We start from the raw sequence: 45,414 nt of genomic DNA, 5'->3' as shown, positions 1-45,414 counted from the left end.
TGGACGGGGAGGGCCCCTTCTGGCCATACTCCCTACCGGGACACAGACCCCCTCCCCTACACACATTTCTGTCTCTACCCCCCAGAGCCGTTCAGATGGCCGCCGAGCCATTCAGCGATCTACCCTTCATGATCGCAGCGACCTGCTCAGGGGCACGTTCAGGCGATACCGGTCGGCCCTGTAGAAGACCGCGGAGTAGTTGATCAGGTCCTCCCCCGCGTATGCGTGACGCACCACCTGAAGCAGCGGATCCCCTGACCTGATGTTGAGCAGACGAGCCTGGACGGGAGACGCGGCAATCGCTTCCACCTGGTCCTCGCCGTACTCGGGGACGATGCCGTAGTTCTCCTTGAGGAGTTGGTAGAGGGAACTGGGCGCGCGTAGTCCGGACAGGCCGGGCAATCGTGCTCCGGGCAGATAGTTCTCGTCCACGGCGATGGGTTGTCCATCGGCGAGCAGTAACCGCTGGAGGTAGACCAGCTGCGCTCCCTTCTCCAGATTCATCTCGCGTGCCAACCACCCGGTCGCTGCAGAGGACTCGAAGCGCAATACGCGGGTTGAGGGAGTCATCCCCCTCAGCCGCATGTCCTCGGAGAACGAGGTCAGGCCGACACGAGGAGCACGCGGGCGTCTCGGGACGAAGGTACCGGAACCGGGAATGCGTTCGAGCTTGCCCTCTGTCACCAGAGCGTCCAGGGCCGCTCGCAGGGTGGTCCTCGAGACCTGAAGATGCTCAGCGGCCAGGCGTTCGCCAGGAAAACTGTCGCCGGGCCGGGCTTGATCACTCAGTACTTCGCCAATCGTCCCGCTCAGGGCCTTCCAGCGCGGCTCTGAGCCCCTGGAACGCTGTCCGCGTTCGGCTGGCCGCTCCCCCATAGGTTGAGCCTTCCATGCGGCTTCTATCGCCTGAAGCAGCTCCTCTGACTGTGAGGCGTGAATGCGGGTTGGCAGACTCATGGTTCCCATGATCCCATCGGGCGCTGGGCTGTGCACTGTCGCGTGGCGCACGCAGCCGGCTTCTGTCACCGCGTCAGAAGTCCCCTGCCACCGAATCGTCCCTGCTACCGAATCGCCCCAAGCACCGAATCACTTGGGCAAGAAGCCATGGCACGCCCGAGCCGGAGGCCGTCTCTCCTGTACCCCCGGAGTCTTCGCTTCTGTCGGTACAGAAAACGCCTGGGGCGCCCGATCCTTTGTTCAGGATCGGGCGCCCCAGGCGTCTGTTGCAGCAGGTGGACTCAGTGGGCCCACTCGCCGCGAGAGTGTTCGAACACCCAGCCGATGATGGCGACGAGTGCGAAGCCTGCACCGATGAAGACAACCCACCAGCCGATGGCCATGCCGGCGAAGCAGGTGGCTGCGCCGAGGCCGAGGGCCAGCGGCCACCAGGACCACGGAGCGAAGGTACCGACCGCGCCGGCCTTCTCCGCGATCTCACCGTTCTCGCGGTCCTCGGGGCGATCCCCGATCACCTTGGAGTGCTTGTTCAGGTAGATACCGATGAACATCGTCATGATGCCCAACAGCGGCATGGCCAGGAAGCCGACCCATTCGGTCCATTCCGTGAGGAAGCCGTAGACGATGCCCAACGGGATGAAGACGACACCGCTCAGGAAGATCTTGGATTCAACGCGCATGGACTTATCACCTATCGCTCTGGTCTGCGGGACCGAACACGCGACCGGCCAGCCCCGCGGGGGTGGTCCGTGCCGAGGACAGCTCCGGGTGGTGGAGATCCAACGCCGGGCGCTCCGAACGGATACGCGGCAGCGAGTGGAAGTTGTGACGAGGCAGCGGGCACGGGGTGGCCCACTCGAGCGACGCTCCGAAGCCCCAAGGATCGTCCACCTGCACCTTGCGGCCGTTGCGGGCCGTGATGAAGACGTTCAGGAAGAACGGGATCATGGAGACACCCAGAAGCATGGCGCCGATGGTGGAGACCTGGTTCATGAACTCGAAACCATCCGAGGGCAGGTAGTCGGCGTAACGACGCGGCATGCCCATGACGCCCAACCAGTGCTGAACGAGGAAGGTCATGTGGAAGCCGATGAACAGCAGCCAGAACTGGATCTTGCCGAGACGCTCGTTGAGCATCTTGCCCGTCCACTTGGGCCACCAGAAGAAGAACCCGGCGAACATCGCGAAGACCACGGTTCCGAAGATGACGTAATGGAAGTGCGCCACGACGAAGTAGGTGTCAGAGACGTGGAAGTCCAGCGGAGCGGAGGAGAGCGTGATGCCGGTCAGACCGCCGAAGAGGAAGGTCGTCAGGAAGCCGAGCGACCACAACATCGGCGTCTCGAAGGTCAGCGACCCTCGCCACATGGTGCCGATCCAGTTGAAGAACTTCACACCGGTCGGGACCGCGATCAGCATGGTCATGAAGCCGAAGAACGGAAGCATGACGGAACCGGTCACGTACATGTGGTGTGCCCACACGGCCACGGACAACGCGGCAATGGAAATGGTCGCGTAGACCAGGCCCTTGTACCCGAAGATCGGTTTTCGGCTGAAGACCGGGAAGATCTCGGACACCACGCCGAAGAACGGAAGCGCCAGAATGTAGACCTCGGGGTGGCCGAAGAACCAGAACAGGTGCTGCCAGAGGATCGGTCCGCCGTTCTCGGCATCGAAGACGTTGGCACCGAAGCGTCTGTCCGCTCCGAGCGCGAAGAGCGCTGCGGCCAGGGGCGGGAACGCCATCAGGATCAGGATCGAGGTGATCAGGGTGTTCCAGGTGAAGATCGACATGCGCCACATGGTCAGACCCGGTGCACGCAGGCAGATGATCGTGGTGATGAAGTTGACGGCACCGAAGATCGTTCCGAAACCTGACAGGCCGAGACCGAACACCCACAGGTCGCCACCGATACCGGGGCTGAACGTCGTGGAGGACAGCGGCGCGTAGGCGAACCAACCGAAGGAGGCTGCACCCTGCGGGGTGATGTATCCGGACATCGCGATGATGGAGCCGAAGAGGAAGAACCAGAAGGCCAGTGCATTCAGTCGCGGGAACGCGACGTCAGGTGCACCGATCTGCACGGGCATGAGGACGTTCGCGAAGCCGGCGAAGAGCGGCGTGGCGAACATCAGCAACATGATGGTGCCGTGCATGGTGAACAGCTGGTTGTACTGCTCCTTGGTCTGCAGGATCTGCATCCCGGGTTCCCACAGCTCCGCGCGGATGAGCAGAGCCATCACGCCGGCGATGCAGAAGAAGATGAAGGAGGTGATCAGGTACATGTACCCGATCTTCTTGTGGTCGGTGGTGGTCAGCCAGTCGACAACGATCTTGCCCTTGGAGCGGGGCACCACAACGGGTGCGACGCTGCGCCCCTCGTTGCTTGCGTACTCATAGGTGCTCATGGCGAATCACTCTCCTTCCTTGGCCGGTGCGGGCTTGTGCGTGACGTCCTCGGTGGGCTCGACGCCCAGGCGGTTGGCATCGGAGCCGACCTCGCCCTCGGGGAGCTTGGCCATCTGGGCCTTGAACTCGTCCACGGAGACGACCTCGACGTTGAACAGCATCTCGGAGTGGTACTCACCGCAGAGCTCTGCACACTTGCCGTGATAGGAGCCCTCACGCTGAGGCGTGAGGTAGATGTGGTTGGTCTTACCCGGGATCATGTCCAACTTCTGCAGGAACTCAGGGATCCAGAAGGAGTGGTTGACATCGCGGGAGTTCAGATCGAACTGCACCGGGGTGTCGACCGGCAGGTACAGGGTGGGGATCTTGGACTCGTCCACGACCTTGCCAGGCTCGTGCACCTGGACGCCCTGCATGTAGTTCTGCTTGCCCTGGAAGTCGTAGTTGAAGTCCCACGACCACTGCTTGCCGTAGACGTTGACCACAAGGTCTGACGCCACCGGCTTGTCCACCGCCTGCTGCGTGCGGTTGCTGAACGTGAAGAACGTGATGATGAGGACCAGCGGCACGGCCGTGTAGAAGATCTCCAACGGCATGGAGTAGCTCAGCTGGCGCGGGTAACCCGTATCGCCCTTGCGACGGCGATAGGCCACGATGCACCACAGGGCAAGCCCCCAAGTGATCAGACCGATCACCAGGGAAGCGATCCAGGAGTGGTTCCACAGCTCCATGAGTGAGCGTGTGTGGTTGGTCGTGTCCGGGTCATCGAGGGGCAACCAGCCCCTCTTGGCCTCCGGGGTACACCCGGCAAGGGCTAGTGCCCCCACCGCGGCCACACCGGCGAACCGGAGCGCCTTGGCGCGACCGCTGGTTCGGTCCTGCGAACTCACAGACGGCCCTTCCTCTTGATTGATGCGAATGATGTGGTCAAGACACCCCGTGTCCGAACCTGGGTGGATACGGACATGGTGACGAGGAACCTCTACCTTCTGTAGAGGATACCCCGGCCAGGGTGCGAACCTGTCACCGGCTCGCCGCCGGTGACAGGCATTAAGAAATCAGTGGAACGAGTCGCCGCAGGCGCAGGAGCCCCCGGCGTTGGGGTTGTCGATGGTGAAGCCGACCTTTTCGATGGAATCCTCGAAGTCGATGCTGGCTCCGTTCAGGTACGGAGCGGACATGCGGTCGACGATGACCTCGACCCCGTCGTAGTCCCGGACGGCGTCGCCGTCCAGAACCCGCTCGTCGAAGTAGAGCTGGTAGATCAGACCGGAACAACCTCCGGGTTGGACTGCGACCCGCAGCCGCAGGTCCTCGCGGCCCTCCTGCTGCAGCAGCGCGGCAATCTTCTGCGCCGCTCCGTCGGTCAGATTGACCTCGTGGGTGGGCATCTCGGTGGTGTCACCGACAGTTGTGCTCGTCATGAAAGCGCTCCTTGGTGCTCTTGTCATGTGTTCTCTTACGTACTGCTTGCCGCGCACGGCTCGCGTGACGCTCTCCCCCAGTCTACGACCAGGTACGTGTGTCGAGTACGCTTTTCGGCGAAGTTCCGTCCTCGCCGGAGGACCGGTCTCAGGCCTGAGCCGCGATTCCGGTCAGCAGCAACGCTTCCGCGAGGACGGCCTTGTCGAAGTCGCCCAGGTGCAGGGATTCGTTGGCACTGTGTGCCCGAGTGTCGGGGTCCTCCACTCCGGTGATGAGGATCTGCGCTTCCGGGAAGTGTGCCGTGAGATCTGCCACGAAGGGAATGGAGCCGCCGGTTCCCATGTAGACGGCGGGGGTTCCCCAGGCTTCGCTGAGCGCCCACATCTCGGTCTGGGCGGCCGTGCCGTCCAGGTCGGCGCTGAAGGCTGGACCCGTCTCGGTGGTGCGGTAGGTGATCTTGGCCCCGAGGATGTCCTGAGCCGCGAAATGCTCCTCCATGGCCCGAGCCGCATCAGCAGGGTCCTGACCTGGGGCCACTCGTACGGACACCTTGCCGCGGCAGACCGGTGCGATGGTGTTGGAGGACAAGGCCACGGAGGTGACGTCCAGGCCGATCACGGAGATGGCTGGACCGTGCCACAGGCGATCGGCGATGCTGCCCTCTCCTGCCAGTCGGACGCCGTCGAGGACGCCTGCGTCAACACGGAAGTCGGCCTCGGGGTAATCCACCTCGGCCCGATGATGTGCCTGCAGTCCCTTCACGGCAACTCGTCCCTGGTCGTCGTGCAGGGTGGAGATCAGTCGTGCCGCCACAGTGGGAGCATCCAGAACGGGTCCCCCATACATTCCGGAGTGCACGGCGTGGTCCAGGACGGAGACCTCGAACACGCCGGCGGTCATGCCGCGCAGTGACGATGTCAGCGCCGGCTCCCCCACCTTCCAGTTGCCCGAGTCGGCCACGACGATCACGTCTGCCGCCAGCAGCTCCTTGTACTCGTCGAGGAATGCGGCGAAGGACGGCGACCCTGCCTCCTCCTCCCCCTCGATGAAGTAGGTCAGGCCCACGCCCTCGGCCGCAGCCACGTCGTTGATGGCGCGCAGAGCGCCGACATGGATCATGATCCCGGCCTTGTCGTCGGCCACGCCGCGACCGTACAGACGGCCGTCGCGCTCGGTGGTGACGAACGGCGGGGTGTCCCAGAGGTCTTCGTCGCCCACAGGCTGGACGTCGTGGTGGGCGTACATCAGGACCGTGGGCTTGCCGGGGGCCGCCGGTCGACGGGCCACGACGGCGGTGCGGCCCTGGACCCCGTCCTCGGAGACCGCCGAGAGTTTGCGTACATCGTCGATGCCCGCCTCACGGAACAGGTCGGCGACCTTGTCCGCGCTTGCCTCCACATGTGCCGGGTCGAGACCGTCCCACGCGATGGACGGAATCGCGACCAACTCGGCGAGATCCTGCAGGCGGCGCTCACGCCCCTGCTCCGCTGCCGAGCGGAGTGCGGCGATGGTTTCTGCGGGTACGTCAGGGTGTACGGATTGGGTTGAACTCATGGTGACAAGCCTAGTTCCTCGACGTCCTGACGGCGCGGCCGCCCCGCGCCACCCAGCGGTCCCGAACCCCGGTAGGATGGAGGGCGTGTTCGGATCGAAGAAGAAGCAGAATGAGGCCCCCGCGCCGCAGGTGACCCCGCCGGAGGAACTTTCCGACCGGAAGGCCGACGGCTCCAAGAAGGGGCCAACGCCCAGGCAGAGGGACCAGGTGGCCGCACGTCAGCGTCCGCTCGTGTCCGCCAACCGCTCGGAGGCCAAGGCGCGGGACAGGCAGCGTCGCGCCGAGGAACAGGCCAAGATTCGTCGCGGTATGCAGACCGGCGAGGAGCAGTACCTCACGGCCAGGGACCGCGGCCCCCAGAAGCGTTTCGCCCGCAACTTCGCCGACGCACGTACCTGCCTGGCCGAGTTCTTCTTCCCCGTGATCCTGCTCTACTTCATCGTGGCCATCGGCTTCTCCTCGATGCTGTCCCCGTCCGGCCAGGTCACCACCACCCTAATGATGTACGTGGTGATCCTCATCCTGATCGTCGACATGTTCATCACCTGGCGGGCCCTGAAGAAGGCCGTCATCGCCAAGTTCGGCGAGGTGGAGCGCGGCGTCCTCTGGTACGGCACGTTCCGTACCATCCAGATGCGTTTCATGCGCCAGCCCAAGGCCCAGGTCAAGCGCGGAGCCAAGCTGGACTGAGTCGACTCACGTTCCTCGCGCCACGGGCGAGGAGAGCAGGAAAGGGAATGCCCGACGCGTCGGGCATTCCCTTTTTTCGTCGTCGGCACCACCGGTGCCGGGCGCCGCGCAAGGAGGTGCTCGGCTCAGCCGTGCAAACCCTCGTTGATCCGCTTGACCCAGAGCGGACCCTCGTAGAGGAAGGCCGTGTACCCCTGGACCAGGTCGGCACCTGCGTCGAGCCGTTCCCGGACGTCGTCCGGGGTGGTGACGCCACCCACGCCGATCAGGGCGATGTCCGTCGGCAATTTCGCTCGAAGCCGACGCAGCACCTCGAGGGAGCGCTGCTTCAAGGGTGCGCCGGAGAGCCCGCCCGCCCCTGCAGCCTCCACGACGTCGGGATCGGTGGACAGCCCCTCCCGGGCGATGGTGGTGTTGGTCGCCACCACACCGTCCAGCCCCAGGTCGATGGCCAGCTCGGCGACGGCGTCCACGTCCTCGTCCGCGAGGTCCGGTGCGATCTTGACCGCGAGCGGGACGTGGCGGTCCGTGGCACGGTCCGCCTCCTCACGCACGGCGGTCAGCAGCGGCCGGAGGCTGGCCACGTCCTGCAGGAGACGAAGCCCTGGTGTATTCGGGGAGGAGACGTTGACCACGAGGTAGTCTGCGTGCGGGGCGAGCGTCCGCGCCGAGAGCCTGTAGTCCTCCACTGCCTCGTCGAGGGCAACCACCTTCGTCTTGCCGATGTTGATCCCGATCACCGGACGGATCTTGCCGCGGTAGCGCTTCTCGAGCCGGGCCCTGGTCGCTGCGATGCGGGGGGCCACGGCCTCCGCTCCCTCATTGTTGAAGCCCATGCGGTTGATCAGGGCCTTGTCCGCCTTCAGGCGGAAGAGTCGGGGTGCGGGGTTACCGGGTTGCGCTCGACCCGTCACGGTGCCGACCTCGATGTGCCCGAATCCCAGCTCGGTCAGAGCAGAGGTACCGTGCCCGTGCTTGTCGAAGCCGGCCGCCAGGCCGAAGGCGGAGGGAAATCTCAGGCCCATGACCGTCACCGGGGTGGTCGGTGCCGTGACCCGACGAACCACGGCACCCAGGCCCACGCGTTCCGCGATACGCAGCGCGGAGAAGGCCAGGCCGTGAGCCCGTTCCGGGTCGAGTTTGCTCAGGAAGGTCTCGAAGAGCAGGGGGTAGATGCGCATGAGGGGTGGCGAGTCCGTTCAGGAGTTGGGTTGGTCGATGGCGCCACCGTAGCGGCGGTCGCGGCGGGCGTACGTGTCGATGGCGCGCCACAGCGTGGTGCGATCCACGTCGGGCCAGAGTTCCTCGAGGAAGACGAACTCCGCGTAGGCGGATTGCCAGAGCAGGAAATTCGAGAGGCGTTGTTCTCCGGAGGTCCTGACGAAGAGGTCCACATCGGGGACATCCGGTTCGTCGAGGCGTGCGGCGATACTGCGTTCGTTGATGCCCTTGGGTTTCAACGTGCCGGCCTCGACCTCGCGGGCGATCTGGCTGACGGCGTCGACGATCTCGGCACGGCCGCCGTAGTTGACGCACATGACCAGGTCGAGGACCTCGTTGTGCTTGGTGCGCTCCTCGGCGATCTCGAGTTCGTGGACCACTGAGCGCCACAGCCGTGGGCGGCGTCCGGACCAGCGCACCCGAACGCCCCAGGCGTCGAGCTGGTCCCGTTGCCTGCGTAACACGTCGCGGGAGAAACCCATGAGGAAACGCACTTCGTCCGGTGACCGCTTCCAGTTCTCGGTGGAGAAGGCGTAGACGGAGAGGTAACGCACACCGGCCTGGATGGCGCCTGCCACGACGTCGAGCAGCGCCGCCTCGCCCGCACGATGACCCTCGGTGCGTGGCAGCCCGCGTTGATTGGCCCAGCGGCCGTTGCCGTCCATCACCACGGCCACGTGTCGTGGCACGAGTTCGGCTGGCAGGGACGGGGGCAGAATGCCCGACGGGTGGGGTCCCGGCTTCTCGACGGCCCGTTGGGTCCCGCGCGCGGACGCCGGCTCGGGCGCGCTTGAGTTTCTCCGGCTCACTCTCGGGGATTCCTCTCGACCAGGGACAGGGAACGCAGGGCACGTTCCAGGTGCCACTGCACATATTCTCCCACTATTGCCTCGGCCTCCCTGACCTCACGGTCGCCGGCCGCCGCGACGACCGGCCAGTCGCCGGCCAACAGGGCGGCAAGCAGCACAATGGTTCCCGGCGCGGGCGCTCGGGATCCCGCCGGACGACAATTGCTGCAGACCACGCCACCCAGGGGGATGTTCACGGCGCGGTGCGGGCCTGGTGCCCCACACCTGGCGCAGTGGGTGAAGCTCGGTGCCCACCCTGCCGTGGCCAGGGCTCGCAGCAGGTAGGAATCCATCAGCAGGGAGGGAACCCCCGATCCCCTGGACATGGAGGCGAGCACACCGTGCAGCAATCGGAATTGCGCTGCCGTGGTGTCGGCGTCGGCTCGGGTCAGGCGTTCCGCCGTCTCCGCCACCACGGCGGCCGCTGTGTAGCGCTCGTAGTCGGCGCTGATGGAGGCTCCGTACCCGTGGAGGATCTGCGCCTGGGTGATGGTGTGGAGGTTGCGGCCCTCGAGCCACTGCAGGTCCACGTGCATGAAGGGCTCCACGGCCGAACCCAACTTGGAGGTGGTCCGCCGAACGCCCCGGGCCACCGCCCTGATCTGACCCTGGTCCGGGGTCAGCAGGACGGCGATCCGGTCGGCCTCGCCCAGCTTGTGGGTGCGCAGGACGATGGCCTCACCGCGATGGCTGCGTTTCGAATAGCCGCTTCTGGCCGTGGCGGACTCACCCCTTCAACGTGGTCTCTGGGGGTTGCCTCAGGCGGCCTGGTCGCGGATGGCGCGGTTCACCGCGGAGACCACGGCATCGAGGCTCGCGACGGTGGTGTTGGTGTGGATCCCGGCGCCCCACAGCACCCGCTCCCCCACAGCACATTCCACGTACGCCGCGGCGCGGGCCTCGCCGCCCTCGCCGATGGCGTGCTCGGTGTAGTCCAGCACGCGGACGTCCACGCCCTCCTGCGAGAGCAGGTTGAGGAAGGCCGCGATGGGACCGTTGCCCCTGCCGTGCCTGGTGTGTTCCACACCGTCGATGAACAGCTGAGCGGTCAGGACCACGTCGCCGGACTCATCGGTGTCCGAGGTGACTCGTCCCAGCCGGTAGTGGCCCCACTGCTTCCCGGTGGTTTCCACGGGCAGGTACTCGTCCTGGAAGATCTGCCACAGCTGGTCGGAGGAGACCTCTCCACCGGCGGTGTCCGTGTACCGCTGGACCACGGAGGAGAACTCGATCTGCGCGCGGCGCGGCAGGTCCAGGCCACGATCGTGACGCAGCAGGTAGGACACTCCGCCCTTGCCGGACTGCGAGTTCACGCGGATCACGGCCTCGTAGCTGCGGCCGATGTCCTGCGGGTCGATGGGCAGGTACGGAACCTCCCACACCAGCTCGTCCACGGACCGACCCTCTGCTGCGGCCTGGGCCTCCATGGCGTCCAGGCCCTTCTTGATGGCGTCCTGGTGGGATCCGGAGAAGGCCGTGAACACGAGGTCGCCGCCCCACGGCACGCGCTCGGGGATGCGCATCTGGTTGCAGTACTCCACCGTGCGGCGGATCTGCTCCATGTCGGAGAAATCGATCTCGGGGTCCACGCCCTGGCTGAACAGGTTCATGCCGAGCGCCACCAGGTCCACGTTGCCCGTGCGCTCGCCGTTACCGAACAGGCAACCCTCGATACGATCGGCGCCGGCCATGTATCCCAGTTCCGCCGCGGCCACGCCGGTGCCGCGGTCGTTGTGCGGGTGCAGGGAGAGCACCATGGAGTCGCGGTGACGCAGGTTGCGGTGCATCCACTCGATGGAGTCCGCATACACATTCGGGGTGGCCATCTCCACCGTTGCCGGCAGGTTGACGATCAGCTTCTTCTCCGGGGTGGCGCCCAGGACCTCCGCCACCTCGTCGCAGATGCGACGGGCGAACTCGAGTTCGGTGCCGGTGTAGGACTCCGGGGAGTACTCGTAGACGATCTCCGTGCCGGTCAGCTGTTCCTCGTACTTCTTGCAGAGCATGGCGCCGTGGGTGGCGATGTCCACGATGCCGTCCTCGTCCTGCCTGAACACCACACGGCGCTGCAGCACGGAGGTGGAATTGTAGAGGTGGACGATGGCGCGGTGGACGCCCTCCAGCGCCTCATAGGTGCGCTCGATGAGGTGTTCACGCGACTGCGTCAGGACCTGGATGGTGACGTCCTCGGGGATGAGGTTGCCCTCCACCAGTCTGCGGACGAAATCGAAATCGGTCTGGGAGGCCGACGGGAAGCCGACCTCGATCTCCTTGTAGCCCATCTGGACCAGCAGCTGGAACATCTTCAGCTTGCGGTCGGTGTCCATGGGGTCGACGAGCGCCTGATTGCCGTCACGCAGGTCAACCGCGCACCAGCGCGGTGCCTTGGTGATGACCTTGTCCGGCCAGGTGCGGTCCGGCAGGGAGACCGTCACCTGCTCGTGGAAGGGTACGTACTTGTGAATGGGCATCCCGGAGGGGCGCTGACGATTCTGCATGGCTGAAGTCCTTAAACGGCAAAGAATGTGGGAAGTGCTTGTTTGCGCCGGCACACCAGGAACTCCGCGGTGAGGGGTCGGCCGGAGATCCTGGTTCAGGATCGTCCTTGCACCTCGCCGCGGCGGCTAAGGAGAAGCAGCACCTGCGTCGTCATGTTTCTCACGCTACCACCGGCTCCCTCGCATCGTTAAAAACCGAGTCGTCCCAACTGTTTGGGGTCGCGCTGCCATTCCTTGGCGACCTTGACGTGCAGGTCGAGGAAGACCTTGGTGCCGAGCAACTTCTCGATGCTGCGGCGCGCCCGCGCCCCCACCTCACGCAGGTGTTTGCCTCCCTTGCCGATGATGATGGCCTTCTGGCTCGGCCGCTCGACGTAGAGCGTCGCGTGGATGTCGGTCAGCGGATTGTCCTCAGGACGGTCCTCGCGGGCCTCCATCTCCTCCACCACCACCGCGAGCGAGTGTGGCAGCTCGTCCCGGACGCCTTCCAATGCGGCCTCACGGATGAGTTCTGCGACCAGGACGGCCTCGGGTTCATCGGTGAGATCACCGTCCGGATAGAGCGGGGGCGAGAGGGGCAGTCGTTCGGTGATGACCTCGTCCACGGTCTGGACCTGCTCCCCGCTGAGTGCGGACACGGGGACCAGCTGGGCGAAGCCGTCGCCTCCCAACATCTCGCGACCCAGTTCCTCCACGGCGAGGAGGTGCTCCCCCACGCGCTGCTTGGACACCTTGTCCGTCTTGGTGATCAGCGCGATGATCGGGGTGCGGCGCAGGCGGGCCAGGCGTTCCACGATGAAGCGGTCACCAGGGCCGACCGGCTCGTCTGCCGGGGTGCAGAAACACACCACGTCGACTTCCGAGAGGGTCTCCTCCACGAGGTCGTTCAGCCGTGTGCCCAACAGCGTCCTCGGCCGGTGCAGCCCTGGGGTGTCCACCAAGATGAGCTGGTGGTCCGGCCGGTGCACGATGCCGCGGATGGTGTGCCGCGTGGTCTGGGGTTTGGACGAGGTGATGGCGATCTTGGTCCCCACCAGTGCGTTCGTCAGCGTGGACTTGCCGGCGTTGGGGCGCCCCACGAAGGAGGCGAAACCGGCACGGAAATTCTCTTCGCGCTGCCCCGACTGCGTCGGGTCTTGCTGCTGCGAACTCATGTCAGTTCTCCTCATGTCTTCTGTTGCTCTCCGGTGTGGTCTCGTCGATCTCAGCGGGCGTGGCCCTGCGAACGCGCACCTTACCGATCCGGTTTCGACGCCCCGAACGGGTCAGCGCGCTCAGGTGAAGTGGGGGCAGCACCGCGGAGGCACCGACGATGGGGACCCGGCCAAGAGCCTTGGCGAGCAGACCTGCGACGGTGTCGACGTCCTCGTCCTCCAGTTCCAGGTCGAAGAGATCGCCCATGTCGTCGATGTCCATGTCGGCCGGGACGATGTAGGCATCGTCCCCGTCCGGCACCACTTCATCCCGATCCGGGTCGTACTCGTCGTCGATCTCGCCCACGATCTCCTCGAGGAGATCCTCGAGGGTGACCAGTCCGGCGGTGCCGCCGTATTCGTCGATCACGACGGCGACGTGGACCGACTCGCGTTGGAGTTCCTGCAATAGATCGCCCGCGGACTTCGATTCGGGCACAAAGCGGGCGCGCCTGGCCACCGCATGGCAGGGAATGTCCGGACGCCCTTCCACCACCACGTAGCGGACCAGGTCCTTCAGGTACACGACGCCCCTGACGTCGTCCGTGTCCTCGCCGATCACGGGGATCCGGGAGAAGCCGGAGCGCAGGGACAGGTTCAGGGCCTTGGCCGCGCTGAGATCCTTGTCGGCAGCGATCATGTCGGTCCTGGGGACCATGACGGCTCGGACCCGCGTGTCACCGAGTTCCACCACGGAGTGGATCAGGTCCGCCTCTGCGTCCTCGATGGCGTTGGACGCCGAAGCCCGGTCCACCAGGTCCTTGAACTGGTCGGCGGTGAAGAAGGTGGCGTCGCCTGCACCCGAGCTCGGGGCCACGATGCCTTCCAGCCAGCCGGGAACGGGACCCAGGATCCAGGTGAGCACGCGCACCAACGGCGCGGTTCCTGCCACGACGCCCGCGGCATGGGTTCGCCCCAATCGCCTGGGCGAGACGCCGACCACCGCGAAACCGACCAACGTGATGGTGATCGTGGCCAACAGTCCGGCCAGCCAGATCGAGTGGACCCAGGAGGTCCAGGCGAGTGCGAAGGCTGCACCGCCTGCGGATTGGAAGAAGATCCTCCAGAAGCGCACCGCTCGCGTGTGTCGTTCCGGGGCCTTGAGGATCGCGACCAGCCTGCGCCGTTTCCCGTCCTCGATGAGTTCCTCGGCCTGTGATCGCGGAAGCGCGAGATAGGCGGCCTCCGCGGCGGTCAGCAGGCCGGCCGCAGCCGAGAGGAGGACCGCGATCACCACCAGCCAGACGGAGATCACTCCCCCATCGTCTCCTTCGGGGCGGGACGGCCGAGGAAATCGGAGAGCAGCGTGCGCTGCAGTCCGAACATCTCCTCACGTTCGTCCGGTTCGGCGTGATCGTATCCCAGCAGGTGCAGCATGCCGTGGGTGGTGAGCAGATCGAGCTCGTCCTGTGTGCTGTGTCCGCCTGCCGTGGCCTGCGCAGCCGCCACGGTGGGGCAGAGAACGATGTCGCCGAGCATCCCGGGCCCGGACAGGACTCCGGGTTTGCCTGGGCGCAGCTCGTCCAAGGGGAAGGACATGACGTCGGTGGGCCCCGGCAGGTCCATCCACTGCAGGTGGAGTCCCTCCATGGCGGCCTCGTCGACCAGCATCACGGAGACCTCGGCATCAGGATGGACGTACAACGTGTCCATGATGCTGACCACGAGGGCGGTCAGTTCCTCGAGGTCGGCGCTCTCCTCGGTCTCATTGATGACGTCGACGCTCATGCGCCCTCCTTGTGGGTGTGACTTCTGTTGTTGCGCCGGCGACCGGGCGACGTACGAGATTGCGACTCGTCCCAGCGTCCATAGGCGTCCACGATCTCGCCCACCAGCCTGTGACGCACCACGTCGGATGCGTCGAGCCGGCACATCGCGATGTCCTCGATCCCGGACAGGATCTCGGTGACCACCCGCAGTCCTGACGGTTTGCCGCCGGGGAGGTCCACCTGGGTGACGTCTCCGGTGACCACCATCCGGGAGCCGAAGCCCAAGCGGGTCAGGAACATCTTCATCTGTTCCGGGGTGGTGTTCTGAGCTTCGTCCAGGATCACGAATGCCTCGTTGAGCGTACGTCCGCGCATGTACGCCAGCGGTGCCACCTCGATGGTCCCCGAAGCGATGAGCCTCGGGATGGTCTCCGGCTCCATCATGTCGTGCAAGGCGTCGTACAACGGGCGCAGGTATGGGTCGATCTTGTCGGAAAGGGTACCGGGAAGATAGCCGAGGTTCTCTCCGGCCTCCACCGCAGGCCGGGTGAGGATGATCCGCGAGACTTCCTTGGACTGGAGCGCGTGGACGGCCTTGGCCATGGCCAGGTAGGTCTTACCCGTGCCGGCCGGCCCGATCCCGAAGACCACGGTGTCGGTGTCCATGGCTTCGACATAGGCTGCCTGGTTGAGGGTCTTGGGCCGGATCTGACGTCCACGGTGGCGCAGGATCTCCCCGGCCAGGGCGGGGTCCGGGACCGGGGCGGAGAGCTGACGTTCCGCACGGATGATGCGTTCCACCACCTGCGAGGTGACGGCGGATCCGCCTGCTGCGGCGTGCCTGGCCTGGTTCACGACGCGAACCACGGATTCCACGTCGCTTCGGCTTCCGCTGACCACCAGTCGATCTCCCAGGGGGCGTAGCCCCACATCGCGCCACACGCCCGCCATGATCCTGATCAGGGCGTCCTGGGGTCCCAAGGTGGCGACCATCTCTGAGACGTCCCTGAACTGCACGGTCTCCTCGGTGACGTCATCGTGATGTCCGGTGGCCGCCGGCCGGTCCGGGGTGGATGACGTAGGGGTGGCTGCCATGGGGTGTTTCGGCGTCCTTACGTTGCGAATGGGGTCCTGAGAGTTCAAGTTTAGTCGTAGTCGCCGAGCAGGGAGCGGATGAGGACCAGGCCAACGGCGCCTGCGGTCGAGGCACGTAGCACGTGCTGTCCCACGAGCACCGGGACGGCGCCCGCGGCCTGCAGCGCGGAGACCTCCGACGGCGCGATCCCGCCTTCCGGCCCCACGATCAGCAGCACCTCGCTCAGCAACACCTCGCTCGGGCCGGGCCCGGTATCGGCCTCGGTGGAGCCACCCTGCCCGCCGCTGTGGGTGCGCAACCACTGCCCCACGGCGGCGGAGATCGGTGTGGTGGCGTCCTCGTGCAGCACGAGCACCAGCCCACCCGCGTTCGTCACCGACGTCGCCTGCACGGCAAGTTGCTTGGTGGTGACGAGATCGTCCACGTGTGGGCTGAAGGAGCGTCTGGACTGTTTGACGGCGGCAGCCACCTGCGAACGCCATTTCGCGTGTGCCTTGGTGGCCCGGTCCGCTTTCCACCGCACGATGGATCGATCGGCCTGCCATGGTGTGATGGCGTGGACGCCGATCTCGACACAGGTTTCGACGGCCTGCAGGTCCCTGTCGCCCTTGGCCAGTGCCTGCACCAGCCGAGTGCGGATGCGCGGAGACTCCTCGTGGGTCACCGCGACCACCCGCAGATCGAGTGCCGCTCCCGCCGAGTCCACGCTGCACGTGTACCGGGTTCCGGCGCCGTCCACCACGTCGATCTCCTCGCCGACCTCCAGCCGTTTGACCGTTGCGTGGCGGGTCTCCGCCTCGTTGAGACGCAGGGAGTCACCGACCGTGTGCGCGCCGAGCTCGGTGTCAAGGAAACACTGGCGGGACATGTCAGCCGCGCAGCCTGTCCTTCAGGCGGGAGAAGAGGCCGCGGGACTCCAGCTTGCCTTCGGTGAAGGTCTCCTCACGGGCCTCGGCGAGATCCCGCAGCAGCTTTTGCTGGGCCTCGTCCAACCCGCGTGGGGTCTCCACGTTGATGGTGACGCGGAGGTCGCCGCGGCCTCCGCCGCGCAGGTGAGGGACGCCGAGGTCGTTCATGCGCACCTCGTCACCGGACTGGGTGCCGGGATCGATCGAGACCTCGTGATCGCCGTCGAACGTTTCCAGGGTCACGTCGGTCCCCAGTGCCGCGGCCGTCATGGGAACGCTCAGCACGGCGCGAAGGTCGTCGCCGTCGCGTTCGAAAACGGGGTGACGGTCCACCTCGATCTCGACGTAGAGGTCACCTGCGGGGCCGCCGCCGGTACCGACCTCACCCTGGCCGGGGAGGTGAACTCGGGTTCCGGAATCGACACCGGCCGGCAGCTTCACGTTCTTGGTGACGGTCTCGGCGACGCGGCCGCTTCCCTGGCACTCGGGGCAGGGCTTGGGCAAGGTGGTTCCGTAGCCGGAGCAGGCCGGGCACTCGGCCACGGTCATCATCTGGCCGAGCAGTGAACGAACCGGGCGCTGGATGTGACCGGCCCCGTGGCAGGTCTCGCAGGTGACGGGGTGACTCCCCGGCTCGACGCACTCTCCACGACAGACGGTGCAGAGTACTGCCGTGCGCAATTGCAGCTTGTGGTTGGTGCCCTTGACGGCATCCTCCAGGCTGATGCGGATGCGGATCAGCGCATCGCGTCCGGGAGCGGTCCTGGACTTGGGGCCCTGGCCGCCGTCTCCCCCACCGAAGAACTGTTCGAAGATGTCCCCGAACCCACCGAAGCCGCCGAAGCCGCCTTGGGCTCCGGTGCCGTTCTCGTTACCGGTGGCATCGTAATTACGGCGCTTCTCGGGATCGGAGAGAACCTCGTAGGCGTGGGAGACGGCCTTGTACTCCTCCTCGGTGTCGCCACCCGGGTTCAGGTCCGGGTGCAACTTCCTGGAGAGCTTACGGTGGGCCTTCTTGATCTCCTCCTGGCTTGCGTCAGGTGAGAGTCCGAGAGTCTCGTAATGGGATGCCATGGGAGCGGTTTTCCATACCTTTCGAAATGGGTTTGTTGCAGGCGTAGGGGCGGTACCCGGCTCTCAGGCCGAGAGGATCCTACTCAAGTATCTGGCGATGGCACGGACCGCGCCGATGGAGCCGGGGTAATCCATCCGAGTGGGACCGAGTACCCCGATCATGGAGTTGTTCCCCGGGCCGTACCCTGAGGCCACCACGCTGGCGCCGTTCAGACCGGTCCCCGCGTTCTCGCTGCCGATGCGCACGGCCACTCCGGAGGAGTCCTGTTCCATCTCCGCCAACAGTTTCAGCAGCAGGACCTGTTCCTCGAGTGCCTCCAACAGTGGCGTGATGTTGCCTTCGAAGTCCTGTTGACTCCTGGCCAGGTTGGCGGCGCCTGCCATGACCATGCGGTCTCTGACGCCTGCAGTGGCCAGGTCGGTGACCACGCGAGCGATCTCCCCCGCAGCGGAGCGCAGACTCGGCGGCACCAAGGCTTCGACCGTGACGGCAAGGCCGGCGGCCTCACGCAGATCGAGGCCGGAGACGAGGGAGAGCAGGGAACGCCTGATCATGGCGATGTCGTCCTCGCTCATGCCCTCGGGAAGGCTCACCACGCGCTGTTGCACCACACCCGTGGTGGTGATGAGGATGACCAGCGCCTGGCCGGGGCCGAGATCCACGATCTCCACGTGGCGCACACGGGCCCCGTCGGGGCGCGGGACCTGGATCACCGCGACCTGCCTGGTCACCTGCGCCAAGGCACGCACGGTCTTGGCGAGAACGTCGTCGATGCTGTCCGCGCCGTCGAGCAGCGTGTGGATGGCCCGGCGCTCGGCCGCGGACAGGGGTTTGACCTCCTGGATCCGGTCCACGAAGAATCGGTACCCCTTCTCCGTGGGGATGCGCCCGGCGGAGGTGTGGGGGGCCACGATCAGCCCGTCTTCCTCCAATGCGGCCATGTCGTTGCGTACCGTGGCCGCGGAAACCCCGAGCCCGTGACGTTCCACCAGGGCTTTGGACCCCACTGGCTCACGCGAATGGACATAGTCCTCGACGACGGCGCGCAGCACCTGGAGTCGCCTGGCGTTGGAACGATTCTGCTCGCTCATGCTTCCTCCTCGTCGGTGCTTTCGGACCCCACGGCCGTGATCGGAACTCACGGGCCGATCCATGGCGTTGGATTGGCACTCCGAGGTCCGGACTGCCAACTCGGGTCCAGTCTAGGCGTCGCGAGCGACAGACACCCAGCTTTGACGCTCTTCCAGCAGCGAACGTGACCGAGCACGCTCGCCCCTGCTGCGGCGGGTGGGCCGGGAGCGACGGTTAGGATCGATGCCATGTATGCCGATTGGGGACCCCGTGACCTGACGCCCGCCAAGCGGGTTCCTCCGAGGAAGGTCGCTGCAGCACTCGGGCTGCTGTTGGAAGACATGGAGTCCGGGTTCGTCGGTGAGTTGGTCTCGACGGAACGTGCAGGCGGCATCCGTGTCCTGGTCCTCGAGGACCGTCACGGACGCCGTCGCTCCTTCCGTTCCGGCTTCGGTTTCCTGGTGGAGGGCGAGCCCGTGGAGATCGTGGAACCAGCCCAGGCCCCAGCGGTCAAGACCAAAACGCCCCGACGCTCGGCGTCGGGTTCCGTCCATGTGGGTCATGCTCCGGCCAGGACGGCCCGGGCCGCACGGATCTGGGTGGAGGGGGCGCATGACGCCGAGCTCGTCGAACACATCTGGGGCCACGACCTGCGCATCGAGGGCATCGTCGTCGAGCCGCTGCACGGGGCCGACGACCTGGCCGCCCGCGTGCGCGACTTCGCCCCGAACCCGGGACGCCGCCTGGGCGTCCTGCTGGACCACCTCGTCACCGGGTCCAAGGAGGACCACATCGCCAACGCCGCGATGAAGGTGCCCGGGGCGCAAGGCAACGTCCTGGTGCTGGGCCACCCGTTCATCGACATCTGGCAGGCCGTCAAGCCCGCCCGCCTAGGTCTGGACGCCTGGCCCACCGTCCCCCGCAACGAGGACTTCAAGCTCGGCACCCTGGCCAGGCTCGGGTGGCCGCACCGGACCAAGGAGGACGTCGGGCTCGGCTTCCAGCGCATCCTCTCCACGGTACGCGGCTACGGCGACCTCGAACCCGCACTGTTGGGACGCGTGGAAGAGCTCATCGACTTCGTCACCACGTAATCGAGGACACCCTGCGATTCCAGGCTTGCACCCAGCAGATTTCAGTAAGCTTAAGCGTCGACAGCGGGTTCTTGCACGGAACCCGTCCGTGAAGTCCTTCGAAGGAGGCATAGACCCGGTGTCCTCACAATCCCAGCCCCCGGCTCAGGGCCGCGGCAATACGCCCCGAGAGCACACCCGGTCGCTTCCCTTGACCCCTGCAGAGGACCGCCGGTGGGCCTACGTGGCCCACAGCTTCTCCATCGCAGGGTTCATCCCCAGCCTCTGCGTCTACTTGGCCTTCCGCGATCGAGGACCGTTCACGCGCCAGGAATCCCGTGAGGCCTTCAACTTCACGCTCCCTCTGACCGTGTTGGTGGTCGTTTTCCTTGGCCTCGGCTTCATCCCTGCGATCGGCTGGATCTTCTCTGTCGTGGCGGTCCTGATATGGCTGTTCATGACCATCTCCGGGGTGTTGGGCGGCGTCCAGGTCAACAAGGGCCGCCCGTATCTCTACAAACTCAACGTGCGGATGTTCCTCTACGAGTGATCCCGCAACGAGCGAAGGCCCGGTGACGGCGAGGTTGGATTCCTCGTCGCACCGGGCCTTTCGGTTGCCGGTCAGCCGCGCATCTTGTGCTCGTCGTCGAGCCAGTTGGGGCTCTTGTTCTTCAACGCGAAGATGTAGACCAGCAGCGACACGGCGATGATGGCCGTGGCGACCGCGATGAACAGCGGCATCCTGTCCGCGCCGGTTGCGGCCTCGTACATCAGCGGTGCGGTGCCTCCGAAGGCGGAGTTGGCCAGGGCATACCCGAATCCGACACCGAGCGCACGGATGTGGGTCGGGAAGAGCTCCGCCTTCACCACCGCGTTGATGGAGGTGTAGCCGGTGAGGATCACGAAGCCCACGGCAAGGATCAGGAAGGCCGAGACCGGGCTGGACTGCTTGGGCAGGTAGGTGAGCAGGAACCAGGTGTAGGCCACGCCGCCCACCCCGAAGAAGACCAGCAGCGCCTTGCGTCCCACCTTGTCGGAAATGTAGCCACCCAAGGGCTGCAGCAGCATGAGGAAGGTCAGGGCGAGGAAGTTGATCAGGGTACTGGCCACGACATCGCCGTCGGCGAAGAGTGACTTGACGATATTGGGGCCCGTGACGGAGTAGACGTAGAAGGCCAACGTTCCGCCTGCGGTCACCAGGAAGCACAGCAGCAGCGGACGCCACTGGTTCAGCAGCAATTCCTTCATGGATCCGGACTGCTCGGACTCGCCGGCCTTGACCGCCTGCAGCGTGGAGGTCTGCAGGGACTCGTCCATGGTCCGACGGATCCACAACACCACCAGCGCACCCACGGCGCCGATGGCGAAGGCCACCCTCCAGCCCCACGTCTGGATCTGGTCGTGGCTCATGGTCAGCACCATGATCATCAGCGTCAACTGGGCCAGGACGTGGCCGCCCACCAGGGTCACGTAATTGAAGGAGGAGAGGAATCCGCGGCGGCCCGGCAGCGCGGTCTCGGACATGTAGGTGGCGCTGGTGCCGTACTCGCCGCCGGTGGCGAAGCCTTGCACAAGACGGGCGAACACCAGCAGCACCACGGCACCGACACCGATGGTGTTGGCGGTCGGCGAGACGGCCACCAGGAGGGAGCACGCAGCCATGAGGGAGACGGAGACGCTCAAGGACAAGCGCCGACCGTGCCGATCGGCGAAGCGGCCGAAGAACCAGGAGCCGATGGGCCGCATGATGAACGTGACGGCGAAGATGGCCCAGACGTACAGGGTCGAATTCGCCTCGTCCTCGGAGAAGAACTGGGATTCGAAGTAGCTGGCGAACACCGAGTAGACGTAGACGTCGTACCACTCGACGAGGTTGCCCGCCGAACCCTTCAGCGTATTGGACACCGCCCGACCCATGGTGGTCGAGGTCCGCGTGGTCTTGGTCCCAGGCCCTGGCGGCTGTTGCGTCATCGTTGACATCGTTGCTTCCCGTCGTCGAGTGGTTCGAGTGGTTCGGAGCAACCCGAGGGCTGCGCCACCCACTCAGTCTGCGAGGCATGAGGTGGGTCACATCGGATTTCTTAACACTGTCTTTACGTACTCACGTTGGTTCGTCGCGGGGCGCGTGCGGACTGTGTGCATACTTGATCCCATGCGTGTGCTCATCGCGGAGGACGACCCCTCCGTCTCCGCTGCCCTGGCCGGAGCCCTGAATCGGGCGGGCCACGTGTGCAGCCGGGTCACGAGGGGCGCGGACGTCCTCAGCGAGCACGGCAATGCGGACGTGCTCATGTTGGATCTCGGCCTCGAGGACATGGACGGACTGGATGTACTGGACCGCCTGCGCAATGTGGCGGACCTGCCCGTGATCGTGGTGACCGCACGCGACGACGAGCGCTCCACGGTGCGCGCCTTGCGCTCTGGCGCAGACGACTACCTGGTCAAACCCGTGCGCCTGCACGAACTGCTGGCCCGGCTCACCGCCGTCACCCGTCGCTACGCGACCTCCGACCGGATCGATCTGGGCCCCGTGCAGATCGACGAGGTCGCCCGCCAGGTGAGGCAGGACGGCACCGAGGTGTCTCTCACCCCGACCGAATTCGCCCTCCTCATGGCCTTGGCGCGCAGCGCCGGAACCGCGGTGGAGAGGCAGGCCGTCCTCGAACGGGTCTGGGGCCCGGGCTACGCCTCGACCTCGCGATCCTTCGATGTGCATCTGGCCCAACTGCGCCAGAAACTACCTCTGCTCACCATCACGACCATCCGCGGGTTCGGTTTCCGCCTCGAACTGCCCTCATGAGACGGCGAGTCCTGCTTCCGTTGGCCCTGCTGGGGCTGCTGACCGTCATCGCCATCCTGTTCCCGGTGTCCCAGGCGATTTCCCACGAGCGCACCGACCAACTCCGGCTCCAGCGCACGGCGACCATCGACCGGATCCTGCAACGCGCCGCAGGTCCCGTTGCGGGCTCCGACGCCTCCAGCCTGCAGAGCTATCTGGACCGCCTGGAACGCGTCTATGGCGAGCGTGCCGTGGTGGTGGACGACGCCGATCGAGTGGTCGCCTCCAGCGGTGGGATGCGGGCAGAAGGAAAGGTGGAACCGGCGCTCGACGCGGCCCTGCGCGGAGTGGACCACGCCGACAGCGACGCGATCCTGCCATGGAGCGCCGACACCGCCGTCTTCGCCTCCCCCGTGCTGTCCCAGGGCACCTCCCCCATCGGCGCGGTGGCCCTGGAGGCGAACCTCACCCGGGCCAAGGGCGACGTGACCCGCCAGCTGGCCATGGCCGGCACTGCCGGACTCGGGGTCCTGGCCGCCGTCCTGCTCGCCTCGGTCTGGTGGACCCACTGGGTGCTACGCCCCGTCCGCGCGCTCGACCTCGCTGCGAACGCGCTCGCCGAGCAGGAGGACTACCGCCCGGCCGCGGTCACGGGACCGCCCGAGCTACGCCGGCTCTCACGGTCCTTCCAGCGCATGGCCCAGCACGTCGAAGACACCTTGGAACAGCAGCGCGGGTTGGTTGCCGCCACCTCGCACCAGCTGCGCAATCCCCTGGCCGCCGTACGCATGCGACTTGACGCCATGACCTTCTCTGGTGCCGACGCGCTGGACGCCGCCGTCGACCGCAACGAGATCGCTGCCATCGACCGGGATCTCGATCGGCTCGAGCGCACCATCGATCGCATCCTGGAACTGGCCAGAGCGGAGCACAGGGCCAATCAGGCCACCTCACCGAACGCCGCAGACTCCCCCACAGACGAGTACCCGATCATCACGGCGGAGGAACTGGCGGACGCCCATCGGGCGGCCGCCCTCGGGTGCGGGCTGACCCTGAAAGCCGTGCCCTCAGCGGCCCGCCCCAGGTTCTCCCGACAGGACCTCGACGAGATCCTCGCCATCCTGGTGGACAACGCCGGTAAGTACGCGGGGCCCGAGGCCACCATGACGCTGGCGTGGGAGCAGAGCGCCTCCACCGCGACACTCACGATCAGCGACGACGGCCCCGGGCTCACCGACCACGAATTGGAGCACCTCGGCACCCGCTTCTGGCGTGCCAGAAACCACTCCTCCCTACCGGGATCCGGGCTGGGCCACGCGATCGTCCTTCAACTCGCCCGGGCCAACCGCGCCACCGTCGCCACCGACCGGGGTACCGACGGCGGACTCCGCATCCGGATCAGGACGGAGCAGACATGACCCTCACGCGACGCGACCTCATCGGCGCAACCCTGGCCTCCTCAGCACTCGCCGTGGCGCTGGGCCTCAGCGCGTGCACCGGCCGCGACACCGCCACCAGGCTCCGGTTGGCGTCCGGGGAACGCGGAGGCAACTACCACCGATTCGCCCGGTTGCTCAGAGACGCCGCCCACCACGGCGACACCGGGCTGGCCGTGACTCCCGTCGCCACCAACGGCAGTGCCGAGAACCTGGAGAAACTCGCCTCCGGAGCCGCGGAACTGGCCATGTGCCTCGCGGACACGGCCGAGGTCGATCCCGGAGGGTCGGCGGCGATCGGACGCATCTATCAGAACTACCTGCAATGCATCGTCAGAGCCGACGGCCCCATCACGGCCTTCGAGGATCTCGCGGGCCACCCGATCTCCATCGGCGCCCCAGGCTCCGGCTGTTCCTTCACCGTGCGACGGCTCCTCGACACGCAGGGCCAGGACGGGCGGAACGTGGACCGGCAGAACGTCCAGGAGCATCCGATCGCCGAGGCCCTCGACCGACTCGACGCGGGAGACGTGGACGCCTGCTTCTGGTCCGGCGGCCTGCCGACGCCACTCATCGACCGCCGAGCCCGCACGTCGGGTCGGCGCCTGCTCGACCTCTCCAACGGCATCGAGGCACTTCAACATGACCACCCGGACGTCTATCTCGCGGCACGTGTCCCCAGCGGCGTCTACGGCTCCACAGCGCCGCTCACCACCGTCGGCGTGCCAAGCCTGCTGATGGCCTCCCCCGGGCTGGCAGACTCCACCGTCGCTTCCCTCGTCGACATCCTCATCGAAGACGCACACAGCCTGGTTCCACAGGACTCCATCGGGGTGCAGTTCCTGACCCCGTCCGACCTGATCGACACAGGCACACTCGCCTTGCACCCCGCGGCGCGAGCACGCTACCGCGAACGCTACGGCTGATCCGTTCAGAACCCCAGCAGGGTCCTGACCACGCCGTCGGCCAGCAACCTTCCACGCAAGGTGAGGACCAGTCGGCGCTCGCCGCCCGCATCGGCCCGACGGGCCGGCGCCGGTTCCACCAGGCCGTCGGCCACGAGCCCCGCGACTCGGGAACGCTCCTCGTCGGACAGAAGCGACAGCGGCAGGCCGTCGGCCAAGCGGATGCGCAGCATGACCTGTTCGAGGTGCCTGGCCTCCGCGTCGGGGATCTCCCGCGCATGCACCGGAGAGACACCGGTATCCAGACGCTGTTGGTAGGCGGCAGGGTGCTTCACGTTCCACCAGCGCACACCGCCCACGTGGGAGTGGGCACCCGGGCCGATGCCCCACCAGTCCTGGTCCATCCAATAGGCCACGTTGTGGTGGGCGCGGTGGTGACGGCCGCGAGCCCAATTGGACACCTCGTACCAGTCGTAACCGGCGTCGGCCAAGATCTTGTCCGCCAGGACGTACTTGTCGGCGTGGTCGTCGTCGTCCACGTTCGGCACCTCGCCGCGGCGGATCTGAGCGGCGAGTTTGGTGCCGTTCTCGATGATCAGTGCATAGGCCGAGACATGGTCCGGTTCCATGGCCAGGACCGCCTCGAGGGACGCACGCCAATCCTCAAGGGACTCCCCGGGCGTGCCGTAGATCAGGTCAAGGCTGACGTCCAGCCCGGCCTCGCGAGCCCAGGCCACGGCCTGTGGGACCCGCTCGGGTGTATGGGTCCGATCGAGCACCTTCAACACGTGCGGGCGCACCGACTGCATGCCGAAGGAGACGCGTGTGAAGCCGGAGTCCGCAAGGGTCTGCAACGACTCCGGTGTCACGGAGTCCGGGTTGGCCTCGGTGGTGACCTCGGCGCCCGGGACCAGCCCGTAGTGGTCCACGGCCCTGCGCAGGGTGTCCCCCAGCGCCTGAGCCGGCAACAACGTGGGGGTTCCACCGCCGAAGAACACGGTTGACAACGGGCGCTCACCGGCGCCGACGTCGTTGAGCACCCGCTCGGACAACGCCAATTCCGCCGCCATGGCGTCCGGGTAGGTCTCGCGTGAGGCCCCGTTGCCCAGCTCCGTGGCGGTGTAGGTGTTGAAGTCGCAGTACCCGCAGCGCACACGGCAGAACGGGACGTGCAGGTACAGGCTGAGGGTGCGCTGCGCGGCGTTGGCCCCCGCCGAGGCCGGCAGCGACCCGTCCGTAGGGGCCGGGTCGCCGTCAGGGAGAGTGGAGGGCACTACTTCTTCTTCTTGTCTTGGCCGTCGGAGTCGGACGAGAGCGCGGTGATGAAGGCCTCCTGCGGAACCTCCACGCGGCCCACCATCTTCATCCGCTTCTTGCCTTCCTTCTGCTTCTCCAGCAATTTGCGCTTACGGCTGATGTCGCCGCCGTAGCACTTGGCCAGCACATCCTTACGGATGGCGCGGATGTTCTCACGGGCAATGATGCGGGAGCCGATGGCGGCCTGGATGGGCACCTCGAACTGCTGACGGGGAATGAGCTCACGCAGCTTGGTGGCCATCATGGTCCCGTAGGCGTAGGCCTTATCCCGGTGCGTGATCGCGCTGAACGCATCCACCTGATCACCCTGCAGCAGGATGTCCACCTTCACCAGATCGGCCACCTGCTCGCCATCCGACTTCCAATCCAGCGAGGCGTAGCCGCGGGTCTTGGACTTCAGGTGATCGAAGAAGTCGAAGACAATCTCGGCCAGCGGCAGCCGGTAGCGCATCTCCACCCGCTCCTCGGAGATGTAGTCCATGCCGCCCATGATTCCGCGGCGGGACTGGCACAGTTCCATGATGGCGCCGATGAACTCACTCGGCGCGATGATGGTCGCGGCCACCATGGGTTCATGGACCTCCAGCACCTTGCCGCTGGGGAACTCTGAGGGGTTCTTCACGTGCAGGTGGGATTTGTCCTCGGTGATCACGTCGTATTCGACCGCAGGTGCGGTGGAGATCAGGTCGAGGCCGAACTCGCGCTCCAGGCGTTCGCGGACGATCTCGAGGTGCAACAGGCCGAGGAAGCCCACACGGAAACCGAAGCCGAGCGCGGCCGACGTCTCCGGCTCGTAGGTCAGCGCGGCGTCGTTGAGCTTGAGCTTGTCCAGGGCATCGCGCAGGACCGGGTAGTCGGATCCGTCGATGGGGTACAGACCCGCGAACACCATGGGTTTGGGGTCCTCGTAGCCGCCCAACGACTCCTCGGCAGGCGACGCGTGCGAGGTCACTGTGTCACCCACACGGGACTGACGAACGTCCTTCACACCGGTGATCAGGTAGCCGACCTCTCCGACGGCCAGGCCCTTGGTGGGGACGGGCTCCGGGGAGGACACGCCGATCTCCAGCAGATCGTGGATGGCGCCGGTGGACATCATCTCGATGCGTTCGCGGGGGGAAAGTTTGCCGTCCACCACACGCACGTAGGTCACCACGCCGCGGTAGGAGTCGTAGACCGAATCGAAGATCATGGCTCGGGCCGGGGAATCCGCATTCCCGACGGGAGCCGGCAGCTGCTTCACGATCTGGTCGAGGAGCTCCTCGACACCCTGACCGGTCTTACCCGAGACCTTCAGTACGTCCTCCGGCTCCACACCGATCAGGTTCGCCAGTTCAGCGGCGTACTTCTCCGGTTCGGCGCTCGGCAGGTCGATCTTGTTCAACACCGGGATGATGGTGAGGTCGTTCTCCATGGCCAGGTAGAGATTGGCCAGGGTCTGCGCCTCGATGCCCTGAGCGGCATCAACGAGCAGGATGGCACCCTCACAGGCGGCCAGCGACCGGGAGACCTCGTAGGTGAAGTCGACGTGGCCAGGCGTGTCGATCATGTTCAAGGCATAGGCTCTACCGTCCACTTCCCACGGCATACGCACGGCCTGGGACTTGATGGTGATGCCGCGTTCGCGCTCGATGTCCATCCGGTCCAGGTACTGCGCCTTCATGTCGCGCGGCTGCACCACGCCCGTGGACTGCAGCATGCGGTCGGCCAGCGTTGACTTGCCGTGATCGATGTGGGCGATGATGCAGAAATTGCGGATCACCGCGGGATCGGTGGCGGCGGGCGCCGGTATCTCACGGGCCTGGGGGGACAAGAGCGTCAGCCTCGCTTCAGTTCGTCGGTACGCGAGAAACGCGTTCCGTGTGTGTATCTGGTCGGTGCCCACACCACGTGCGCACTGTGTCTCCCCCGATTCTCTCACGGGCAACCGGCGACACCGCACCAGCACCGGTGCCCTGGCCCCTGTGCTCTGCCGGTATCGTCACGGTGCATGGCAAAGAATGGTTGGGGCCGGCTGGCCCGCACTCTGCTCAAACCCGTACTGCGCGAGGCCAAGCGAAGTCTCAGCGACCAGATCGGCGCGCAACAGCGCAAGTCCACGAAGTCGGTGCCCGACGAGCGCACGGCGGCCCCGCACGGGCAGCGCCAGGGCGCGGGTTCACCGCGACCGGCCACCACGCCGTCGGGCAGTGGTCCGTCCGGCGGTGACCACGGCGCCTACGCTGGCGACTTCACCGGCCGGGTCAAGGCCCAGTACGCCCCTCACCCGGACGGCGACGCCGATCCCGGCGAGATCGTCTGGGCGTGGGTCCCCTATGAGGAGGACCACCGTCAGGGCAAGGACCGACCGACCCTGATCGTGGGTCGCGATGGCCAGTACCTGCTCGGACTGATGCTGACGTCCAAGGAACACACCGACAACGGCAACCCGAACTACCTGGACCTCGGCACGGGAGACTGGGACAAGGAGGGGCGGCCGTCGGAAGTGAAGCTGGATCGGGTACTGCGCCTCGACGAATCCGCCGTGCGACGCGAGGGTGCTGTGTTGGATCGCACACGCTTCGATCGGGTCGCAGCGGCCCTGTCGGCTAGACGTTGAACACGGTGATCCTGGTATAGTTCAACGAAGTGTGTCCGCGCTGGTCGACGGGCACTCGTCCATGAGCACAACCTGGTATCCCCACGCCATCTCAGTCGTGTTCGAGGACGTAAACCCTCAGACCATCCATCCATTCGTCAAGAAGGACAACCGTGGCGAACATCAAGTCCCAGAAGAAGCGCATTCTCACCAACGAGAAGGCGCGTCAGCGTAACGCCTCCGTGAAGTCGGAGCTGAAGACCGCTGTCAACAAGGTCAACGCGGCTGTTGCCGCCGGTGACAAGGAAGCCGCTCAGCCGGCCCTCCAGGCTGCATCCCGCAAGCTGGACAAGGCCGTCTCCAAGGGCGTCATCCACAAGAACCAGGCCGCCAACCGCAAGTCGGCGATCTCCAAGAAGGTCAACGCTCTCTGAGGTTCAAAGCTTTGAGGCCCCGTCACCGGTTCCGGTGACGGGGCCTTCTTGGTTCTTCAGGTGGTTCCCTGTGCCGAACCAGCCGTGACGTCCACCGGCGCCTCGCTTCATCCTCCGCTGTGATCGATGGCCCTGTGGTGTGGTCGACGGCGTTTCCACCGCTGGCGGCGCATTCGCACCGCCTGCTGTCGCGCCGGGAGGTCGAGCGGGTCAGCGACGGCCGGCCAGCCTCGAGACCGCCACGACTGCACGCTCAACGGCGTAGTGGGGGTCACGCCCCTCCCCCTTCACCAGGGCATCGGTCTGCGCCACGAGCCGCACGCACTGGGCCAGGGACTCCTGGCCCAGCCGCCTGGACACCTCCTGCGCCTGATTCACCTGCCACGGCGCCATCTTCCACGTGGATGCGGCCTCTGCGGTGGGCATGCCCGCCACCCGGGCCGCCGAACGAATCTTGAGGCCCAGCGCCGACACCAATGGAACCGGGTCGATACCGGTGGCCAGAGCGTGACGCAGCAGGGAGACCGCCTGCGCCCCACGTCCCGCCAGCGCGGCATCCGCCACCGCGAAGCCGGTGGTCTCGACACGCCCGCCGAAGTAGGAGGCCACCTGCTCCGCCGTGACGTCCCCCTCGGCATCCTCCATCAGCTGACGGCAGGCGGAGCCGAGTTCCGCCAGATCCGAACCCACCGCTGCAACCAGGGCGGAGACGGCCTCCGGCGCGATCCGGCGCCTGGCCTGCTTGAACTCGGCCTGGACGAAGTCTGCCTTCTCGGAATCCTTCTTGTAAGGCGCGCAGTCGATCACCGCAGCCGTCTTCTTCAGCGCGTCGAGGAGACCCTTGCCCCGATTGCCTCCTGAGTGATGCAACACCACGCAGACGTCGGGATCGGGCGAGGCCACGTACCCGGTGAGGTCCTTCTGAGCGGCCTCGTTCATCTGAGCGAGCCCGTGGAACTCGACGAGGTTCCTGCCTCCGAACAGGGACGGGCTGGCGGCCAGAAGGAGTTCGCCGGGCTGATAGGACGAGGCCTCGAACCGGGTCACGCTCAGTTCCGGTTCCTGCGCTGCGGCCAGCGACCTGATGCGGTCGAAGGCCCGTGCTGCCTGATAGTCATCCGCCCCCGTCAGCAGCACCAGGGGACGCGGTTCCGCATGCCGGAAGCTGGTGCCGCGCGCCGCCTTGGCATTGCGTGCACGGGTTCCGCGAGCAGCTGCCGCCATGGTCACCACGTCCTTGTCCGTATTCGTCGTCTTCTCCCCCGCTCCACGAGTCTAGTCGGGTCGGACGTGGCGGACCACGCGCAGCCCCTGCGCTGTGGACCTCAGGAGGACCGTGCCGTCCTGGTCGGTACGCAGCACGGGGATCGAGCTGGCGGTGAGGGCGTCGATGATGGTGGGCGACGGGTGGCCGTAGCCGTTGTCCGCCCCCACCCCGATGAGAGCGGCATCGGGACGGAAGGTCCGCATCAGATCCGTGCCCCCGTTCGCGGAACCGTGGTGGGAGATCTTCAGCAGGCGACTGCGTCCGGCCGCCGGGTCCGCGGCCCCGGCGGCGACCGCCGCTTTCCCGGCCAGTTCCTCGGCGTCGCCGGCCGTGAGGAGATCCACGCCTGCCCCCGCGTCGCTCACGGCGCGCAGCACGAGTGAGGCGTCGTTCTCGTCGGCCGCTGCCGGCGCCCTCATGATGCGCACGGTCCAGGGGTGACAGGTGACCTCGTGTCCGGGAACACCACGGGTCGCGTGCGTTGTCGGTGCCTTCCGCCCTGCAGTCCCGTACACCACCTCGTCCGCAGGGGCCGCGCCAAGCGCCTGCGGTAGCCCGCCAACGTGATCGACGTCCAGGTGGGAGATCATGGCAGCGCACAGCCGGTCCACCTTCGCCTTGCCGAGGCAGCCTGCAACGTCTCCCTCATCCGGGCCCGCGTCCAACAGCACGCCACGCCCGGCGTCTGCAACCAACACCATGGCGTCTCCTTGACCTACATCGCACAACAGCACGTCGCCCGGGAGGACCTCTGGGTGTGGACCGGGTAGCCCGAGGACCGTTCGAGCCGCGGGCACCGTCGCCACCAGACCACCGCCGACACCTGAGACGGCAACGGTCAGGACCACCGTGATGACCCGTCGACGTGCCCTGCCGAGCCCTGTACCGACGCGCCCTCCTCCGTGTCCACCGTGCCCAGGCTTTCCGTCACCGCAGCGTAGGAAACGCAGGGGGCGGCGACGGAAAGCCTCGGGGATGCCGGTCCTGGCTGCGAGGATGAGCGCCCCGGGGACCGCCCAGCACAGCGCCGCGCCCAACACGACCCCCCAGGGGGCCTCGGGCCAGTGGATCCTGGGGCCTCGTTCGGCGGAGGCCAATCCCAGCCACGCCACCACCTGTGCCGCCCACCGGCAGGCCTCGACCAGAGGAAGACACAGCAACGAGCCGAGCGGGGCAAGCAGCAACAAGAGCGGGCCCAAGGTCCCGACCACCACGACGAAGGGTGCGGCCACCACATTGACCGGGACGATCAGCGGCGACTGTTCGGAGGAGAGGCCGACCAGTTCGGGCGTACAAGCCAGGGTTGCCGCCACCGAGACCGACACCGACTCCGCCAGCATTCGCGGCACGTGAAGGCGCTGCAGCCCCTTGGTCAGAGGCGGGCCGATCAAGGTGATCCCCAAGCACGCCACCACCGAGAGACGAAACCCCACTCGGGTGAGCTGCCAGGGATCGGCACAGACCAGAAGTGCTGCGGCCGTGGTGACCAGCAGCACGCCGATGCGGGGCCGACCCGACACCACCGCCACCGCGGCCAACCCTCCCATGACGGCCGCCCTGAGCACGGGAGGGTCGGGCCCCACCAGCAGCACGAAGGCCACCACGGCCGTGATGGTCGCTGGTGCTCGCGCCCAACGTGGTAGCCGCAGGAATCTACCGGCGGCGGCCACCGCAGAGATCAGCACGGAGATGTTGGATCCCGACACCGCCGTGACATGGCTCAGGCCGGCCTGAGTCATCGCATCGGAGAGCCGGGAGGATTGCAGGGAGCGATCGCCGGCCACCATGCACGGAACCAAGGCTGCGCCGCCGTCGGCATGCCCACCGCGGTACAACCGTGTGAGCGCCCTGCGTTGGGCGGAGAGCGCATCCGAGGCTTGATCGGGCCCGGTCAGCGGCGCCGACACCAGGCGCACGCGCGCGGCTTCCGCGCGCCGCCCGTCCAGGTCCGAGGGGGCGAACCAGCCCGAGAAACGGGTTCCACGATCCCACTCCTCTCGGTCGCGGACCAGCGTACGGGGAAGGACGAGGAGGACCGTGGCACCGGACCCTGTCCCCGACACGACGGTGGCGGATGCCAGCAGAACCTCTCCGGCCTCGGCCGGTGACGCTGTGAGTTCCAGCCCCAGCCTGGTCCGTTGGGCGGCCAGCAGGTCAAGGACGCCCTGCCTGGTGCGGGCGTCCGCAGCACTGCCTGCCCCGAGCACCGCCAGCCCGACGCATCCCACCGCAGCAAGCGAACACCACCTCCTTCCCCTGTCCCCCGGCTTCGCACCCCGTTGGGTCCCGAGCAACCACAGTCCCGCTGCGCTCGCCAAGGCCAGGGAAGACATGACCAGGGCCGTTGCCGAACCCCAGCCCCTCTGGGTGTAGTGAAGTCCTGCCAGCAGCACCACCGCGGACGGCACCACCACCGTCATCGCCCCGGCCAGCGCTCGCAGTCCCGATTCCTTCCACGCCTCAGCCATAGCCGACCTTGCCCTCGAGCTTGGCGAGCATCGCTGGACCGATTCCCGGGACGGCATCAAGATCCGCTGCGGACGTGAAGGGGCCGTGCTGCTCGCGCCACTCGATCAGACGCTGCGACATGGCCGGTCCGACACCGGGCAAGGTCTGCAGGGCCGTAGCGTCCGCGGTATTGAGATTCACGATGCTCGGTTCGGTGTTCGCGGCGTCCGTACCGGGCCGAACGCTGAGAGGTTGGACCCCCTGTTGCGGCGCACCCAGCGTTTCCGAACCGCTACCCCCTGCTACGGTCGAGGATTCCCCCTTGGCCGGAACCCGGACCTGGGTCCCGTCACCGACCGCCCCGGCCAGATTCACACCGGCCAGGTTCGCCTTGCCGGTGGCCCCACCTGCTGCCTTCACGGCGTCATCCACTCTGGCCCCGTCAGGCAACCGGTACAGGCCCGGCTTCTTCACGGCGCCGATCACGTGCACCTGAAGCTGTGAGGCCTGCGTCGTCGGGTCATCTCCGTCAGGTAGGGCCGGCGCGGTCGCGTCGGCCGAAGGCGATCCCGCGCTCGCCGACGCCGTCGGCTCGCCCGCCGTGGTGGTCGCGGGGACCAGCAATTCAGCGTTCTCCTCCCCGTGTAGGGCCCCTGCCACGCGGAACCCGATGACCGCGGCAGCAGCGATCAGCAGCACGACGATGGCACGGTGACCCCAGCCGCGCACGGACCGTCTCCGGGGCGCTCCCAGCGGCGTTCCGGGCTCGCGTCCGTCCAGATCCGGGATTCGGTGGTCCACCTCAGTGGATTCCGGGAAGACGTCGTGGAGCCCTGCCGGAGGCGCGAGCTCCCAGCCGTCGTCCCTGCCTCCCCCGTGCCTGCCCATGCGCTCCACGCTAGGTTGCGGCGTGGCGGTGTGCAGTCACGGTCGGGATCATCTGTGGATACGAGTGCGTCGACACGCCGGTGAGTACACACGGCGGTGCTTGTCGACGCGCCGCCGCCGTGGCCGCCGGCCTTTCCCCTACACCGTGCGGTGTCTAGGATGCCTTGGCATGACACACCTACAGCCCCACCGCATCGTCACCGCCCTGGACTGCCCCGACGCCGTGGCGCTCGGCACGTTCTATGCCGAACTCCTGGGCTGGGAGCTGAAGACGCCCGGCCCGGACGAGCCCGACTTCGCCGATCCGGAATGGGTCGCCGTGGTTCGGGCCGACGTCGGAGAACACGCCTTCTCCCTGGGCTTCCAGAGAGTCCACGATTTCGAACGGCCCACCTGGCCGGAGGGTCCGGTCCCCCAGCAGGCCCACCTGGATTTCTGGGTGGACGACCTCGAAGCCTCCGGCGAGGTCGCATTGGGACTGGGAGCGACCCGCCACGATGTCCAGCCGAGCGAGGACGGCGGATTCGTGGTGTACCTGGACCCCGTTGGCCACCCGTTCTGTCTCTGCCGGGCCTGAGGCTCGCGTTTCAGCTCACGGGTTCGTTGCGCACCACCAGCGCGGTGAGCCCGGCACCGGTGTGCGCCGCCAGCACTGGGGGCGCCGCCGTGACCACGGGCTCGTGGCTGCTCCACCCCCTGACCTTCTCGGCCAGGTCTGCGGCCAGGTCCGGGGCGCCGAAGTGATGCACTCCGACCCGCACCCGCTCCGGGTCCGGGCCCACCACGCCCTGCGCCAACTCGACCATGCGCTCCACCGCGCGCGGCAGCGAGCGGACGCGTTCCAGGGGGACCACCCGCCCGTCGGGCGTAAGACCCAACAACGGCTTCACATTGAGCAGGGTCCCCATGAAGGACGCGGTGCCGCTGATCCGGCCACCCTTGCGAAGCCGGTCGAGGGACGGCACACAGAGCCAGATCCGGGATCTGTCCCCCGTGCGTGCCGCGGCAAGGATGTCCTGCAACGGGGCCCGGCGTTGGGCGAGCTCGGTGGCCGCCATGACGGCGAACCCCTGGCCGAGTCCGGCGGACAGGGAATCGATCACATGCGTTGGAAGGACGGCACGTTCGGCTGCCCAACGCGCAGAGTCCACCGTGCCGGACAAGGAGGAGGACAGAGCGATGATCACCGCGTCGTCGAACCCCGCCTGCGCCGCTGCATCCAGCACCTTCAGCATCTGGCCGGGGGGAACACGCGAGGTGGACACCGGCAGGCCCATGGCCAGCCCCAGGGACAGCTGTTGGCCCACGTCGTCGAACTCCTCGACGTAAGTCCGATCACCGATGGTGACGGGCATCCCCACCACGTGCAGGTGTTCCGCGTAGGTGTCGACGAAGTCGGCAGGCAGGGCCGCCGCCGCGTCCGTCACCACCAGGACCTTGGGCCCACGCGGACCGCGCCGGCCCAAACGTTGGAGAAGGCCGGTCAGCGGAGCACTCGCGTGCGACTCAGACATGTCTGCCTCCCTGCTCACTCAGGATCGCTCAGTTGGGAACGGACTCAGCGGGGAACCAGCCGTTCACTTGATGACGATCGAGACCAGCTTGGGGGCACGCACGATCACCTTGATGATCTCCGCATCACCGATGCTGCGCTTGACCTGCTCGTTCCCGAGGGCCTCCGAACGCAGGGCGTCCTCGGAGATGTCCACCGGGACTGTCAGCTTGGCGCGGACCTTGCCCTTGATCTGCACCACAGCGGTGGTGGACTCGTCCACCAGCAATGACTGGTCGATGACCGGCCACTGGACGTTCGCGACCGCGGGCTCGTGCCCCAGCCGCGCCCACATGTCCTCAGCGGTGTAGGGCGCGTAGAGGCTCAACAGCAAGGCCACGGCCTCGGCCGCCTCACGCGAGGCCGGGTCCGCGCCGCCCGCGCCGGAGTCGATGGCCTTGCGGGTGGCGTTGACGAGCTCCATGGTGCGGGCGATGACCACGTTGAACTTGCCGGAGTCCAGCAGCTCGTAGGCCTCGTTCAGGGTGCGGTGGGTGATCGCACGCAACACACGGTCACCGGTGGACGGATCGGTCCCCAGCGGGGAGGTCACGTCACCAGACAGACGCCAGGCGCGGGCCAGGAACTTCGCCGAGCCCTCGGGAGAGACCAGGGCCCAGTCCACATCGTCGGCAGGCGGGGAGGCGAAGATCATCGTGGTGCGGATGGCGTCCACACCGTGCAGATCCAACTGCTCGCCCAGATTCACGCCGTTGCCGAGCGACTTGGACATGGCCTTGCCGCCGTTGAGCACCTGCCCCTGGTTCAGCAGCGCCTTGAAGGGCTCGTTGAAGTCCACATGTCCCAGGGACTGCAGCACTTTGGTGATGAAGCGGGAGTAGAGCAGGTGCAGGATCGCGTGCTCCACGCCACCCACGTACTGGTCAACGGGCAGCCAGCGCTTGGTGGCCCCGGGCTCGAACGCGTGCTCGCCGTCCTGCGGGGAGGCGAAGCGGATGTAGTACCAGGACGAGTCCACGAAGGTGTCCATGGTGTCGGTGTCGCGCTGGGCCGGGCCGCCACAGGACGGGCAGGCCACGTGCAGCCACGCGGAGGCTGCGGCCAGCGGGGACCGGCCCTTCGGTGCCAGGTCCTCGCCCTTCAGGTCGTCAGGCAACCGGACGGGCAGTTGGTCGTCCGGGACCGGCACCTCACCACAGGAGGGGCAGTGGACGATCGGGATCGGGGCACCCCAGAAGCGCTGGCGGGAGACCAGCCAGTCACGCAGGCGGTACGTGGTGGTGGCCTCGCCGCGACCGGCGTCCTCCACGACCTTGATGGCTTCCGCGATCGCCTCTGCCTTGCCCAGTCCGTTCAACGGACCGGAGTTGATGAGCGTGCCCTCGCCCACAGTGGCCACGCCGGAGACGGCAGGATCCTCCTCGCCGGTGTCGAGCACGGCACGGACGGGCAGATCGAAGGCCCTGGCGAAGTCCAGGTCACGCTGGTCGTGGGCCGGCACGGCCATGATGGCACCGGTGCCGTAGTCGGCCAGCACATAGTCGGAGGCCCACACGGGGATCTGATCGCCGGTGAGCGGGTTGGTGGCCGTGCGGCCCAGGAAGACACCGGTCTTCTCACGCTCGGTTGACTGACGTTCGATGTCCGAGAGCGCCTTGACGGACTCACGGTAGTCCTCGAAGGCACCACGCTGCTCGTCGGTGACCAGGCGATCCGCCAGGGGTGCGTCCACGGCCACGACCATGAAGGTGGCCCCGTAGAGCGTGTCGGGACGGGTGGTGAAGACCCGGACGTCCTCGGCAGGCAACTCGTCAGCCTCCACGATGGTGAAGTCGACGTGAGCCCCGTGGCTACGACCGATCCAGTTGCGCTGCATGGCCAGGACCCGCTCGGGCCAGTGCCCCTCCAGCTGGTCCATCTCGTCCAGCAGGCGGTCCGCGAAGGCCGGGAGCTTGAAGTACCACTGGTTCAGGTTCTTCTTGGTGACCAGGGTTCCGCAGCGTTCGCACGCACCGTTGACGACCTGCTCGTTGGCGAGCACCGTCTGGTCCTTGGGGCACCAGTTCACCGGGGAGTTCTTGCGGTAGGCCAGGCCGTTCTTGAACAGTTCCAGGAACAGCCACTGGGTCCAGCGGTAGTACTCGGGGTCGGAGGTGTGCAGGCGACGGTTCCAGTCGGCGCTGATGCCGTAGCGCTTGAAGGACGCTGCCTGCGTGTCGATGTTCTTGTAGGTCCACTCGGCCGGGTGCTGGTTGTTCTTGATGGCAGCGTTCTCGGCAGGAAGGCCGAAGGAGTCCCAGCCGATGGGATGCAGCACGTCGTAGCCGCTGTGGCGCCAGTGCCGGGAGACGACGTCACCCATGGCGAAGGCCTCGGCGTGACCCATGTGGAGGTCACCCGACGGGTAGGGGAACATGTCCAGCACGTAGCGACGTTCCTTGGACCCGTCGTCGGCCGGCACGTACGTGCCGTGTTCCTCCCAGTACCCACCCCAGCGGGACTCGATGGCCTTGACGTCGTAGACGTCCTCGGCCTGCTCGGGTGAATTCTCGCGCGCTTGCGCCACCGTGAAACCTCGCTCGATTAGTTCCTCAAGTAACCGCGGGGTCCCGTCGGGACCTCGCAAACCGTGCCGTTCAGGCGCGTGAGCGCAGAGATCGGCACCTGTGCATTCTAGCGCCATCTCCCCGCACACTCAGGGTGAAACAGCGCAAAAGCCCGGCCCCGCTTCCGCGGGACCGGGCTTTTGCGAGGTGACCTTCGGCACGTCTCGTGCCCGACGGGTGGGGCACCCTCACGCGCTCAGGCGTCAGTTGACGTCGTCGTCCACCCAGTCGAAGGACTTGGTGACAGCCTTGTGCCACAGGCGCAGCAGGCGTTCGCGCTCCGCCTCGTCCATGTTCGGGGTCCAGCGCTTACCCTCAGCCCAGTTGGTCTTGAGCTCGCCCAGATCCGACCAGTAGCCGACCGCGAGGCCTGCAGCGTAGGCGGCGCCGAGCGCGGTGGTCTCGGTGACGGCGGGGCGGACCACGTCCACACCGAGGATGTCGGCCTGGAACTGCATGAGGTCCTCGTTGGCGGTCATACCACCGTCCACGCGGAGCTCGGTCAGCGGCACACCGGAGTCCTTGTTCACGGCGTCCATGACGTCAGCGGTCTGGTAGGCCGTGGATTCCTGGACGGCGCGGGCGATGTGTCCGCGGTTGACGTAGCGGGTGAGGCCGACGATGGCGCCACGAGCATCCGGACGCCAGTACGGGGCGTACAGGCCGGAGAACGCGGGAACCACGTAGGCGCCACCGTTGTCCTCCACCGTCTTGGCGAGCTTCTCGATCTCCGGGGCGGAGTCGATCATGCGCAGATTGTCGCGCAGCCACTGCACCAAGGAGCCTGCCACGGCGATGGAACCCTCCAACGCGTAGTGGGTGGGCTCGTCGCCGAGCTTGTACCCCACGGTGGTCAGCAGACCGTTCTCGGACTCGACGACCTCTTCACCGGTGTTGAAGATGAGGAAGCAGCCGGTGCCATAGGTGTTCTTGGACTCCCCTGCATCGAACGCCGCCTGACCGAACGTGGCGGACTGCTGGTCACCAAGGACACCCGTGATGGGGACCTCGCGCAGCAGCTGGTTGTCCTCGACGATGCCGAACTCACCGGAAGAGGGCTTGATCTCCGGCAGCATGGAGGTGGGGATGCCGAAGACCTGGGCGATGTCCTCGCGCCACTGGAGGGTACGGATGTCCATCAGCAGCGTGCGGGAGGCGTTGGTCACGTCGGTGACGTGCACGCCGCCGTTGACACCACCGGTCAGGTTCCAGATGACCCAGGAGTCGGTGGTGCCGAAGAGCAGGTCCCCGGCCTCGGCACGCTCGCGGGCACCTTCCACGTTGTCCAGGATCCACTTGATCTTGGTGCCGGCGAAGTAGGTGTCGAGCGGGAGGCCGACGATCGACTTGAAACGCTCCTTGCCGCCGTCGGCGGAGAGCTCCTCGACGATCTTCTGCGTGCGGGTGTCCTGCCACACGATGGCGTTGTACACGGGCTCGCCCGTGAACTTGTCCCACACCACGGTGGTCTCACGCTGGTTGGTGATACCCACGGACACGATGTCGTGACGGGTGATGGAGGCCTTGGACAGCGCCTGGCCGATGGCCTCACGCGTGTTGTTCCAGATCTCCTTGGGGTCGTGCTCCACCCAGCCGGCGTGCGGGAAGATCTGCTCGTGTTCCAGCTGGCCAACGGACACGATCTGCCCGTCGTGATCGAACACGATGGCGCGGGAGGACGTGGTCCCCTGGTCGATCGAGATGACGTACTTCTTGTTCGCCATGGTCAAACTCCTTCGGTTGTCTTATGAACGTTGCGAGCGGGGATCAGAGAGCGGCCAGGAAGGCTGCCGGCTCACCGAACACACCGACGTAGCCCAGGTACACGAGCGCACCGAGGACACCGCCGATCAGGGGGCCGACGACCGGCACCCAGGCGTAGGACCAGTCCGAGCCGCCCTTGCCCTTGATGGGCAGGATGGCGTGAGCGATGCGGGGGCCGAGGTCACGTGCCGGGTTGATGGCGTAACCCGTGGGTCCACCGAGCGAGGCACCGATACCCACGATGACGATGGCGATGAACAGCGGGCCGACCGCGGTGTCGGTGTAGCCGGAGGCCAGAGCCATGACGATCAGGACGAAGGTACCGAGGATCTCGGTGACCAGGTTCCAGCCGTAGCTGCGGATGGCGGGGCCGGTGGCGAAGACGCCGAGCTTGTCGGCTGCGACGTCGTGCTCGTCGAAGTGCTTCTTGTAGGCCAGGTAGCACAGGATGGCGCCGACGATGGCACCGATCAGCTGTGCCGCCATCAGGACGATCACGTTGACGAAACTGGCGTCCAGTCCGGGGGCCAGGTCCTGACCCGCAACGACCTTGGCCAGGGTCACGGCCGGGTTCAGCTGTCCGCCGGTGGCGAAGGCTGCGTAAACACCGATGAAGACGGCGATACCCCAGCCCCAGTTGACCATGAGGGTGCCACCACCCTCGCCCTTGGACTTCTTGAGGGATACGTTGGCGACCACGCCGGCACCCATGAGGATGAGCAGGCCGGTGCCGATGAACTCGGACAGGAAGGCCTGTCCCAGCGAGATGTCAGTCATCATTGACTCCATTGTTGGTTGACGGTGATGAGTGCCGTTTCACAGGTGTGCACTCCCGCGGCGGCCGACTGTGCCCGGCCGTGGGAGCCTCCTGGATTCGGTCAGAGGGTGGCCCCGAGGGAGGCCATCCGGTGACGCTCGACCAGGATGGCACGAGCGAAATCGTTCTCCTCGGCGATGCGCTGCGCATCCCAGCCGAGGGCGCTGCCGAGTCCTTCGGAGACCTCCGCGATGAGCGCGTCGGTCACGAGGCCTCGGAAGGCAAGATTGGTGCGACGCACGAAGACGTCGATGGTGTGGGTGGCCTGCTCGTGTTCGGCGAACCAGGCCAGTTCCCGCACGGAGAGCTCGTCGCTCGCCGCGAGCACGCTGTCCTCTCCTGCAGCAAGGTAGTTGGCGACCTCCGTGGCGCGGGTGCCGTAGCGTTCCAGCAGCACGGTGGCGCGGCCCAGTCCGATCCCGGTGTCCGACAGGGTCTCCAGGAAGCGGGCCTTGGCCGACTCACCTTCCGGGTAGTCCTTGCCTCCGCCGATGGCGCGTTCCTCGGTGGAGACGCGGCGGGGGGCACCCAGGACCTTGAGGGTGTCGTTGGCCAGGGTTTCCGACAGTGCTCGGAACGTGGTCCACTTGCCGCCGATCAGGGAGAAGAAGGTGCGTCCGTGCTCCTTGCGCTCCTCGACCCGGTAGTCGCGTGACACGGAGCCCGGGGTCTCGGCGTCGTGGCGAGGAAGCGGGCGGACACCGCAGAACGTGTAGACGATCTGGTCCGTGGTCACCTTGATCTTGGGGAAGACGTGGTGGATGAGATCGAAGAAGTACTGGATCTCGTCGTCCGTGGCGACGGGCTCATCGCCCGGTCCGGCGTCGAGGTCGGTGGTGCCGACCAGCACGCGTCCGAGCATGGGATAGATCAGCACGATGCGGCCGTCCTCGTGCTCGAAGAAGATCTCACGACCGCGGGTGGCCGCGAGCAGCTCGGGGTGGTCAAGGACGATGTGGCTGCCCTTGGTCCCGCCCATGAAGCGGGTCTCGGCGCCGAGGGACTTGTTGGTGGGGTCGACCCAGTTGCCGGTGGCGTTGATGACCACGTCCGCAGCGAAGCTGAACTCGTTGCCGGTGATGGTGTCACGCAGCACGACGCCGTCCTCGTTGTGGCCCACAGCCATGACGTAGTTGGCGCTGCGGCCGTTGCCGGTGGAGTCACCCTCGGTGACCAGGTCCATGATCAGGCGCTCGGGGTTGTGCACGCTGGCATCGTAGTAGGTGCCGAGGTACTTGGTGTCCTCACGGAACTCCGGGAACTCCTCCGCGACCTTCTTGCGGCCCCACGTGAACGAGTGCCGAGGGGCCTCGCGGCCGGCGCGGGAGAAGATGTCGTACATCGTCAGGCCGGCCTGGATCACGGCGGCGCCGCGCTCCGAGGGCTTGCCCTCCTTGTGGAAGAGGAACTTCATGGGGGCGTTGAACAGTCCCGAGAACACCTTGCGCATGGGGATCGTGGTCTGCAGCGGCTCCACGTAGTGGGGGGCCAGGCGGATCAGCCGGTTGCGCTCCTGGACGGATTCGTGAACCAGGCGGAACTCGCCGTTCTCCAGGTAGCGGATGCCGCCGTGGATCATGTGGGAGGAGGCGCCGGAAGCACCGTTGGCGTAGTCGGCGGCCTCGACGACGGCCACGTCGACTCCCTGCAGAGCCAGGTCACGATAGGTGGCGACGCCATTGACACCGCCTCCGATGATGAGCACCTGCGCCTTGGGCCGAGACGTGAGCGCCCCGACTGCGGCGCGGACCGCGCTTCCCTGCGGTGCCGGACCCGTCAGTGATCCTGCGGGCGTCGACGACGTGGCTGCCATGGGTGATCCTCCCTGATCGACTGTGGTGGGGCACATCACACTACTCATGATGGTGAGGTGTGCCGCACATCATTCTTATGGAATCCTGGTGTGTAACCGATCAGATGAGCAACTATCTTGCACATCCGTGCAAAGGAGACCGATGACGAGCCATTCCGAGGGCACAAATCCTCAGGCCACCAGGGTTCAGATGCTGCTGGCTGTAGCCCGCGGATACTACGAGGAACAGCGCACCATGGACGCGTTGGCCAAGGATTGGAACGTCTCGCGTTCCACCGTTTCAAGGGCTCTGGCAGAGGCCAGGGAACGCGGGATCGTCGAGATCCGCCTGCACGATCCCACTCACGGCGTCCGCGATCTGGCCCAGTCCCTCTCCAAGCGCTTCAAGGTGCTCTTCACCGTGGTCCCCACCATCGTCGGTGACTCCGCCGAGCAGGAACTCGATCGAGTGGCGGGCGTCGCCGCGCAGGCCATCGGCTCCATGTTCGCCTCCGGCCAGGTGCTCGGCGTGGCCTGGGGCACCACGGTCCGGGCAGTGGCTCACCGCCTCATGCGCCATCCGCTGACCGGGTCGACGGTGGTCCAGCTCAATGGGGCAGGCTCACCCACCTCCACCGGCCAGGACTACGCGGCGAACATCCTGCAGCGTTTCGCGCGAGCCTTCGACGCCGACGTGCAGTCCTTCCCCGTACCCGCGTTCTTCGACGACCCCGTGACCCGGGATCACCTTTGGAAGGAACGGTCCATCAGCCGCATCCTCGACCTGCAGTCGCGGATGGACATGCTGGTGGCGGGCATCGGATCCATGACCGCCTCGGTGACAAGCCACCTCTACGACGGGGACTTCCTGGACAAGCAGGACTACGCACTCATCGAGCGGGAGGCCGTGGCGGGTGACCTCGCCACGCGTTTCTTCAGGTCCGATGGCACCCACGACTCGATTCCGCTCAACGCCCGGTCCACCGGGCCCACCTTCGAGACGGTTCAGGCAGTGCCGATCCGCTTGGGGGTGGCTCACGGGCGCGGCAAGGTCGCCGGACTCCACGGCGCCCTCAATGCCGGACTGTTCACCCACGTGATCGTGGACGAGTCCGCAGCGCGCGCGCTGGCGGACGCCACTCACCTCCCGCGCCCGCATACCTCCGCCACCGTCCGCCACGGCGGACACTAAGGTTGGACGGGTGCCCCACCATTCCGTAACCACCCCCATGGACCCGCCTCTGGCCGACGACCGCGAGGCGCTGGCGTTCAGCGTGGAGGTCGGTGGCGCTCGCGTCCGCACGTGGCTCTACCCTGCCGCAGGTCCTCAACACGGTATCGTTCTTGCCGTCCACGGTTTCCGCGGAGATCACCACGGGCTGCGTCGCCTCGTCAACGCACTGCCCCACCACACGGTGATCGTCCCGGACCTTCCGGGTTTCGGGGCCTCGACGCCCTTCACCGATCCGTGCTTCACCCACAGCGCCCCCGGCTACGTCCCCGTGGTGACGGAGCTGGCCGAGGTCCTGGACCTGCCGGCCTCCACCGTCCTGTTGGGGCACTCCTTCGGTTCGGTGGTGGCGGCCAACACGGTCGCTGCCCGTCCGGAGCTCTTCTCACGTCTGGTTCTGGTCAACCCGATCTGCAGGCCGGCGCTGCAGACCTCGGCGTCCCAGGCGCTGTCCACGGCCGTGGTGGCCGGGTACTACGAGCTCAGCGCGGTCTTGCCGCGTCGTCTTGGCGAGGCGATCCTCAGGGCCAGGCTGGTTGTGGACATCACGACGGCCGCGATGCTCACCAGCAGGGATCCCTCGGTGAAGGAGTACGTTCGGGATCAGCACCGCACCTACTTCGCGGCCTTCTCCGACCCGGAGACGCTCTTGAGCGCCTATCTTTCATCCATCACCCACAGCGTGCGAGACGTTGCCTCGACGATCACGATCCCGACCCTGCTGGTGGCGGGCGAGAAGGATCCGCTCGGCTCGGTCAAGGGCCAACAGCGGCTGGCCGCGATGATCCCCGACGCCCAACTCGACGTGATCCCGGACGTGGGTCATCTGATCCACTACGAGACGCCGGCTTCTGCCGCCGCCTTCGTCGAGAACTTCCTCGGAACCACCTCAGAGGTCGGCTGAGTCGTCCACCTTGACGCGCAGGACCGGATCTCGACGGACGGCCCCCAGGATGCGCCGGTGCCGTAGTACCTGCGTGACGCGGGCGCCGTCGGCATGGTGGAAGAAGAGGATCCAGCGGGATTCCCCCTCCTCATCGGTGGGGGTCGGTCCTACCGCGCGGATGGGCGCACCCTCGGCGACGTCATCGACGAAGGACTCGGCCACGTGACTGGGGCCGGAAACGGTGGCACACCGTACGGCGGGCGGCAGTCCCGCCTGTCCCCGCTCGGCGAGTTCTCGTTGGGCCTGCCCGGCAGGATCCCAACGCACCAGGGCCTGGGCCAGGGCCGAGGCGTGACCGGTCAGCACCACCACCCCGCCGTCGTCCCGTGACCTGGCCAGCCGTGCCGCGGCGAACCACCGGTGAAGTGTGTCCTCGCCGGTCCGTAACCCCTCTGCGGAAACCTGCAGGTCGGCATCGAGCAGGATCACGGCCGGATACCCGCCCTCGGCCACCGGCTCCACTCCGGGTGTCGAGACCACGATGACCGGGTCCTCCCCCACCTCCCGGACGGAGTCCGCGCCGGTGGACCGCACCACGGGTACCCCCGGGAACGACCTGCCGAGCTCCTCCGACGTGCGGTCGGCACCGATGGTGCCCGCGCGCAGCCGGGGACTGCCGCAGGCCTGACAGCGGTGGTTGCGGTCGAAACGTCCACACCAGCGGCACACGGGTTCCGTGCTCCGTCCGTGCAACGCCAAGGGTCCAGAGCATTCCGGACAGCGTGCGGGCGTGCGGCATTGTGCGCAGCCCAGACTGGGCACGAATCCCGTTCTGGCGACCTGAACGAGCACCGGGCCGGCACGCAGCGCCTTCTTCATTACCTCCCACGCCAGATGCGGGATCCTCGCCGTGTGATGGGGATCGTGCGCCGCGGTGGGGTCGTCCGCCACCGCTCGACCCCAGGGGGCGCGATGACGCAACAAGGACCGATCCGCCAAGATCTCCCTGGCCCAGCCGGTGAGG

Annotated in this window: 38 protein-coding genes and 2 pseudogenes; 11 read left to right on the top strand and 29 right to left on the bottom strand. The window is 66.7% G+C overall.

Annotated features, from left to right (window positions below; genetic code table 11):
- Nucleotides 1-126: 126 nt before the first annotated feature.
- From Q0A15_RS12445 to Q0A15_RS12420, 6 genes are all read right to left on the bottom strand, one after another.
- Entirely contained in the window at nucleotides 127-876 is a 750-nt protein-coding gene (locus Q0A15_RS12445; protein ID WP_291279845.1) for a GntR family transcriptional regulator, read from the bottom strand.
- A gap of 362 nt (nucleotides 877-1,238) precedes the next feature.
- Complete coding sequence (locus Q0A15_RS12440; RefSeq protein WP_291279844.1) at nucleotides 1,239-1,637, bottom strand: cytochrome c oxidase subunit 4; 399 nt, start codon at nucleotides 1,635-1,637, stop codon at nucleotides 1,239-1,241.
- Nucleotides 1,638-1,644: 7 nt separating this feature from the next.
- Nucleotides 1,645-3,366 (bottom strand): cytochrome c oxidase subunit I, encoded by a 1,722-nt coding sequence (ctaD, locus tag Q0A15_RS12435; protein ID WP_291279843.1) that lies wholly within the window; start codon nucleotides 3,364-3,366, stop codon nucleotides 1,645-1,647.
- A gap of 6 nt (nucleotides 3,367-3,372) precedes the next feature.
- Nucleotides 3,373-4,257 (bottom strand): cytochrome c oxidase subunit II, encoded by an 885-nt coding sequence (gene coxB, locus Q0A15_RS12430; RefSeq protein ID WP_291279842.1) that lies wholly within the window; start codon nucleotides 4,255-4,257, stop codon nucleotides 3,373-3,375.
- A gap of 168 nt (nucleotides 4,258-4,425) precedes the next feature.
- Nucleotides 4,426-4,791, bottom strand: coding sequence for an iron-sulfur cluster assembly accessory protein (locus Q0A15_RS12425; protein WP_291279841.1), 366 nt, complete (start codon nucleotides 4,789-4,791; stop codon nucleotides 4,426-4,428).
- Nucleotides 4,792-4,939: 148 nt separating this feature from the next.
- A complete protein-coding gene (locus tag Q0A15_RS12420) occupies nucleotides 4,940-6,346 on the bottom strand; it encodes a dipeptidase (RefSeq protein ID WP_291279840.1) in 1,407 nt (468 codons plus the stop codon).
- An 85-nt stretch (nucleotides 6,347-6,431) separates the two neighbouring features.
- Between Q0A15_RS12420 and Q0A15_RS12415 the strand changes: the two genes are divergently transcribed.
- Nucleotides 6,432-7,037, top strand: coding sequence for a DUF3043 domain-containing protein (locus Q0A15_RS12415; RefSeq protein WP_291279839.1), 606 nt, complete (start codon nucleotides 6,432-6,434; stop codon nucleotides 7,035-7,037).
- 125 nt (nucleotides 7,038-7,162) lie between these two features.
- On the opposite strand, the gene Q0A15_RS12410 is transcribed toward Q0A15_RS12415, so the two are convergent.
- From Q0A15_RS12410 to hrcA, 11 genes and pseudogenes are all read right to left on the bottom strand, one after another.
- Nucleotides 7,163-8,218, bottom strand: a complete 1,056-nt coding sequence (locus Q0A15_RS12410) for a quinone-dependent dihydroorotate dehydrogenase (protein WP_291279838.1) — start codon at nucleotides 8,216-8,218, stop codon at nucleotides 7,163-7,165.
- A gap of 18 nt (nucleotides 8,219-8,236) precedes the next feature.
- Nucleotides 8,237-8,977, bottom strand: coding sequence for an isoprenyl transferase (locus Q0A15_RS12405; RefSeq protein WP_291279847.1), 741 nt, complete (start codon nucleotides 8,975-8,977; stop codon nucleotides 8,237-8,239).
- Between the two features lie 86 nt (nucleotides 8,978-9,063).
- Nucleotides 9,064-9,783 (bottom strand): annotated as a pseudogene (gene recO / locus Q0A15_RS12400) (DNA repair protein RecO); the annotation flags it as partial.
- Between the two features lie 81 nt (nucleotides 9,784-9,864).
- Nucleotides 9,865-11,604 carry a 2-isopropylmalate synthase gene (gene leuA / locus Q0A15_RS12395; RefSeq protein ID WP_291279837.1) on the bottom strand — a complete coding sequence of 580 codons (1,740 nt, stop codon included), beginning with the start codon at nucleotides 11,602-11,604 and terminating at the stop codon, nucleotides 9,865-9,867.
- A 188-nt stretch (nucleotides 11,605-11,792) separates the two neighbouring features.
- Nucleotides 11,793-12,758, bottom strand: coding sequence for a GTPase Era (era, locus tag Q0A15_RS12390; protein WP_291279836.1), 966 nt, complete (start codon nucleotides 12,756-12,758; stop codon nucleotides 11,793-11,795).
- A gap of 1 nt (nucleotide 12,759) precedes the next feature.
- Entirely contained in the window at nucleotides 12,760-14,052 is a 1,293-nt protein-coding gene (locus tag Q0A15_RS12385; RefSeq protein WP_291279835.1) for a hemolysin family protein, read from the bottom strand.
- Complete coding sequence (ybeY, locus tag Q0A15_RS12380) at nucleotides 14,049-14,525, bottom strand: rRNA maturation RNase YbeY (RefSeq protein WP_291279834.1); 477 nt, start codon at nucleotides 14,523-14,525, stop codon at nucleotides 14,049-14,051. The genes Q0A15_RS12385 and ybeY overlap by 4 nt, the downstream gene beginning before the upstream one ends.
- Entirely contained in the window at nucleotides 14,522-15,601 is a 1,080-nt protein-coding gene (locus Q0A15_RS12375; protein WP_291279833.1) for a PhoH family protein, read from the bottom strand. Before Q0A15_RS12375 ends, ybeY begins: the two co-directional genes overlap by 4 nt.
- A gap of 50 nt (nucleotides 15,602-15,651) precedes the next feature.
- Nucleotides 15,652-16,470, bottom strand: a complete 819-nt coding sequence (locus tag Q0A15_RS12370) for a 16S rRNA (uracil(1498)-N(3))-methyltransferase (RefSeq protein WP_291279832.1) — start codon at nucleotides 16,468-16,470, stop codon at nucleotides 15,652-15,654.
- A 1-nt stretch (nucleotide 16,471) separates the two neighbouring features.
- Nucleotides 16,472-17,584 carry a molecular chaperone DnaJ gene (gene dnaJ, locus Q0A15_RS12365; RefSeq protein ID WP_291279831.1) on the bottom strand — a complete coding sequence of 371 codons (1,113 nt, stop codon included), beginning with the start codon at nucleotides 17,582-17,584 and terminating at the stop codon, nucleotides 16,472-16,474.
- Between the two features lie 63 nt (nucleotides 17,585-17,647).
- Nucleotides 17,648-18,676: a heat-inducible transcriptional repressor HrcA gene (gene hrcA / locus Q0A15_RS12360; RefSeq protein WP_291279830.1), complete on the bottom strand. Its 1,029-nt coding sequence runs from the start codon at nucleotides 18,674-18,676 to the stop codon at nucleotides 17,648-17,650.
- A 228-nt stretch (nucleotides 18,677-18,904) separates the two neighbouring features.
- Between hrcA and Q0A15_RS12355 the strand changes: the two genes are divergently transcribed.
- Nucleotides 18,905-19,750, top strand: coding sequence for a DUF3097 family protein (locus tag Q0A15_RS12355; protein ID WP_291279829.1), 846 nt, complete (start codon nucleotides 18,905-18,907; stop codon nucleotides 19,748-19,750).
- 118 nt (nucleotides 19,751-19,868) lie between these two features.
- Nucleotides 19,869-20,279 (top strand): DUF4870 domain-containing protein, encoded by a 411-nt coding sequence (locus Q0A15_RS12350; protein ID WP_291279828.1) that lies wholly within the window; start codon nucleotides 19,869-19,871, stop codon nucleotides 20,277-20,279.
- A gap of 71 nt (nucleotides 20,280-20,350) precedes the next feature.
- On the opposite strand, the gene Q0A15_RS12345 is transcribed toward Q0A15_RS12350, so the two are convergent.
- The gene (locus tag Q0A15_RS12345; RefSeq protein WP_291279827.1) at nucleotides 20,351-21,700 is read right to left on the bottom strand and encodes an MFS transporter; all 1,350 of its coding nucleotides are present in this window, start codon (nucleotides 21,698-21,700) and stop codon (nucleotides 20,351-20,353) included.
- Nucleotides 21,701-21,881: 181 nt separating this feature from the next.
- Here Q0A15_RS12345 and Q0A15_RS12340 point away from each other — a divergent pair, with 181 nt between their 5' ends.
- The 3 genes from Q0A15_RS12340 to Q0A15_RS12330 are packed head-to-tail and all read left to right on the top strand — an operon-like array spanning nucleotide 21,882 to nucleotide 24,870.
- Entirely contained in the window at nucleotides 21,882-22,529 is a 648-nt protein-coding gene (locus tag Q0A15_RS12340; protein WP_291279826.1) for a response regulator transcription factor, read from the top strand.
- The gene (locus Q0A15_RS12335; RefSeq protein WP_291279825.1) at nucleotides 22,526-23,926 is read left to right on the top strand and encodes a HAMP domain-containing sensor histidine kinase; all 1,401 of its coding nucleotides are present in this window, start codon (nucleotides 22,526-22,528) and stop codon (nucleotides 23,924-23,926) included. The genes Q0A15_RS12340 and Q0A15_RS12335 overlap by 4 nt, the downstream gene beginning before the upstream one ends.
- Nucleotides 23,923-24,870: a TAXI family TRAP transporter solute-binding subunit gene (locus tag Q0A15_RS12330; RefSeq protein ID WP_291279824.1), complete on the top strand. Its 948-nt coding sequence runs from the start codon at nucleotides 23,923-23,925 to the stop codon at nucleotides 24,868-24,870. The genes Q0A15_RS12335 and Q0A15_RS12330 overlap by 4 nt, the downstream gene beginning before the upstream one ends.
- 5 nt (nucleotides 24,871-24,875) lie before the next feature.
- On the opposite strand, the gene hemW is transcribed toward Q0A15_RS12330, so the two are convergent.
- The gene (gene hemW / locus Q0A15_RS12325) at nucleotides 24,876-26,123 is read right to left on the bottom strand and encodes a radical SAM family heme chaperone HemW (protein ID WP_291279823.1); all 1,248 of its coding nucleotides are present in this window, start codon (nucleotides 26,121-26,123) and stop codon (nucleotides 24,876-24,878) included.
- Nucleotides 26,123-27,979, bottom strand: a complete 1,857-nt coding sequence (gene lepA / locus Q0A15_RS12320; protein ID WP_291279822.1) for a translation elongation factor 4 — start codon at nucleotides 27,977-27,979, stop codon at nucleotides 26,123-26,125. The genes hemW and lepA overlap by 1 nt, the downstream gene beginning before the upstream one ends.
- A 177-nt stretch (nucleotides 27,980-28,156) precedes the next feature.
- Between lepA and Q0A15_RS12315 the strand changes: the two genes are divergently transcribed.
- Together Q0A15_RS12315 and rpsT are read left to right on the top strand one after the other, a co-directional pair.
- A complete protein-coding gene (locus Q0A15_RS12315; RefSeq protein ID WP_291279821.1) occupies nucleotides 28,157-28,765 on the top strand; it encodes a type II toxin-antitoxin system PemK/MazF family toxin in 609 nt (202 codons plus the stop codon).
- A gap of 152 nt (nucleotides 28,766-28,917) precedes the next feature.
- Nucleotides 28,918-29,178, top strand: coding sequence for a 30S ribosomal protein S20 (gene rpsT, locus Q0A15_RS12310; protein WP_291279820.1), 261 nt, complete (start codon nucleotides 28,918-28,920; stop codon nucleotides 29,176-29,178).
- 210 nt (nucleotides 29,179-29,388) lie between these two features.
- On the opposite strand, the gene holA is transcribed toward rpsT, so the two are convergent.
- From holA to Q0A15_RS12295, 3 genes are read right to left on the bottom strand one after another with little or no spacing between them, the layout of a single operon-like run.
- Complete coding sequence (gene holA, locus Q0A15_RS12305) at nucleotides 29,389-30,402, bottom strand: DNA polymerase III subunit delta (protein WP_291279819.1); 1,014 nt, start codon at nucleotides 30,400-30,402, stop codon at nucleotides 29,389-29,391.
- A gap of 51 nt (nucleotides 30,403-30,453) precedes the next feature.
- Nucleotides 30,454-32,913 (bottom strand): ComEC/Rec2 family competence protein, encoded by a 2,460-nt coding sequence (locus tag Q0A15_RS12300; protein ID WP_291279818.1) that lies wholly within the window; start codon nucleotides 32,911-32,913, stop codon nucleotides 30,454-30,456.
- A complete protein-coding gene (locus Q0A15_RS12295) occupies nucleotides 32,906-33,781 on the bottom strand; it encodes a ComEA family DNA-binding protein (protein WP_291279817.1) in 876 nt (291 codons plus the stop codon). The genes Q0A15_RS12300 and Q0A15_RS12295 overlap by 8 nt, the downstream gene beginning before the upstream one ends.
- A gap of 169 nt (nucleotides 33,782-33,950) precedes the next feature.
- Here Q0A15_RS12295 and Q0A15_RS12290 point away from each other — a divergent pair, with 169 nt between their 5' ends.
- Nucleotides 33,951-34,358 (top strand): VOC family protein, encoded by a 408-nt coding sequence (locus Q0A15_RS12290; protein ID WP_291279816.1) that lies wholly within the window; start codon nucleotides 33,951-33,953, stop codon nucleotides 34,356-34,358.
- A gap of 10 nt (nucleotides 34,359-34,368) precedes the next feature.
- Here Q0A15_RS12290 and Q0A15_RS12285 read toward each other — a convergent pair whose 3' ends face one another.
- The 5 genes from Q0A15_RS12285 to Q0A15_RS12265 form a co-directional block, all read right to left on the bottom strand.
- Nucleotides 34,369-35,295, bottom strand: a complete 927-nt coding sequence (locus Q0A15_RS12285; protein ID WP_291279815.1) for a DegV family protein — start codon at nucleotides 35,293-35,295, stop codon at nucleotides 34,369-34,371.
- A gap of 63 nt (nucleotides 35,296-35,358) precedes the next feature.
- Nucleotides 35,359-37,860 (bottom strand): leucine--tRNA ligase, encoded by a 2,502-nt coding sequence (leuS, locus tag Q0A15_RS12280; protein ID WP_291279814.1) that lies wholly within the window; start codon nucleotides 37,858-37,860, stop codon nucleotides 35,359-35,361.
- 243 nt (nucleotides 37,861-38,103) lie between these two features.
- On the bottom strand, nucleotides 38,104-39,624 hold the full coding sequence (glpK, locus tag Q0A15_RS12275; protein ID WP_291279813.1) for a glycerol kinase GlpK: 1,521 nt from the start codon (nucleotides 39,622-39,624) through the stop codon (nucleotides 38,104-38,106).
- Between the two features lie 43 nt (nucleotides 39,625-39,667).
- Complete coding sequence (locus Q0A15_RS12270; RefSeq protein WP_291279812.1) at nucleotides 39,668-40,441, bottom strand: MIP/aquaporin family protein; 774 nt, start codon at nucleotides 40,439-40,441, stop codon at nucleotides 39,668-39,670.
- 101 nt (nucleotides 40,442-40,542) lie between these two features.
- Nucleotides 40,543-42,294 (bottom strand): glycerol-3-phosphate dehydrogenase/oxidase, encoded by a 1,752-nt coding sequence (locus tag Q0A15_RS12265; protein ID WP_291279811.1) that lies wholly within the window; start codon nucleotides 42,292-42,294, stop codon nucleotides 40,543-40,545.
- 142 nt (nucleotides 42,295-42,436) lie between these two features.
- Between Q0A15_RS12265 and Q0A15_RS12260 the strand changes: the two genes are divergently transcribed.
- Nucleotides 42,437-43,465: a sugar-binding transcriptional regulator gene (locus Q0A15_RS12260; RefSeq protein WP_291279810.1), complete on the top strand. Its 1,029-nt coding sequence runs from the start codon at nucleotides 42,437-42,439 to the stop codon at nucleotides 43,463-43,465.
- Nucleotides 43,466-43,475: 10 nt separating this feature from the next.
- Nucleotides 43,476-44,408: an alpha/beta hydrolase gene (locus Q0A15_RS12255; RefSeq protein WP_291279809.1), complete on the top strand. Its 933-nt coding sequence runs from the start codon at nucleotides 43,476-43,478 to the stop codon at nucleotides 44,406-44,408.
- Here the strand turns inward: Q0A15_RS12255 and Q0A15_RS12250 are convergent.
- A pseudogene (locus tag Q0A15_RS12250) lies at nucleotides 44,394-45,414 on the bottom strand (primosomal protein PriA); the annotation flags it as partial. The gene Q0A15_RS12255 and the pseudogene Q0A15_RS12250 overlap by 15 nt on opposite strands.

It is taken from the genome of Galactobacter sp. (assembly GCF_022712295.1).
GTDB lineage: Bacteria > Actinomycetota > Actinomycetes > Actinomycetales > Micrococcaceae > Galactobacter.
Note: the sequence above shows the minus strand (reverse complement) of the source record. Positions and strands in the feature narration are given on the sequence as shown.

Excerpts from the sequence above, each read along its gene's own strand:
- Q0A15_RS12290 (WP_291279816.1), top strand. The coding sequence starts at position 33,951 with ATGACACACCTACAGCCCCACCGCATCGTCACCGCCCTGGACTGCCCC.
- Q0A15_RS12335 (WP_291279825.1), top strand. The coding sequence starts at position 22,526 with ATGAGACGGCGAGTCCTGCTTCCGTTGGCCCTGCTGGGGCTGCTGACC.
- dnaJ (WP_291279831.1), bottom strand. The coding sequence starts at position 17,584 with ATGGCATCCCATTACGAGACTCTCGGACTCTCACCTGACGCAAGCCAG.
- Q0A15_RS12425 (WP_291279841.1), bottom strand. The coding sequence starts at position 4,791 with ATGACGAGCACAACTGTCGGTGACACCACCGAGATGCCCACCCACGAG.
- ctaD (WP_291279843.1), bottom strand. The coding sequence starts at position 3,366 with ATGAGCACCTATGAGTACGCAAGCAACGAGGGGCGCAGCGTCGCACCC.
- Q0A15_RS12355 (WP_291279829.1), top strand. The coding sequence starts at position 18,905 with ATGTATGCCGATTGGGGACCCCGTGACCTGACGCCCGCCAAGCGGGTT.
- Q0A15_RS12270 (WP_291279812.1), bottom strand. The coding sequence starts at position 40,441 with ATGACTGACATCTCGCTGGGACAGGCCTTCCTGTCCGAGTTCATCGGC.
- leuA (WP_291279837.1), bottom strand. The coding sequence starts at position 11,604 with ATGCAGAATCGTCAGCGCCCCTCCGGGATGCCCATTCACAAGTACGTA.
- Q0A15_RS12445 (WP_291279845.1), bottom strand. The coding sequence starts at position 876 with ATGGGGGAGCGGCCAGCCGAACGCGGACAGCGTTCCAGGGGCTCAGAG.
- ybeY (WP_291279834.1), bottom strand. The coding sequence starts at position 14,525 with ATGAGCGTCGACGTCATCAATGAGACCGAGGAGAGCGCCGACCTCGAG.
- era (WP_291279836.1), bottom strand. The coding sequence starts at position 12,758 with ATGAGTTCGCAGCAGCAAGACCCGACGCAGTCGGGGCAGCGCGAAGAG.
- Q0A15_RS12370 (WP_291279832.1), bottom strand. The coding sequence starts at position 16,470 with ATGTCCCGCCAGTGTTTCCTTGACACCGAGCTCGGCGCGCACACGGTC.
- Q0A15_RS12330 (WP_291279824.1), top strand. The coding sequence starts at position 23,923 with ATGACCCTCACGCGACGCGACCTCATCGGCGCAACCCTGGCCTCCTCA.
- Q0A15_RS12440 (WP_291279844.1), bottom strand. The coding sequence starts at position 1,637 with ATGCGCGTTGAATCCAAGATCTTCCTGAGCGGTGTCGTCTTCATCCCG.
- Q0A15_RS12345 (WP_291279827.1), bottom strand. The coding sequence starts at position 21,700 with ATGACGCAACAGCCGCCAGGGCCTGGGACCAAGACCACGCGGACCTCG.
- Q0A15_RS12300 (WP_291279818.1), bottom strand. The coding sequence starts at position 32,913 with ATGGCTGAGGCGTGGAAGGAATCGGGACTGCGAGCGCTGGCCGGGGCG.
- Q0A15_RS12340 (WP_291279826.1), top strand. The coding sequence starts at position 21,882 with ATGCGTGTGCTCATCGCGGAGGACGACCCCTCCGTCTCCGCTGCCCTG.
- Q0A15_RS12315 (WP_291279821.1), top strand. The coding sequence starts at position 28,157 with ATGGCAAAGAATGGTTGGGGCCGGCTGGCCCGCACTCTGCTCAAACCC.
- Q0A15_RS12375 (WP_291279833.1), bottom strand. The coding sequence starts at position 15,601 with ATGGCAGCCACCCCTACGTCATCCACCCCGGACCGGCCGGCGGCCACC.
- Q0A15_RS12410 (WP_291279838.1), bottom strand. The coding sequence starts at position 8,218 with ATGCGCATCTACCCCCTGCTCTTCGAGACCTTCCTGAGCAAACTCGAC.
- holA (WP_291279819.1), bottom strand. The coding sequence starts at position 30,402 with ATGGCGGCAGCTGCTCGCGGAACCCGTGCACGCAATGCCAAGGCGGCG.
- Q0A15_RS12420 (WP_291279840.1), bottom strand. The coding sequence starts at position 6,346 with ATGAGTTCAACCCAATCCGTACACCCTGACGTACCCGCAGAAACCATC.
- glpK (WP_291279813.1), bottom strand. The coding sequence starts at position 39,624 with ATGGCGAACAAGAAGTACGTCATCTCGATCGACCAGGGGACCACGTCC.
- Q0A15_RS12285 (WP_291279815.1), bottom strand. The coding sequence starts at position 35,295 with ATGTCTGAGTCGCACGCGAGTGCTCCGCTGACCGGCCTTCTCCAACGT.
- hrcA (WP_291279830.1), bottom strand. The coding sequence starts at position 18,676 with ATGAGCGAGCAGAATCGTTCCAACGCCAGGCGACTCCAGGTGCTGCGC.
- Q0A15_RS12260 (WP_291279810.1), top strand. The coding sequence starts at position 42,437 with ATGACGAGCCATTCCGAGGGCACAAATCCTCAGGCCACCAGGGTTCAG.
- Q0A15_RS12295 (WP_291279817.1), bottom strand. The coding sequence starts at position 33,781 with ATGGGCAGGCACGGGGGAGGCAGGGACGACGGCTGGGAGCTCGCGCCT.
- Q0A15_RS12265 (WP_291279811.1), bottom strand. The coding sequence starts at position 42,294 with ATGGCAGCCACGTCGTCGACGCCCGCAGGATCACTGACGGGTCCGGCA.